At 44.4% G+C, this 57529-nt stretch carries 63 protein-coding genes, 1 other RNA gene, 1 pseudogene and 2 other annotated features (2 of these 67 cut by a window edge); of the genes and pseudogenes, 12 read left to right on the forward strand and 53 right to left on the reverse strand.

Annotation, left to right across the window (positions count from 1 at the left end; genetic code table 11):
• The 3 genes in view from mnmA to cymR are tightly spaced (at most 30 nt apart) and all read right to left on the reverse strand, a layout consistent with a single transcriptional unit that may run on beyond the window.
• Positions 1–571, reverse strand: partial view of a tRNA 2-thiouridine(34) synthase MnmA gene (gene mnmA / locus NYE20_RS14740; protein ID WP_014480424.1) — the 5' portion only. 545 nt of this gene lie to the left of the window's left edge; 571 of the gene's 1116 nt are visible here — the first part of the coding sequence; it begins with the start codon at positions 569–571; its stop codon lies off the left edge, out of view.
• Between the two features lie 30 nt (positions 572–601).
• Positions 602–1741 carry a cysteine desulfurase family protein gene (locus NYE20_RS14745; RefSeq protein WP_161621708.1) on the reverse strand — a complete coding sequence of 380 codons (1140 nt, stop codon included), beginning with the start codon at positions 1739–1741 and terminating at the stop codon, positions 602–604.
• A gap of 18 nt (positions 1742–1759) precedes the next feature.
• The gene (cymR, locus tag NYE20_RS14750; RefSeq protein ID WP_003225879.1) at positions 1760–2176 is read right to left on the reverse strand and encodes a cysteine metabolism transcriptional regulator CymR; all 417 of its coding nucleotides are present in this window, start codon (positions 2174–2176) and stop codon (positions 1760–1762) included.
• A 202-nt stretch (positions 2177–2378) separates the two neighbouring features.
• Between cymR and NYE20_RS14755 the strand changes: the two genes are divergently transcribed.
• Complete coding sequence (locus NYE20_RS14755) at positions 2379–3644, forward strand: replication-associated recombination protein A (RefSeq protein WP_161621709.1); 1266 nt, start codon at positions 2379–2381, stop codon at positions 3642–3644.
• A gap of 39 nt (positions 3645–3683) precedes the next feature.
• On the opposite strand, the gene NYE20_RS14760 is transcribed toward NYE20_RS14755, so the two are convergent.
• The 5 genes from NYE20_RS14760 to NYE20_RS14780 all read right to left on the reverse strand — a co-directional run bounded on the left by NYE20_RS14760 (position 3684) and on the right by NYE20_RS14780 (position 8401).
• Positions 3684–4448, reverse strand: a complete 765-nt coding sequence (locus NYE20_RS14760) for a tRNA threonylcarbamoyladenosine dehydratase (RefSeq protein ID WP_014480428.1) — start codon at positions 4446–4448, stop codon at positions 3684–3686.
• A gap of 81 nt (positions 4449–4529) precedes the next feature.
• A non-coding RNA gene (ssrS, locus tag NYE20_RS14765) (6S RNA) lies at positions 4530–4722 on the reverse strand.
• 60 nt (positions 4723–4782) lie between these two features.
• Entirely contained in the window at positions 4783–6561 is a 1779-nt protein-coding gene (gene aspS, locus NYE20_RS14770; protein ID WP_015714438.1) for an aspartate--tRNA ligase, read from the reverse strand.
• Positions 6562–6574: 13 nt separating this feature from the next.
• Positions 6575–7849, reverse strand: coding sequence for a histidine--tRNA ligase (gene hisS, locus NYE20_RS14775; RefSeq protein WP_014480430.1), 1275 nt, complete (start codon positions 7847–7849; stop codon positions 6575–6577).
• Positions 7850–7938: 89 nt separating this feature from the next.
• Positions 7939–8171 (reverse strand) — a binding site (T-box leader).
• Between the two features lie 59 nt (positions 8172–8230).
• Positions 8231–8401, reverse strand: coding sequence for a YrzK family protein (locus NYE20_RS14780; RefSeq protein WP_004399157.1), 171 nt, complete (start codon positions 8399–8401; stop codon positions 8231–8233).
• Between the two features lie 132 nt (positions 8402–8533).
• Here NYE20_RS14780 and NYE20_RS14785 point away from each other — a divergent pair, with 132 nt between their 5' ends.
• Positions 8534–10090 (forward strand): SH3 domain-containing protein, encoded by a 1557-nt coding sequence (locus tag NYE20_RS14785; protein ID WP_124072895.1) that lies wholly within the window; start codon positions 8534–8536, stop codon positions 10088–10090.
• 26 nt (positions 10091–10116) lie between these two features.
• On the opposite strand, the gene dtd is transcribed toward NYE20_RS14785, so the two are convergent.
• From dtd to comN, 8 genes are all read right to left on the reverse strand, one after another.
• Positions 10117–10557, reverse strand: coding sequence for a D-aminoacyl-tRNA deacylase (gene dtd / locus NYE20_RS14790; RefSeq protein WP_004398689.1), 441 nt, complete (start codon positions 10555–10557; stop codon positions 10117–10119).
• Between the two features lie 12 nt (positions 10558–10569).
• Positions 10570–12774 (reverse strand): GTP diphosphokinase, encoded by a 2205-nt coding sequence (relA, locus tag NYE20_RS14795; protein ID WP_003229747.1) that lies wholly within the window; start codon positions 12772–12774, stop codon positions 10570–10572.
• 167 nt (positions 12775–12941) lie between these two features.
• A complete protein-coding gene (locus NYE20_RS14800; RefSeq protein WP_003229745.1) occupies positions 12942–13454 on the reverse strand; it encodes an adenine phosphoribosyltransferase in 513 nt (170 codons plus the stop codon).
• A gap of 5 nt (positions 13455–13459) precedes the next feature.
• Positions 13460–15820, reverse strand: coding sequence for a single-stranded-DNA-specific exonuclease RecJ (recJ, locus tag NYE20_RS14805; protein WP_161621710.1), 2361 nt, complete (start codon positions 15818–15820; stop codon positions 13460–13462).
• 66 nt (positions 15821–15886) lie between these two features.
• The gene (locus NYE20_RS14810) at positions 15887–16210 is read right to left on the reverse strand and encodes a lipopolysaccharide assembly LapA domain-containing protein (RefSeq protein ID WP_003229740.1); all 324 of its coding nucleotides are present in this window, start codon (positions 16208–16210) and stop codon (positions 15887–15889) included.
• A gap of 75 nt (positions 16211–16285) precedes the next feature.
• On the reverse strand, positions 16286–16783 hold the full coding sequence (locus NYE20_RS14815) for a cation:proton antiporter regulatory subunit (RefSeq protein WP_015714441.1): 498 nt from the start codon (positions 16781–16783) through the stop codon (positions 16286–16288).
• A 157-nt stretch (positions 16784–16940) separates the two neighbouring features.
• The gene (secDF, locus tag NYE20_RS14820; RefSeq protein WP_015251564.1) at positions 16941–19154 is read right to left on the reverse strand and encodes a protein translocase subunit SecDF; all 2214 of its coding nucleotides are present in this window, start codon (positions 19152–19154) and stop codon (positions 16941–16943) included.
• Between the two features lie 38 nt (positions 19155–19192).
• A complete protein-coding gene (comN, locus tag NYE20_RS14825) occupies positions 19193–19489 on the reverse strand; it encodes a post-transcriptional regulator ComN (protein ID WP_003229735.1) in 297 nt (98 codons plus the stop codon).
• 114 nt (positions 19490–19603) lie between these two features.
• On the opposite strand from comN, the gene spoVB reads away from it, so the two are divergent.
• A complete protein-coding gene (gene spoVB / locus NYE20_RS14830) occupies positions 19604–21160 on the forward strand; it encodes a stage V sporulation protein B (protein WP_101502140.1) in 1557 nt (518 codons plus the stop codon).
• Between the two features lie 3 nt (positions 21161–21163).
• Here the strand turns inward: spoVB and NYE20_RS14835 are convergent, their stop codons facing one another.
• On the reverse strand, positions 21164–21820 hold the full coding sequence (locus tag NYE20_RS14835) for a DUF421 domain-containing protein (RefSeq protein ID WP_021480225.1): 657 nt from the start codon (positions 21818–21820) through the stop codon (positions 21164–21166).
• 197 nt (positions 21821–22017) lie between these two features.
• On the opposite strand from NYE20_RS14835, the gene NYE20_RS14840 reads away from it, so the two are divergent.
• Positions 22018–22407: a TIGR04086 family membrane protein gene (locus tag NYE20_RS14840; RefSeq protein WP_031315243.1), complete on the forward strand. Its 390-nt coding sequence runs from the start codon at positions 22018–22020 to the stop codon at positions 22405–22407.
• Positions 22408–22463: 56 nt separating this feature from the next.
• On the opposite strand, the gene yajC is transcribed toward NYE20_RS14840, so the two are convergent.
• The 9 genes from yajC to iolG all read right to left on the reverse strand — a co-directional run bounded on the left by yajC (position 22464) and on the right by iolG (position 29912).
• Positions 22464–22730: a preprotein translocase subunit YajC gene (gene yajC, locus NYE20_RS14845; RefSeq protein ID WP_004398708.1), complete on the reverse strand. Its 267-nt coding sequence runs from the start codon at positions 22728–22730 to the stop codon at positions 22464–22466.
• 36 nt (positions 22731–22766) lie between these two features.
• Positions 22767–23912, reverse strand: a complete 1146-nt coding sequence (gene tgt / locus NYE20_RS14850; protein ID WP_003229725.1) for a tRNA guanosine(34) transglycosylase Tgt — start codon at positions 23910–23912, stop codon at positions 22767–22769.
• Between the two features lie 26 nt (positions 23913–23938).
• Positions 23939–24967, reverse strand: a complete 1029-nt coding sequence (gene queA / locus NYE20_RS14855; RefSeq protein ID WP_003229723.1) for a tRNA preQ1(34) S-adenosylmethionine ribosyltransferase-isomerase QueA — start codon at positions 24965–24967, stop codon at positions 23939–23941.
• Positions 24968–24996: 29 nt separating this feature from the next.
• On the reverse strand, positions 24997–25197 hold the full coding sequence (locus NYE20_RS14860) for a DUF2905 domain-containing protein (protein WP_122894822.1): 201 nt from the start codon (positions 25195–25197) through the stop codon (positions 24997–24999).
• Positions 25190–26194, reverse strand: coding sequence for a Holliday junction branch migration DNA helicase RuvB (ruvB, locus tag NYE20_RS14865; protein ID WP_003229718.1), 1005 nt, complete (start codon positions 26192–26194; stop codon positions 25190–25192). The genes NYE20_RS14860 and ruvB overlap by 8 nt, the downstream gene beginning before the upstream one ends.
• 10 nt (positions 26195–26204) lie before the next feature.
• The gene (gene ruvA / locus NYE20_RS14870) at positions 26205–26810 is read right to left on the reverse strand and encodes a Holliday junction branch migration protein RuvA (protein ID WP_003229717.1); all 606 of its coding nucleotides are present in this window, start codon (positions 26808–26810) and stop codon (positions 26205–26207) included.
• A 138-nt stretch (positions 26811–26948) separates the two neighbouring features.
• Positions 26949–27461, reverse strand: coding sequence for a sporulation cell-cell signaling protein BofC (gene bofC, locus NYE20_RS14875; RefSeq protein WP_003229715.1), 513 nt, complete (start codon positions 27459–27461; stop codon positions 26949–26951).
• 47 nt (positions 27462–27508) lie between these two features.
• On the reverse strand, positions 27509–28816 hold the full coding sequence (locus tag NYE20_RS14880; RefSeq protein ID WP_049141075.1) for an MFS transporter: 1308 nt from the start codon (positions 28814–28816) through the stop codon (positions 27509–27511).
• Between the two features lie 70 nt (positions 28817–28886).
• On the reverse strand, positions 28887–29912 hold the full coding sequence (iolG, locus tag NYE20_RS14885) for an inositol 2-dehydrogenase (protein ID WP_032726305.1): 1026 nt from the start codon (positions 29910–29912) through the stop codon (positions 28887–28889).
• 237 nt (positions 29913–30149) lie between these two features.
• Here iolG and NYE20_RS14890 point away from each other — a divergent pair, with 237 nt between their 5' ends.
• Positions 30150–30797, forward strand: coding sequence for a phosphotransferase (locus tag NYE20_RS14890; protein WP_049141074.1), 648 nt, complete (start codon positions 30150–30152; stop codon positions 30795–30797).
• 45 nt (positions 30798–30842) lie between these two features.
• On the opposite strand, the gene NYE20_RS14895 is transcribed toward NYE20_RS14890, so the two are convergent.
• Positions 30843–30965 carry a hypothetical protein gene (locus NYE20_RS14895; protein ID WP_003229707.1) on the reverse strand — a complete coding sequence of 41 codons (123 nt, stop codon included), beginning with the start codon at positions 30963–30965 and terminating at the stop codon, positions 30843–30845.
• Between the two features lie 84 nt (positions 30966–31049).
• Here NYE20_RS14895 and NYE20_RS14900 point away from each other — a divergent pair.
• The 4 genes and pseudogenes from NYE20_RS14900 to NYE20_RS14915 all read left to right on the forward strand — a co-directional run.
• Positions 31050–31124 (forward strand): annotated as a pseudogene (locus tag NYE20_RS14900) (hypothetical protein); the annotation flags it as partial.
• A 3-nt stretch (positions 31125–31127) separates the two neighbouring features.
• Entirely contained in the window at positions 31128–31496 is a 369-nt protein-coding gene (locus tag NYE20_RS14905) for a DUF5412 family protein (protein ID WP_180960806.1), read from the forward strand.
• Positions 31497–31502: 6 nt separating this feature from the next.
• Positions 31503–31643: a hypothetical protein gene (locus tag NYE20_RS14910; RefSeq protein WP_004398683.1), complete on the forward strand. Its 141-nt coding sequence runs from the start codon at positions 31503–31505 to the stop codon at positions 31641–31643.
• 163 nt (positions 31644–31806) lie between these two features.
• Positions 31807–33261 carry an alanine/glycine:cation symporter family protein gene (locus NYE20_RS14915; protein ID WP_021480230.1) on the forward strand — a complete coding sequence of 485 codons (1455 nt, stop codon included), beginning with the start codon at positions 31807–31809 and terminating at the stop codon, positions 33259–33261.
• Between the two features lie 40 nt (positions 33262–33301).
• Here NYE20_RS14915 and NYE20_RS14920 read toward each other — a convergent pair whose 3' ends face one another.
• From NYE20_RS14920 to nadB, 6 genes are all read right to left on the reverse strand, one after another.
• A complete protein-coding gene (locus tag NYE20_RS14920; protein ID WP_159377212.1) occupies positions 33302–34024 on the reverse strand; it encodes a YebC/PmpR family DNA-binding transcriptional regulator in 723 nt (240 codons plus the stop codon).
• A 102-nt stretch (positions 34025–34126) separates the two neighbouring features.
• Positions 34127–34723 carry a spore germination protein SgpA gene (sgpA, locus tag NYE20_RS14925; RefSeq protein WP_038829633.1) on the reverse strand — a complete coding sequence of 199 codons (597 nt, stop codon included), beginning with the start codon at positions 34721–34723 and terminating at the stop codon, positions 34127–34129.
• Between the two features lie 147 nt (positions 34724–34870).
• Positions 34871–36034, reverse strand: coding sequence for a spore coat assembly protein SafA (gene safA, locus NYE20_RS14930; protein WP_021480233.1), 1164 nt, complete (start codon positions 36032–36034; stop codon positions 34871–34873).
• 116 nt (positions 36035–36150) lie between these two features.
• On the reverse strand, positions 36151–37257 hold the full coding sequence (gene nadA / locus NYE20_RS14935; protein ID WP_021480234.1) for a quinolinate synthase NadA: 1107 nt from the start codon (positions 37255–37257) through the stop codon (positions 36151–36153).
• Complete coding sequence (gene nadC / locus NYE20_RS14940) at positions 37244–38113, reverse strand: carboxylating nicotinate-nucleotide diphosphorylase (protein ID WP_072173584.1); 870 nt, start codon at positions 38111–38113, stop codon at positions 37244–37246. The genes nadA and nadC overlap by 14 nt, the downstream gene beginning before the upstream one ends.
• Positions 38067–39662: an L-aspartate oxidase gene (gene nadB, locus NYE20_RS14945; RefSeq protein ID WP_103803777.1), complete on the reverse strand. Its 1596-nt coding sequence runs from the start codon at positions 39660–39662 to the stop codon at positions 38067–38069. The genes nadC and nadB overlap by 47 nt, the downstream gene beginning before the upstream one ends.
• 102 nt (positions 39663–39764) lie before the next feature.
• On the opposite strand from nadB, the gene nifS reads away from it, so the two are divergent.
• Together nifS and NYE20_RS14955 are read left to right on the forward strand one after the other, a co-directional pair.
• Positions 39765–40952, forward strand: coding sequence for a cysteine desulfurase NifS (nifS, locus tag NYE20_RS14950; protein WP_161621711.1), 1188 nt, complete (start codon positions 39765–39767; stop codon positions 40950–40952).
• Positions 40912–41454 (forward strand): transcription repressor NadR, encoded by a 543-nt coding sequence (locus NYE20_RS14955; RefSeq protein ID WP_004398582.1) that lies wholly within the window; start codon positions 40912–40914, stop codon positions 41452–41454. Before nifS ends, NYE20_RS14955 begins: the two co-directional genes overlap by 41 nt.
• 23 nt (positions 41455–41477) lie before the next feature.
• Here NYE20_RS14955 and pheA read toward each other — a convergent pair whose 3' ends face one another.
• The 4 genes from pheA to spo0B are packed head-to-tail and all read right to left on the reverse strand — an operon-like array spanning position 41478 to position 44754.
• Positions 41478–42335 carry a prephenate dehydratase gene (gene pheA, locus NYE20_RS14960; protein WP_014477545.1) on the reverse strand — a complete coding sequence of 286 codons (858 nt, stop codon included), beginning with the start codon at positions 42333–42335 and terminating at the stop codon, positions 41478–41480.
• 16 nt (positions 42336–42351) lie between these two features.
• Positions 42352–42795 carry a transcriptional regulator ThrR gene (gene thrR, locus NYE20_RS14965; protein WP_003222630.1) on the reverse strand — a complete coding sequence of 148 codons (444 nt, stop codon included), beginning with the start codon at positions 42793–42795 and terminating at the stop codon, positions 42352–42354.
• A 60-nt stretch (positions 42796–42855) separates the two neighbouring features.
• On the reverse strand, positions 42856–44142 hold the full coding sequence (obgE, locus tag NYE20_RS14970) for a GTPase ObgE (RefSeq protein ID WP_003229675.1): 1287 nt from the start codon (positions 44140–44142) through the stop codon (positions 42856–42858).
• A 33-nt stretch (positions 44143–44175) separates the two neighbouring features.
• Complete coding sequence (spo0B, locus tag NYE20_RS14975; protein ID WP_004399131.1) at positions 44176–44754, reverse strand: sporulation initiation phosphotransferase Sop0B; 579 nt, start codon at positions 44752–44754, stop codon at positions 44176–44178.
• Between the two features lie 77 nt (positions 44755–44831).
• On the opposite strand from spo0B, the gene NYE20_RS14980 reads away from it, so the two are divergent.
• Complete coding sequence (locus NYE20_RS14980; protein WP_003229671.1) at positions 44832–44954, forward strand: hypothetical protein; 123 nt, start codon at positions 44832–44834, stop codon at positions 44952–44954.
• 120 nt (positions 44955–45074) lie between these two features.
• Here NYE20_RS14980 and rpmA read toward each other — a convergent pair whose 3' ends face one another.
• The 16 genes from rpmA to valS all read right to left on the reverse strand — a co-directional run.
• The gene (rpmA, locus tag NYE20_RS14985; protein ID WP_003222623.1) at positions 45075–45359 is read right to left on the reverse strand and encodes a 50S ribosomal protein L27; all 285 of its coding nucleotides are present in this window, start codon (positions 45357–45359) and stop codon (positions 45075–45077) included.
• A gap of 12 nt (positions 45360–45371) precedes the next feature.
• Positions 45372–45710: a ribosomal-processing cysteine protease Prp gene (locus NYE20_RS14990; RefSeq protein ID WP_003229669.1), complete on the reverse strand. Its 339-nt coding sequence runs from the start codon at positions 45708–45710 to the stop codon at positions 45372–45374.
• 2 nt (positions 45711–45712) lie between these two features.
• The gene (rplU, locus tag NYE20_RS14995; RefSeq protein ID WP_003229668.1) at positions 45713–46021 is read right to left on the reverse strand and encodes a 50S ribosomal protein L21; all 309 of its coding nucleotides are present in this window, start codon (positions 46019–46021) and stop codon (positions 45713–45715) included.
• Between the two features lie 13 nt (positions 46022–46034).
• Positions 46035–46110 (reverse strand) — a sequence feature (ribosomal protein L21 leader region).
• 61 nt (positions 46111–46171) lie between these two features.
• Entirely contained in the window at positions 46172–47038 is an 867-nt protein-coding gene (gene spoIVFB, locus NYE20_RS15000) for a stage IV sporulation intramembrane metalloprotease SpoIVFB (RefSeq protein ID WP_004398649.1), read from the reverse strand.
• Positions 47031–47825: a stage IV sporulation protein SpoIVFA gene (spoIVFA, locus tag NYE20_RS15005; RefSeq protein ID WP_161621712.1), complete on the reverse strand. Its 795-nt coding sequence runs from the start codon at positions 47823–47825 to the stop codon at positions 47031–47033. The genes spoIVFB and spoIVFA overlap by 8 nt, the downstream gene beginning before the upstream one ends.
• Positions 47826–47973: 148 nt before the next feature.
• A complete protein-coding gene (gene minD / locus NYE20_RS15010) occupies positions 47974–48780 on the reverse strand; it encodes a septum site-determining protein MinD (protein ID WP_004398624.1) in 807 nt (268 codons plus the stop codon).
• Position 48781: 1 nt separating this feature from the next.
• The gene (minC, locus tag NYE20_RS15015) at positions 48782–49462 is read right to left on the reverse strand and encodes a septum site-determining protein MinC (RefSeq protein ID WP_004398901.1); all 681 of its coding nucleotides are present in this window, start codon (positions 49460–49462) and stop codon (positions 48782–48784) included.
• 52 nt (positions 49463–49514) lie between these two features.
• On the reverse strand, positions 49515–50033 hold the full coding sequence (mreD, locus tag NYE20_RS15020) for a rod shape-determining protein MreD (RefSeq protein ID WP_004398811.1): 519 nt from the start codon (positions 50031–50033) through the stop codon (positions 49515–49517).
• A complete protein-coding gene (gene mreC / locus NYE20_RS15025; RefSeq protein ID WP_003222609.1) occupies positions 50030–50902 on the reverse strand; it encodes a rod shape-determining protein MreC in 873 nt (290 codons plus the stop codon). Before mreC ends, mreD begins: the two co-directional genes overlap by 4 nt.
• A 30-nt stretch (positions 50903–50932) precedes the next feature.
• The gene (mreB, locus tag NYE20_RS15030; RefSeq protein WP_003229650.1) at positions 50933–51946 is read right to left on the reverse strand and encodes a cell shape-determining protein MreB; all 1014 of its coding nucleotides are present in this window, start codon (positions 51944–51946) and stop codon (positions 50933–50935) included.
• Positions 51947–52037: 91 nt separating this feature from the next.
• Positions 52038–52733, reverse strand: coding sequence for a DNA repair protein RadC (gene radC / locus NYE20_RS15035; protein WP_021480240.1), 696 nt, complete (start codon positions 52731–52733; stop codon positions 52038–52040).
• A gap of 36 nt (positions 52734–52769) precedes the next feature.
• Entirely contained in the window at positions 52770–53339 is a 570-nt protein-coding gene (locus NYE20_RS15040; RefSeq protein WP_004398496.1) for a Maf family nucleotide pyrophosphatase, read from the reverse strand.
• 152 nt (positions 53340–53491) lie between these two features.
• Positions 53492–54490 (reverse strand): stage II sporulation protein SpoIIB, encoded by a 999-nt coding sequence (gene spoIIB / locus NYE20_RS15045; RefSeq protein WP_021480241.1) that lies wholly within the window; start codon positions 54488–54490, stop codon positions 53492–53494.
• Between the two features lie 133 nt (positions 54491–54623).
• Positions 54624–55370 (reverse strand): A24 family peptidase, encoded by a 747-nt coding sequence (locus tag NYE20_RS15050; protein WP_021480242.1) that lies wholly within the window; start codon positions 55368–55370, stop codon positions 54624–54626.
• Between the two features lie 140 nt (positions 55371–55510).
• Entirely contained in the window at positions 55511–56803 is a 1293-nt protein-coding gene (locus tag NYE20_RS15055; protein ID WP_003229640.1) for a folylpolyglutamate synthase/dihydrofolate synthase family protein, read from the reverse strand.
• 59 nt (positions 56804–56862) lie between these two features.
• Positions 56863–57529, reverse strand: partial view of a valine--tRNA ligase gene (valS, locus tag NYE20_RS15060; protein WP_161621714.1) — the final stretch only. It continues 1976 nt past the right edge of the window; the window shows 667 of its 2643 coding nt (coding positions 1977–2643); its start codon lies beyond the right edge, outside the window; its stop codon occupies positions 56863–56865.

Raw genomic sequence — 57529 nt, forward strand, 5'->3', positions numbered from 1 at the left:
CCGTTGCAAGTTCTGCTTCTTTGGCGATTTCACGCACACGGCTTTTTTGAAGTTCGCCGATCGGGAACATGACTTTGCTCAGCGTATCTTCTGTCAGCTGATTCAAGAAGTACGTTTGATCCTTGTTTTCATCAATGCCGCGCAGCATTCTGACTTTTTCGCCGCTTCTGTCTACTCTTGCATAGTGGCCAGTCGCTAAATAGTCGGCGCCAAGTGACAATGCATGCTCCAAAAAGGCCTTGAATTTAATTTCTTTGTTGCACAGTACATCCGGGTTTGGTGTTCTGCCTGCTTTATATTCATCAAGGAAGTATTGAAATACCTTCTCATAATATTGCTTTTCAAAGTTTACGGCATAATACGGAATTCCGATTTGGTTGCAGACGCGGATCACATCTTCATAATCCTCTGTCGCCGTGCAAAAACCGTTTTCGTCCGTATCATCCCAGTTTTTCATAAAGATTCCGATTACATCATAGCCCTGTTCTTTTAACAGCAGGGCCGCCACAGATGAGTCTACTCCGCCGGACATGCCGACGACGACTCTTGTATCCTCCGGCCGTTTTTCCATTTCATTCACTCCAATTACTACGCCGCCTTATTATGTCAGCCGTTTGACAACGTCGGCCACATGTTTGGCAGCAGTTTTCACTTGCTCAGCCGTATTGCCGAGGCCGAAGCTGATTCGAATAGAGGACGTCAGCCGGTCACTCTCTTCGCCGAACATAGCAGTCAGAACATGTGACGGCAGGACTGAACCGGCCGTACACGCTGAACCGCTGGAGACAGCGACACCCGCCATATCAAGATTGACCAGCAGCGCTTCCACTGACACACCGGGGAAATAAAGATTCAGAACATGCGGCAGACTATGCTCTTTGTCCCCGTTGATCTCGAATGCCACACCTGCATCTCTAAGCGTGTCGGCAAAGATTGCTTTAAACGATTGATACTTCTCGTTTTTTTCGTCCCGTTCTTCACTTGACAGCTTGATCGCTTCTTTCAGCCCGACAATGCCTGGAACATTTTCGGTTCCGGCACGGCGTTTTCTTTCTTGCTCTCCTCCGAATAAAAGCGGTGAAAGCTTCACATCTTTACTAGCATATAAAAAGCCTGTCCCTTTTGGCCCGTTGAGCTTGTGCCCGGAAACAGACAGAAGGTCAATATGGCTGTTTTTCACATCAATTGGCAGCAACCCGAATGCCTGAACAGCATCGGTATGAAAATAAGCTTTGTGTTCCTTTAACAGCTCACCGATTTCTTCGATCGGCTGCACTGTTCCAACTTCATTATTTCCATACATCACTGTCACAAGGATTGTATCATCACGCAGTGCTTCTTTCACCTGTTTTGCACTGACTCTTCCATTTTGGTCAACGTCCAGATACGTTATGTCAAATCCGTCTTCCTCAAGTTTTTCACATGTGTGAAGCACGGCGTGATGCTCAATTTTTGTTGTGATGACATGTCTGCCAAGATCTTTTCTTGTAAGTGCGGTTCCCATGATCGCCAAGTTATCAGCTTCCGTTCCCCCGCTTGTAAAAATGATCTCCTGCTCTGCCGCTCCGATTTCTGCTGCGATCTGCGCTCTTGCTTCATCCACCCATTTTCGAGATTCTCTGCCAAATGAATGAATACTGGAGGGATTACCGAAACTGCCGGAGAAGTGCGGTATCATTTTTTCCAGCACGCGCTCATCCATCGGAGACGTTGCGGCATGATCTAAATAAATCCGTTCCATTATGTTTACACCTCTGATCTAAATATAGAACATATAAGCTTCTTGCTCTCCGTCTGTATAGCTGGCAAGATCCTCTAATGTTGTACTGTCTAAAACCTCTTTTACAGCATCCCGGATGCGAATCCAGAGCTCACGCTTGGCAGGCTCCTCATCTTCCAGCACTTCAACAGGGCTGATCGGCCCCTCAAGCACACGGATAATATCTCCCGCGGTAATGGCATCCGGCTCACTGCCTAATACATATCCGCCATATGCGCCTCTGATGCTTTTCACTAAACCGGCATTTCTGAGCGGCGATACCAGCTGCTCCAAATAATGCTCGGACAAATTATTCGTCTGTGCGATGCTTTTTAATGAAGTCGGGCCTTCACCGTGCTTTTTTGCAAGCTCGATCATAATGGTGAGCCCGTATCTTCCCTTAGTTGATATTTTCAACATGAACACCTCTGTTATTTCATGATTTTCCACATTTATAATGGTAATTTCTATATGTTTCGTCCGTTTATTATCTTATAGACCAACTGTTATTATAACATACCTTCAGCGAATTTTCATTGAGGCAGAAGGAAAGGGGCCTTTACCCTTTTCTAATGTACGGTTTTCCGTTACCCTGTAATTAAGTAAGGAGAGATGATAGATGAAGCCATTGGCATATCGGATGCGTCCGACAAAAATAGAGGATATTATCGGCCAGCAGCATCTGGTGGCTGAAGATAAAATTATTGGCAGAATGGTCCAGGCAAAACATTTGTCATCCATGATTTTGTACGGGCCGCCCGGAATTGGAAAAACATCAATCGCAACAGCAATCGCCGGTTCAACAAGTATTGCTTTTCGAAAGCTGAATGCTGTCATTAACAATAAAAAAGATATGGAAATCGTAGCTCAGGAAGCCAAGATGTCCGGCCAAGTGATTTTGATTCTGGATGAAGTCCACAGGCTGGATAAAGGAAAACAGGATTTTCTATTACCCTATTTAGAAAACGGGATGATCATTTTGATCGGAGCAACGACGGCTAACCCGTATCATGCCATTAATCCGGCGATCAGAAGCCGGACCCAGATTTTTGAGCTTGAACCGTTAACACCTGATCTGATTAAACAGGCACTGGAACGCGCGCTCCATGATGAGCATCGGGGCCTTGGCACCTATTCTGTATCCATTGATGATCAGGCGATGGAGCATTTTGCCCACGGATGCGGAGGAGATGTCCGCTCCGCTTTAAATGCGCTTGAGCTTGCCGTGTTGTCAACGAAGGAGTCAGCAGACGGTGAAATTCACATTACATTAGAAACCGCGGAAGAATGCTTGCAGAAAAAAAGCTTTTCTCACGATAAAGATGGTGACGCGCATTATGATGTACTGTCCGCTTTTCAAAAATCGATCCGCGGCTCTGATGCCAACGCTGCTCTTCACTATTTGGCTAGATTAATTGAAGCCGGTGATCTGGAGAGCATCGCAAGACGATTGCTTGTTATTGCCTATGAAGATATCGGTTTAGCAAGCCCGCAAGCCGGCCCTAGAGTGCTGAACGCTATTCAGACCGCTGAGCGAGTCGGGTTTCCTGAAGCGCGAATCCCGCTGGCCAACGCAGTTATTGAGCTTTGCCTCTCACCGAAATCAAACTCTGCCATTCTGGCAATCGATGAGGCCCTGGCAGATATCAGAGCCAGAAAAATTGGGGATGTCCCGAAGCATTTAAAAGACGCGCATTATAAAGGAGCTCAGGAATTAGGAAGAGGAATCGACTATAAATACCCGCACAATTACGACAGCGGTTGGGTCGAACAACAATACCTCCCTGATCCTCTTAAAAATAAGCAATACTATAAGCCGAAACAGACAGGAAAATTCGAATCCGCCTTAAAGCAGGTGTACGATAATTTAATGAAAAGAAAATAAAACAAAAACAGCCTTGATCATTAAGGCTGTTTTTATGCATTATTTATCCTTCACACGTTTGATTTCAATGTCTTTCAAAAGATCCATGACAACATGTCCGCCCATAATCAAACCTGCAACTGACGGCACAAAAGCATTAGAGGAAGGCGGCATTTTTGCTTTACGGATTTTCGCTTCGTCATTTCCCACTTCTTTTCTGACATCTTCCCGAATGACAATCGGGCTTTCATCAGAGAAAATCACTTGAACGCCTTTTTTGATCCCCTCTTTGCGTAATTTCGTACGAACGACCTTCGCAATTGGATCAGTGTGCGTTTTTGAGATATCAGCGATTTGGAAGCGTGTCGGATCCGTTTTATTTGCAGCACCCATGCTGGAGATGAGCGGAATATCCCGTTTTAGACATTCTTTCATTAAATGAATTTTATAACAAATGGTGTCTGACGCATCAATGACATAGTCAAGATCATAGTCAAAAAACTGCTCATACGTTTCCTCCGTATAGAACATTTTTAACGAGATTACTTCACACTCCGGGTTAATGTCTGCGATCCGCGCCTTCATTAAATCAACTTTCGGCTGTCCGACAGTTGAAAGCAGCGCGTGAAGCTGACGGTTTACATTTGTAATGTCGACATCATCTTTGTCGACAAGCAGAATGCGGCCGACGCCTGACCGCGCGAGAGCTTCCGCCGCGAACGACCCAACTCCCCCGACTCCAAGCACAGCAACTGTGCTGTTTTTCAGCGTTTCAAGGCCTTCTTTTCCGATAGCTAATTCATTGCGTGAAAACTGGTGTAACAAGAACCTCACTCCACATTCGTATTCTGGTTTCATCTATAAAATGGCTGATCCATGAGCAGCCGTTTTTCTGCGCACAAAAAATAAAGTCCCAATAGTGCCGTTGCAGCTTTCCTTTGTTTTGAACCCGCTCTCAGCAGGTGGGTGCCCTCTTTTAAATCTTGTAAGTCCTCTTTACCGAATGAAAAGAGGCATGTACGCCATTTAAAAATGCGGGCTCCCAAATCAAAAAAATGTTCGGTCAAAACTAGGTGTACAACTAACACATCAGGACTTTATTTAACTTGTCAAAATCATATCACAGACGATTTTGATTTTCAAGAATCGAACTGCACATTCAGTTCTTAACTTTTTTCTTGATAGAAAGATGAAGCTCGTCAAGCTGAGCGTCACTTACTTCTCCAGGCGCCTCTGTCATCAGGCAGCTTGCACTTGCCGTTTTCGGGAATGCAATCGTATCTCTCAGGTTCGTACGTCCTGCGAGAAGCATAACGAGACGGTCTAAGCCAAGTGCGATTCCGCCGTGCGGAGGAGCGCCGTATTCAAATGCTTCCAGCAGGAATCCGAACTGTTCAGCCGCTTCTTCTGGTGAGAAGCCGAGAAGCGCAAACATTTTTTCCTGAATATCCTTTTCGAAAATACGGATTGAACCGCCGCCAAGCTCATAGCCGTTTAAGACGAGGTCATAGGCTTGTGCTTTCATGTCTTCAGGCGCTGTTTCAATCAGCTCAAGGTCTTCTCGGACAGGCATTGTGAACGGATGGTGCGCTGCGTAAAAACGGCCTTCTTCCGGATCATGCTCTAATAGCGGCCAGTCAATGACCCATAAGAAATTGAACAGGTTTTCGTCAATCAGCCCGCGCTCTTTCCCAAGCTTTAAACGCAGCGCGCCGAGTGATGCGGCCACAACTTCAAATTGATCCGCTCCGAACAGCAACAAATCACCTTCAGCAGCATCAAGTGCTTCAATCAGCTTAGACTGCTTTTCTTCATCAAAGAATTTAGCGATCGGTCCTTTCACTCCGTCTGCTTCAACTTTCACCCAGGCAAGTCCTTTCGCCCCATAGTTTGCAGCAAAAGCGCCAAGAGCATCGATGTCTTTTCTGGAGTAATCGCCGGCACCGCCTTTTACGTTGATGGCTTTGACCACACCGCCGTTTGCTACAGCTGATGAGAATACTTTAAATTCCGTATCCTTCACAATGTCAGACACATCTGTCAAAAGCATGTCAAAACGCGTATCAGGTTTATCAGAACCGTACTTGTTCATTGCTTCGTCATACGTCATTCGAGGAAGAGGAAGCTTAATTTCCACGCCTTTTGTTTCACGCATAATCTTTGCCATCATATCCTCAGCCAATGACATAATGTCTTCCTGGCTCATAAAGGACATTTCAATATCAATTTGCGTGAACTCAGGCTGGCGGTCCGCACGCAAGTCTTCATCACGGAAACAGCGGGCAATCTGATAATACCGTTCAATGCCTGATACCATCAGAAGCTGTTTAAATAGCTGCGGAGACTGCGGCAGCGCGTAGAACTCACCTTCGTGCACACGGCTCGGCACCAAGTAGTCACGTGCGCCTTCAGGCGTGCTTTTTGTTAAAATCGGCGTTTCAATATCAAGAAACCCGTTTTCATCTAAAAAGCTGCGGACAGCTTTCGTCACATTATGACGCATCTGCATCGTTTGAAACATAGCCGGTCTGCGCAAATCTAAGTAACGGTGTTTTAAACGAACGTCCTCTGACACTTCTTCTGCTTGATCAGAAATCGCAAATGGAGGCGTCTTTGCAGCACTTAGTACTGTCACTCCGTCAGCGTGAATTTCGATCGCACCTGTCTTCAAATTCGGATTGACTGTTCCTTCTTCCCGCGCCACTACTTTTCCTTGAACATCAAGCACGTATTCATTTCTGATGCCTTCCGCAACAGCAAGCGCTTCTTTTGACACATCGGGGTTGAAAACGACTTGAACAATTCCCGTACGGTCACGCAAGTCAATAAAAATCAATCCGCCGAGGTCTCGTCTTTTTTGGACCCAGCCTTTCAGCGTTACAGATTCGCCAATTGCTTTTTCAGTTATATCACCGCAATAATATGTTCTTCCAAACAATGCGTTTCACTCCTTATCCCTTTTGGTTTGCCTTCATCACATGTATAAATTCATCAAGTGCCACTTCAATCTGTTCGCCCGTCTGTGCATCCTTTACATTGATTTTGTTTTGGGCAAGCTCATCTTCACCCAAAATCGCAATAAATCTGGCATTTAAGCGATCAGCTGTTTTAAACTGGCCTTTCATTTTCTTATTTTCATAATCGATTTCACTGGAAATGCCTGCTTCTCTCAGTTTGTACACCAATGAAACAGAATAATCCTTTGCTTTTTCGCCGAGTGTGACGATATAGCAGTCGATTCCCTTATCAACAGGCAGCTCTCTTTTTTCAGCATCAATTGCGGCAAGCAAGCGTTCGATGCTCATCGCAAATCCGATGCCCGGTGCTTCAGGTCCGCCGATCTGTTCGACAAGCCCGTCGTAGCGTCCGCCGCCGGCAAGTGTCGTAATCGCGCCAAAGCCTTCCGCATTGCTCATAATTTCAAATGCGGTGTGGTTGTAATAATCCAGCCCTCTCACAAGGTTCGGATCGATTTCATACGAAATGCCAAGATCATTTAAGTATTGTTTCACTTTGTCAAAATAAGCGGCTGATTCTTCATTTAAATATGTCAAAATCGAAGGTGCCGATTTCATCAGCTCATGATCCCGGTCTTTTTTGCAGTCCAAGATTCTAAGCGGGTTCGTGTGCAGCCGGGACTGGCAGTCTGAACAAAATTCTTCGATGCGAGGCTCGAAGTGTTTCACAAGCGCTTCTCTGTAGCTTTTGCGGCTATCTTGATCGCCGAGACTGTTTATGACAAGCTTAACGTTTTCTAAACCTGCTTTTTCATAAATACTCATCGCAAGCGCCATTACTTCAGCGTCGATTGCAGGGTCTTTCGAACCAATCGCTTCAATTCCAAACTGATAAAACTGGCGGTAACGGCCCGTCTGAGGACGTTCATAACGGAACATCGGCCCGACATAATAAAGCTTTGTCGGCTGTACAGGATTTGCGAACAGCTTGTTTTCATTAAAAGCGCGAACCGCAGCAGCTGTTCCCTCCGGACGAAGCGTCAGGCTTCTGCCTTTGCGGTCCTCGAAGGTATACATTTCTTTTTGTACGATATCCGTTGATTCCCCGACGCCTCTGGCAAACAGTTCTGTATGCTCAAAAATCGGTGTGCGGATTTCTTTATATTGATAAGTGCGGCAAGTGTCTCTCATAATTTGTTCAACATACTGCCAGCGATCTGATTCTCCAGGCAGAATATCCTGTGTTCCTCTCGGAATGTTATATCCCATAGGTAGACCTCCTTATGTATTCCTTATAAAATATCCAATGATCGTTAATGATGAAAATGAAAAAAACTCTCGCCCCTACTATACATGATAGTAGGGACGAGAGTTATACCCGTGGTGCCACCCTAGTTGGAATACGTTCATATTCCCGCTCGATCCTTTAACGCAGGTTCACGTTCACTGCCTAATGGCGTTATTCACGCGTTCAGCAGGAAACCTCCGGAGTGTTGTTTCGAGAAAGACGCAATGGGATCCGCTTTCAGCCTGGGGCGGGTTCCTCTCTAATCATGCAATCTGACCTACTCTTCTCCATTATTGGTTCAAATCTTTCATCATTTGCTATGTACTCAATTTCTATTATAATAATGGGATTGGGGTTCTCTGTCAAGCTTTATTCCGGTTGTTTTTCCTCAGCGCTGCTTCTTTGGACATAAGACCAAATTCAGATGCTGTTTCCGTAAGATAACCAGTCGTATCGGGATCTGCGTGATCGCTGTAATGCAGATTCGCTTCACCGTCGTGAAATGCACGTCCCATTTTTGGATGATATTTCATGATTTGCACACCTTTTTGATTGTATTTACGCTTAGTATAAACAAATCATTTTATTTTTATTTAAAAATCAGAAAGGACTTTACGATATTAAACAAGAATGCTTTTTTAATGATCATCAGAAAGGAGGACACAATGAACAAGAAATACTTTGTCCTTATTGTATGTATTATTTTCACCGCAGCGCTATTCCCGACCTCTTCATTCGTTACAGCTGCTCAAGGAGAAGCGGTCATCGCAACAGATGAAATGAACGTCAGAAGCGGCCCTGGGCTTAGCTACGGCATTACAGCGGAAGTAAAAAAGGGAGAACGCTATCCAATTTTAAAGGAAGATGGAGACTGGGTGCAGATACAGCTTGGTTCCGGAGAAAAGGGCTGGGTAGTCTCCTGGCTTATTACAAAGGAAGACCAGGCCAGCACAAGCTCCTCAGGAAGCAGTGACACTGTGACATCAACAGACCCCGATCTGCGGATGAGAAGCGGCCCGGGCACTTCCTACGAAGTCATCGGCAAATTCCCGCAAGGCAGCCAAGCATCTGTCATTGATAAAGATTCGGGCTGGATCAAGATATCCTATCACAGTGCCACCGGGTGGGTATCATCTGAATATGTCACATCAGGAGGCAGCAGTTCAGCGTCTGATGAGAGTGACCAAACCGAGGATTCCGGTGCGTCAACGACGGGCACAGTCGGTGTTTCTTCGCTAAATGTAAGAGCCTCCGCCTCACATGACGCGGCAATTATAACAAAACTTGATCGCGGAACGAAACTGACGGTTCTCAACGAGAAAAATGGCTGGGCTCACATTGAGGTGAACGGGCTAAAAGGCTGGGTTGCAAGCCATTACCTTTTGACTAGTTCTGTTCCAGCTGATGATTCAGCAAATGCCGGCAGTTCATCCTCCGCTAAAAAAGCCTATATCATGTACGGAGGAACGAATCTAAGAAGTGATGCGTCAACATCAGCTTCGATCGTTGAGCGCGCTGCCAAAGGAGATTCATACACCATTACCGGTTCAAAGGGAAGCTGGTATGAAATAAAGCTTGATAACGGGCAAACTGCTTATGTAGCCAATTGGGTGGTCCAAACGTCTAAAAGCGCAGAAGAAGCAGGTGAACCGCCAGTCTCTGATTCCCCGTCTGGAAACGGCTCTCTAAACAATAAAACGATTATTGTTGACCCGGGACATGGAGGAAAAGACAGCGGAACGATCGGGTATTCGGGGAAATTCGAGAAAAACCTGACGATCAAAACGGCAAAACTGCTCGCCAGCAAACTTAGATCGGCTGGCGCGGATGTATATGTGACACGCCAGGATGATACCTTTGTCAGCCTGCAGTCACGGGTCTCTACGTCTCACTACCGCAACGCTGACGCCTTTATCAGCATTCATTATGACAGCTATGCGGATACCTCTACAAGAGGCAGTACAGCATATTACTACAGTCCTGCCAAAGATCAGGAACTCGCATCAGATGTCCACTCAGAAGTGGTGAAGCGTTCTTCCATTCCAGACCGCGGCGTATTATTCGGAGATTATTATGTGCTCCGGGAAAACAGACAGCCCGCTATGCTGTACGAGCTGGGATATGTAAGCCATCCGCAGGAAGAAGCCATTGTACATAGCAATTCATACCAAGAAAAAGTAACAGATGGGATCGAAAGCGGATTAGAGAAATACTTCCAATAAAAAAAGCTGCCTTTTGGCAGCTTTTTTTATTTTGAATCCATAATGAGCGTAACCGGTCCGGAGTTTGTAAGCTGAACATCCATCATTGCTCCAAACGTTCCGGTCTCCACTTTGATTCCTTTTTCACGAAGCAGGTCATTCCATTTTTCATAAAGACCTAAAGCTTTATCAGGTTTGGCCGCGTTCATGTAGTTCGGCCGGCGCCCTTTTTTCGTATCTCCATAAAGCGTAAACTGTGAGACGGATAAAATCTCTCCTCCTATATCTACAAGAGACAGATTCATTTTTCCTTCACTGTCATCGAAAATACGGAGATTGACAACTTTATCGGCTAAATAAGCTGCATCATCTTCTGTATCATCATGAGTGATGCCGACCAGCACCATGAGGCCTTGTCCAATTTGGCCGACGACCTCTTCGTCCACTGTAACGCTTGCTTCTGTTACTCGCTGAACAACTAATCTCATTTTCTAACCCCTTTAGTTCATGACGCGGCGCACAGAGTAGATATCTCTAATCTGTTTAATACGCTCGACGACTTTGTGCAAGTGATTGATATTCTGAATAAAAATCGCCATATGAATGGTTGCCACTTTATTGCGATCCGATTTGCCAGAGACAGATGAAATATTTGTTTTCGTTTCATTCACTGCCTGCAGCACCTCGTTCAGCAATCCGCGGCGGTCATACCCAAGAATCTCTATCTCAACATTGTATTCCTTGCGCTTTTGAACCTGTGACTCATGCTCCCACTCTACCGGGATCAGCCGCTCTTGGGCTTCATTCGTTTTGACATTCGGACAGTCTTCGCGATGGACCGAAACCCCTCTGCCTTTTGTGATAAAGCCGACAATATCATCACCTGGCACAGGATTGCAGCATTTTGATAAACGGACAAGGAGGTTGTCGATGCCCTTGACACGAACGCCAGCTTCCCGTTTTCTTCCTTGCGGGTACGGCTTAGGTTCCCCAGTAACTTCCTGAACGATCTTTTCCTGTTCTTCCTGATCGCGCTGCTTTCTCTCTTTTTCTGTTAGGCGGTTCGCCACCTGCAGAGCCGTAATGCCGTTGTAACCGACCGCCGCGTACATATCCTCTTCATTTGAGAAATTAAATTTGTCAGCAACCTTTTGAATATTCTCCGGCGTTAAAACATCCTTCAATTCAAAATCCAGGTTTTTAATTTCTTTTTCGACCAACTCACGGCCTTTTTCGACATTTTCTTCACGCCGCTGTTTCTTAAAGAATTGACGGATTTTATGCTTCGCTTGGGATGTTTGGGCAAGCTTCACCCAATCCTGGCTCGGACCGTAGGAATGCTTAGAGGTGAGAATTTCAACGATATCACCTGTCCGAAGCTTATGGTCAAGCGTAACCATTTTTCCGTTTACTTTGGCACCGATTGTTTTATTGCCGATTTCAGAGTGAATCCGGTAAGAAAAATCAATCGGAACAGAACCGGACGGAAGCTCGATTACATCTCCTTTTGGCGTAAAGACATACACCATATCAGAGAACAAATCAATTTTGAGCGATTCCATAAATTCTTCTGCATCTGTCGATTCATTTTGAAATTCTAAAATTTCACGGAACCAAGAAAGCTTTTTCTCAAAGGTTGCACCTTCATTGGCTGCTTTTCCTTCTTTATAAGCCCAGTGAGCCGCAACCCCGTATTCCGCTATTTCATGCATTTCAAAGGTGCGGATCTGCACTTCAAGCGGATCGCCTTTAGGCCCAATAACCGTTGTATGAAGCGATTGATACATATTCGGCTTCGGCATTGCGATATAATCTTTGAATCTGCCGGGCATCGGTTTCCAGCATGTGTGAATGATGCCAAGCACCGCGTAGCAGTCCTTTATGCTGTTCACAAGAATACGGACAGCCAGCAAATCGTAAATTTCATTGAATTGCTTATTTTGCAGCACCATTTTTCGATAAATGCTGTAAATATGTTTCGGGCGTCCCGAGAAGTCAGCCTTGATATTTACTTCTTCGACACGTTTCTTCACTTCATTGACAACCTCATCAACATAAAGCTCACGTTCTGCACGTTTCTTCTTCATGAGGTTGACAATTCTGTAATATTGTTGAGGGTTCAAATAACGGAGCGCCGTATCTTCCAATTCCCACTTAATTTTTGAAATCCCGAGACGATGCGCCAAAGGAGCAAAAATTTCCAGCGTTTCATTGGAGATTCTCCGCTGTTTTTCCTGAGGCAGATGTTTCAGTGTCCGCATATTGTGAAGACGATCCGCCAGCTTGATCAATATGACCCTGATATCTTGAGCCATAGCGACAAACATTTTGCGATGATTTTCCGCCTGCTGTTCCTCTTGAGATTTATATTTAATTTTGCCGAGTTTCGTTACGCCGTCTACAAGCATTGCCACTTCTTCGGAAAATGCTTCTTTCAGGTCATCGAGCGTCACATCTGTATCTTCCACGACATCGTGCAAAAATCCGCCCGCGATTGTGGAAGGGTCCATTTCAAGATCGACGAGAATCCCCGCAACCTGAATCGGATGAATAATATATGGCTCGCCCGATTTGCGGTATTGCTCGCGATGAGCATCTTCAGCGTACAGATATGCTTTTTCGACAAATGCGATATGCTCATCAGATAGATAGCTGCGCGCTTTATCTATAACTTGCTCGGCAGTCAATACTTGTTCGTTCGCCATGGAATCACCTTTTTTAAAATGTAAACTGTATTGTAGTTTATTATCAAGAAAAAAACGAAAGATGTAAAGAGCAGAAGTTCAAATAGCCAAATATTATATAAAATAAATGCAAAACAATAGGAAAAAAGCACCCTGACATGGAGTGCTTTTTCGTTATGCGGTTATCCTTAGTATTTCATCAATGTTAAGATGTCGTAATCTTCGAGCTTATTTCTGCCGTCAAGGTAAGAAAGCTCGATTAAGAAAGCGATACCAGCAACAACGCCGCCAAGTTCTTCAACAAGTTTGATTGTCGCTTCAATTGTGCCGCCTGTCGCAAGCAGGTCATCCGTAATAAGCACACGCTGACCAGGCTTAATCGCATCTTTGTGGATCGTTAATACGTCTTTTCCGTATTCCAAGCCATAATCCACTTTGATTACTTCACGAGGCAACTTGCCTTCTTTGCGGACCGGCGCAAAACCTACGCCAAGCGCGTAAGCAACGGGACAGCCGATAATAAAGCCGCGCGCTTCAGGGCCAACGACCAAATCAATTTGCTTTTCTTTCGCATATTCAACAATTTGATCTGTGGCATAGCGGTATACATCGCCTTTATCCATCAGTGTCGTAATATCTTTAAATTGCACGCCCTCTTTCGGGTAATCCGGTACAATTGTTACGTATTGTTTTAAATCCATCTGTTTTATGTCCTCCTCGTACTTTCATAAGCCTCTGAATCTTGTTTCATCAGCTTATTCAGCCATTCCTTCAGCTCTTCAGCAGAAGAATAATTCAGCTTTTGATCCAGTTCCATCAGCTGCTGTTTCGCCTGATATGTTTGTGAGTCTGTTAAGTCGCGTTTCTTTGCTCCGCTCACAACAGACAGCACACCATTCTCTATTTTAACAAAACCGAGATCAAAAAACACCTTTGTCATGAAATTGATTGTTTCAACGGACCAGCCTTTATGTTTTGCAAGCTCTGAACCGTGTTTTTTCACGTCAAAAGCGCCTCTTTTCAGCAAGAACGCATAATACCATTTAAAGTGGTCTCTTGCGGGAAAAGTTGATAAAAAGTGGTCCTCATGATTGAGAAAAATAAAATATATCCGCTCAGGCGCCTTGCCTTCCAGCAAACGGGCGAGCATGTCCAGCGAAGGCGGCGGATCCAGTAATACAATATATGCACCATCGAGGTCAAACGCCTTTGCTTGATCTTTAGAACTGATGACGTGCACTTCTCGGCGAAGGTCTTCAGTTTGAAGTAATGTTGTTGAGTCTTCTTTGAAAGAGACAATGGCCCGTTTAGCAGATGGAAGGGCGGAAACTGTGTCTTCCCACGTCCGTTTTCCCCTTAAATCAAACAGCTGCCATTCAGAAACAGCGGCATCCTTTATCATAAGCTGCGGCTTTTTTCGATTGTTCCATTCGTTGATTGACATCTCACCGACAATGGAAATTCTTGAACCCGGTACGATGCCTTCTTGAAGCTCGCCTTTATTAAAACCGACGCAATCAAGCTGGGACGACTCGTTTCTGATCGTCATTTTGACATGAGTTTTATTTGCCCCTATCTTGCGGACATCTTCCAGTACTGCGTTTTCTACGAGAACGTGCGGTTTCGGGTTAAGCATGCCAAAAGGAGACAGCATGTTCATTTCTGCGATGCTTTCAACTGTAATGTCCTCGACGCCGCAGACAAGGTCGACTTCCTGTACGGGAATAAAATCCTCTTCCGTAAGCGTATTGTCCGCTATTTCATTCAGCCTGCTTCGCAAATCCGGCACATCTTCGGCTTTCAGCGTCATCCCCGCAGCCATTGGATGGCCGCCGAAATGAGGAAGAATATCTCTGCATTCAGAAAGGCTCTCAAATAAATTAAATCCTCTGATGCTTCGGGCCGAACCTTTAGCGATTCCCTTTTCTTCATCAATACCAAGAACAATGGCCGGTCGGTAGAAACGGTCCACAAGCTTTGAAGCCACAATCCCGACGACTCCCGGGTTCCATCCGGCTTTGGCCACGACAATTGCAGTTTGATCGAGCCCTTGCTGTTCAACCATTTCAATCGCTTCATTCGTCATTTTGCTGACCATTTTTTGGCGCTCTTTGTTCAGCTGGTCAATTTCTGCGGCAAGCTCTTCCGCTTCAAACGAATCCTCTGACATAAGCAAATGAACAGCGGGATCCGCCTGTTCGATTCTTCCAACGGCATTCAGCCTTGGTGCGAGCTGAAATCCGACTGTTTCTTCGTTCGCTTCTCCGATGTCTCCGCCTGACAGCTTAATCAGCTCTTTTAAGCCGAGCCGATTTGTCCGTCGAAGCCTTTCAAGTCCTAGTGTTGCAATTAATCTGTTTTCGTCATGCAGCGGGACTAGATCGGCAATGGTGCCGATAGCCGCCAGGTCAAGCAGTTCATCAGGAAGTTCACCCAATAGAGCGTGGGCAAGCTTAAACGCGACTCCAACCCCGGCAAGCTCCTTAAACGGGTAAGTGCATCCAGGTTGCTTCGGGTGGACGATCGCATGGACATCCGGAAGCTCCGGTCCCGGTTCATGATGATCAGTAATGATGACATCCAGTCCGAGTTCCTTTGCCACCTTCGCTTCATGCACAGCGGCAATTCCTGTATCAACCGTAATGATCAAAGAGAAGCCCCGTTCTTTAATCGAACGAAACGCCTGTTCATTAGGTCCATATCCTTCTTTAAAACGGTCAGGTATATAAAAATCAACTTGAGCCGACAGTTTTTGCAGCGTGTGAAGCATTACTGACGTACTTGTAACCCCATCGGCGTCATAATCGCCATATATCATAATCTTTTCTTGTTGTGAAATCGCCTGTTTTATTCGTTCTGCCGCTTCTTTCATGCCTTTCATTTCAAAAGGATCATAAAAATCGGCATCCTTTGTATGTAAAAACAGCCTAGCGCTTTCTGCCGTATCAAAGCCTCTTTTTACAAGCAGGGACGCAACAAGAGGTGTTATATGCAATTGTTCTGTGAGTGATTTGACCTTATCCTGATCTGGTCGCTGGATTTCCCATCGCATTTTTGACGCTAACATAAATTCACCCCTCAACCACCCTATTATACTAGAGCAGGCTGAGGGGTTTCAAATAATATTCGAAAACTAGTCTTTTTTCTCAATCATGGCTGATGCATCCTGTGTGTCAGTCTGATCAGCAAGATGAGTATCCTCTTGTTTATGTATTGCTGTTCTATTTTCTTTCCGCAAGGTTTTTATTTCCCGCTTCAATTTCATTACCTGAAAAATGCCGACAGAAAATACGATCAGCGCTCCCATTAAAACTGAGCCCAAAATAACAAGAATGAGCGGCCATTCTGATCTTCCAAACAGGTAATCAACTTCTACGGATCGAACATTAATGACTGCGAAAATAGCGACAATTAAGGTGAAAATAAGTGCGAAAATAATGGTCCATTGTTTATTCATTCTCTTTTCCCCCAAACTTCTTATTGAGGTAACTTTCCCCATCAAGACTGGTTTTAAACATGGCTTAACACTAGGTTAAGCTCCCTTTGCTGTTAATTTTTCCCAGATCAGCCTCTTCAGTCCGGTTCCCTCACCGGAAATCACAAGTGTATCGCCTTCGTCAATGACTGTTTCAGAGCTCGGATTCAGTTGTTTATCCTGATTCTTTTTTACAATTGCAATGACCGTTACATGATATTCCTGACCCACATTCAAATCACCAATCGTCTGATGAATGGCAGGCGCTCCCGCCTCTGCTTTACACCACTCTATAATCAAATCATCAAGGGCTGACTCGACCTGTTCTAACGCTTTCGGTTTATATGCCATTCCGCCAAGAATTGCAGACATTTGCCTTGCTTCAGCGTCATCAAACTGCACGGAGGCAACACATTCCTCATGGTCGTTTTCGTCAAAATAGTAAAGCTCTCTTCGTCCGTCATGATGAATGATAATTGAAATTTTATCACGGTTTCTAGTAATCATTTCAACTTTTTGTCCTATGCCCGGCAGCTCTGATTCGCGAACCCTCATATATAAACCCTCCTACATATCTGAAAACCAGTCATAAACACTTTTAACACCATATATACGTTTAAATGTAAGCGTATGTCATTATAGCAAATGTCTATTTTAAGTTCAATGAAACTTCAAAAAACAGGCTGCCCTGCAGAGGACAGCCTGATATTTTTTATTGCGCCGAATCTTTTTTCAGTTCTCTTCCTTTCCATGCAAGCCAAATTTGTGCGGCAATGTATAGAGAAGAATAAACGCCTGTTAACAGCCCGACCAATAAAGCAATTGAGAAGTTAGTAATAGAAGATGCTCCAAAGATCAGCAATGTCACAACAACAATCACAACAGTTAATACAGTGTTAATTGAACGTGTAAAGGTTTGCTGCAGGCTCAGGTTTACAATATGGTTCAGATCGGCAAATGTTTTCGGCTTGCGCTTTTTCATATGCTCGCGGACCCTGTCAAATGTAACGATTGTATCGTTAATGGAATACCCGATTATTGTCAAGATGGCCGCGATGAACGTAACATCTACCTCAAGCCTTGTAATACTGAAGAACGTGACGATAAAGAATGCGTCATATAGCAATGAGGCGATGGCAGCAATCGCCATTTTGTATTCGAATCGGATTGAAACGTAAATAATGATGCCAATAGAAGCTATAGCAACTGCGTACAGCGCATTTCTTGCCAGCTCCTTACCGACTGTCGGTGAAACTGTGCTGACATTTGGCTCTGATCCGTATTTGTCTTTAAAATACGTTTTTACTTTTGCTATGGTTTCTTTATCTGGCACCCCGACAAAACGGGCAACACCGATATTGCTCTTTTCGCCTGACAGAACTACAGTATCAGGGTCCATACCCAGAGATTCAAAATCCTTCTCAACTTGCTCTGTTGTCAGCTTATGGTCGCTTTGCACTTCAATCCGTGCACCGCTAGCAAAGTCAATGCCAAGATTCAGCCTGAACACAAGCAGGATAATAATCCCGGCAACCGTGACTGCACTGGAGAAAATAAAGAAGTATTTGCGTTTGCTCGTGAAATCCCATTTTTGGAATGGCGTATGCGGCTCTGTATTTTCATCCGTATCCTGAATATCCATGATATGTTTCTTATTGACACCAAACCAGCCTTTTTTCCGATCAAGCCATCTGCTTTCCACAAGGAGAGCGAGGAGAAATCTCGATAAGAAAACGGCAGTGATAAAGCTTGTCAAAATCGATAGGATCAGCATTGTCGCAAACCCTTTAACAGAGCTTGTCCCAAAGATAAAGAGCACAACCGCTGCAATAATGGTTGTAATATTCGCATCAAAAATCGTCGCAAATGACCGTCTGTTTCCTGAACGGAAGGCAGAGCGGACTGACTTTCCTAGCTTGAGCTCTTCTTTAATCCGCTCATAGGTAATAATGTTGGCGTCAACAGCCATCCCGACACCTAAAATGAGAGCGGCAATTCCCGGAAGCGTGAGTACGGCATTCATCCAGTCAAAGATCTGGAGTGTAATGTAGATATAAACAGATAGCGTAATCACCGCGATTAATCCCGGCAGACGGTAATAGAAAAGCATAAATAAGAAAATAATTGCGATACCGACAATACCGGCAAACACCGTATCATGGAGAGCCTGCTGGCCGAATTGTGCGCCTACTGATGTCGAATACTTTTCAGTCAGTTTCACAGGAAGTGCGCCTGCGTTTAAAATGCTGGCTAAATCTTTTGCTTCTTGAGCTGTGAAATGACCTTCAATTTTTACATCAGTTGTATTTAGCTCCTGACTTACATTTGGAGCGGATACAAATTTAGGATGCTCTTTTTGAACTTCTTTCTTAAAGGAATCACCTTTATCATAATCCAGCCAAATGACAAGCTGGTTGTTTGGCGCCATTTTCATGACCTTCTTGGTCACTTCACCAAATTTATCAGCGTCTTTCAGCTTAATCGTGACAATTGGCTCATTTGTTGTGCTGTCATAAGTTTGTTTAGCGCCGTTTTCGACTAGATCAGCACCGTTTAACAGTTCCTTATCATTTGCATCTCTGAAAGAAAGCTGCGCTTCAGTCGCCAAAATTTCACGCGCTCTGTTTTGGTTTGTCACACCAGCGAGCTGAACGCGAATCCGGTTATTCCCTTCAATTTGGATGTTCGGTTCGCTGACACCGAGAACATTGGCCCGGCGGTTCAATGCCTCTACTGTGCTGACCAGAACGTCTTTTGTGATTTTGTCACCTTTTTTTACAGGCTGTACATCATACAGCACCTCAAATCCGCCTTGCAAATCCAATCCTAACGTAATATTGTTAGCGGCAGGCTTCGTAAAGTAGCCCAAGCCCGTGCCGATCAATAGAACGAAAAGGAAAAACGCAATCAAGCGTCCTTTTTTCATTATGTATATCCTCCCTTAAACCTGTGCGAATCAACCTGCTATCTCAGCAGTTCTTCCAATGCTTCCTGGCCCTCTTCACTGCCCAGCCAATTAGACGTTTTAAATGACTCAACGGTTGCATAGTTCATAAATTCGCCAATTTTCACTGATAAAATATCACTCGCCAGTTCATAAATGTTCAGTTCCGTTTTCTTTTTCCACTTCTTATCTGTTAAGTATGACCACAAACTTTCGAGTTCAACATCATCATACCCGAGAATCTTAAACTCTTCCAGTTTGCTGTAAAGAAACGGCCTGACGTGGTCTTTATATAGATCGGCTGGATGCTTCTCCACGAATCCACGCTCCTTTTTTATTGTTTTTCAAGAAGACTTGTCATGCTTGGACGATATATACGCATATCTTTATTGTATATGATTCCAGGTAGTTTGAGAAGGCAGGGGGTAAAAATGGCGAAACAGACGTTTTTAAAGGGCACTCTTATCCTTATCGCAGCAGGAATGGTTACAAGAATGCTCGGGTTTGTCAACCGGGTGGTTATCGCCCGTTTTATCGGTGAAGAAGGAGTCGGGCTTTACATGATGGCGGCGCCTACCTTCTTCTTGGCCACTACATTAACTCAATTCGGTCTGCCGGTCGCGATCAGCAAGCTAGTCGCTGAAGCCAGTGCGCGCGGAGATCATCAAAAAACGAAAAATATTTTAGTCATGTCTCTGACCATCACGGGAGTGCTCAGCCTCATCTTTACACCGCTGTTTCTGTTTTTCGCCCCGGTTATGGCTGAAACGATGCTGACAGATAAGCGAACACTGTATCCGCTCCTGGCCATTACGCCGGTAGTGCCGATTATTGCTATATCGAGTGTGCTGAGGGGATACTTTCAAGGAAAACAGAATATGAACCCGCTTGCTATGTCACAAGTCCTTGAACAGGTCGTCCGCATTTCACTCGTGGCTGTCTGCACAACGATTTTTCTCCCTTACGGAATTGAATATGCTGCAGCGGGGGCAATGCTATCCTCAGTGGCAGGGGAGCTGGCATCACTTCTTTATTTATTCGTTTGCTTTAAGTATAAAAAGACAATTAAAATCAGAAAGCATTTTTTCCAGTCAATTAAAAACGGAAAACAAACCTTTACCCAATTAATGAGCGTGTCCCTTCCAACAACCGGGAGCCGCTTTATCGGAAACCTCTCTTGGTTTTTCGAGCCAATCGTCGTCGCTCAAAGCCTTGCCATCGCCGGTGTGGCAACAGTTGCCGCAACAAAGCAATACGGGGAACTGACCGGCTTTGCCATGACGCTGCTGACTCTGCCCAGCTTTATTACATATTCTTTGTCGACCGCGCTTGTTCCTGCGATCAGTGAAGGAATGGAGCAGAAAAAATTGCAGGTGGTGGAATACCGCTTGGAACAGGCGATGCGTCTCTGTCTGCTCAGCGGAGGCATTTCAGTTGTTATTTTATTTGTATTTGCAGATGAGCTGATGAGAGTGATGTACGGTTCCTCAGGCGCAGCTGTATTTATAAAAGTAATGGCCCCATTTTTTCTGCTTTATTATTTCCAAGGCCCGCTTCAAGCTGTGCTGCAGGCGCTTAATTTGGCTGGAGCTGCGATGATGAACAGCTTAATCGGAGCGCTTGTCAAAACAGGCCTTATTTTTGTCCTTGCCACAAGGCCTTCTCTTGGCATTATGGGCGCGGCATTAGCCATTGTGACAGGCATGGTGCTCGTCACGCTATTGCACGCAGCAACCGTAAGCAAAGTGTTGCCGATCAGCATCAAAATCAAGGAGTATGCGCTCAGCTTCGCTGTTATTGTAATTTGTGGATTTATCAGCTCCACCATCAAACAATATATAAGCTTTGGAGCATCTGAGGCTGTCAATCTAGCCGGATGGATTGCGGTGAGCGCCGCCATTTATATAATCCTCCTGCTCGTTTTCCGTTTAATTAAAAAAGATGAGCTTCGCCGCATTCCCATTATCGGACGTCTAATCGTCCGATAACGGTTACGGGCGGTGCCCATCTTTTTCATCAATAAATAATTCTCCGTCTGTAAACGAGCAAAAAGAAATATCTGAAGGGTTTGTGTATCCGTGTTTTTGCAAACTTTCGAGCAGCCATTTTTTATCTTTACTGATTCTGGACAGGTTTTCTGTTTGAATGAAGCCGTCTATAATGAGCGGCATTTCGAGCTGTCGATGCTCTCCGCTGTTTTCTTTCTTAACAATAGTCAGTTTGCCCGACGGCTCTAAAATAGCAAATGATACGTCAGCTACTCTGTCGATGCTATTTTCTCTGAGCTGAACCATTAAATCATCAAAATTATAACGCTGTGATTTCATGGCGTCTTCGTCAATTTTTCCATATTTGATAATTATGGTCGGCTTACCGTCAAGAAGCTGGCGGACTTTTCGGTTTTTTAAAGAAAAGTATGCCAAAGTCACTTGAATGATCATTAATACAAGCATTGGCAAAATGGTATGAAATAGATGATCGTCTACGTTTTCTATGGCTAAAACGGCAATTTCAGCCATCATGATAAAGACAACGAGATCTAATATACTAAGCTCTCCGATCTCCCGCTTGCCCATGAGACGAAAAATGACCAATATCACAAAATACAATACGACTGTGCGAAACGCAATAGTGAGAAGCTCTTCCATCATGCACCTCCAACTCATTATAGGTTGCAACAAAATGATCAATTTATGTAAGAAAAACCGATTGCATTTCACAAAGCTTTTACGTCTAATTCATGGGATAAGGGAATACATTTTTACAAAGACGAGCCATCAGCATGTCTGACGGCTTTGTGCAAAAAGAACAGAAGCCTTTTAATACAGGCAGAAAGGAGACAATCATGGAGGAGACGAAACAAGTTGGAAAAGGCATTCTTTACGGCTTAATCGCCATATTTGCAGCCATGCTCCTGACAAGTTTGGCGGTTTCACTTTTATTGACCGCAACCTCGCTGGAAGAATCATCATTTAACTGGCTGATCACAGCTATCTCATTTCTCTCTTTATTTATCGGCGGGTTCATTTCAGGCGGGAAAGGCAAGGAAAGAGGCTGGATGATTGGAGCATTGACTGCCTTAAGTTTTTCTCTGATTATCTTATTGTTTCAGTATTTAGGATTCGGAAAGACATTTACAGCAGAACAGCTGATCTTCCATCTGGGATTTTTAGGGGTGTGCATGCTGGGCGGGATTTTCGGCGTGAACATGAGGGGAAACAGGTCTTCCACATAAAAAAGAGCGGGCTCACTTGCCCGCTCTTTTTTGTTTGCTATGTATAGCTCCTGCTGTTATTCAGCAGCAGAAACTTCTCTGATCGCGCGGCGGTCGAACGTAAGACGTGTGTTATCACCAGTCTTAATTACGACTTTGCTTTCGTCGATAGAGTCAACAGTACCGTGCAATCCCCCGATTGTCACTACTGAATCGCCTTTTTTCAGTTCCTCTTGCATTTGGCGTACAGCCTTTTGCTGCTTTTGCTGAGGACGAATCAGCAAGAAGTAAAGGACCGCAAACATTAAAATAATAGGAACCAATGTACCTAAAGTGCCAGTCATCATTTTCACCCCTTTCTGTAAGCCTGTTATGTTTATTTAGAAGCTTTTCGCATTTGGCTTGTTATAGCCGTAACGCTCAAAGAACTCTTCTCTGAAATCACCCAGACGATCCTCGCGAATAGCCTGTCTTACCTGCTCCATTAAGTGTAACAGAAAATGAAGGTTATGGTAAGTTGTTAATCGAAGGCCGAATGTTTCATTACAGCGAATCAAGTGCCTAATGTACGCGCGAGTGTAGTTTTTACATGTATAGCAATCACACTCTTCATCAATCGGACGGAAGTCTCTTTCAAATTTCGCATTTTTCATATTGAGTCGTCCTTCAGCAGTAAACACTGTGCCGTTTCTTGCAATCCGTGTAGGCAGCACACAGTCAAACATATCGACCCCGCGGATCGCTCCGTCGATCAGTGCATCCGGAGAACCTACTCCCATCAGATATCTCGGTTTATCCTTCGGCAAGAGCGGTGTTGTAAATTCGAGTACACGGTTCATGACATCCTTCGGTTCACCTACAGACAATCCGCCTATAGCATATCCCGGAAAATCAAGGGAAATCAAGTCCTTCGCACTTTGTGTCCGCAGATCTTCATATTCTCCGCCTTGTACAATACCAAACAGCCCTTGTTCATCCTGACGATTGTGGGCATTCAGGCAACGTTCCGCCCAACGGCTTGTCCGTTCAACTGACCTCTTCATGTAGTCGTACTCCGCCGGGTATGGCGGGCATTCATCAAACGCCATCATAATATCAGAGCCGAGTGCGTTTTGGATCTCCATCGCTTTTTCCGGAGATAAAAACAGCTTGTCTCCATTTAGATGATTGCGGAAATGGACACCCTCTTCCTCTATATTACGAAACTTGCTTAAAGAAAAGACCTGAAAACCGCCTGAATCGGTTAAAATTGCGCGGTCCCAGTTCATAAATTTATGGAGCCCGCCCGCTTCTTTGACAATGTCTTGGCCCGGACGAAGCCATAGATGATAAGTGTTGCTCAAAATGATGCCTGCATCCATTGCTTTCAGCTCTTCAGGCGACATTGTTTTGACTGTCGCCAGTGTGCCGACCGGCATAAAAACCGGCGTTTCAAAGGAGCCGTGAGGCGTATGCACTTTGCCCAGCCGCGCTCCTGTTTGTTTGCATTCTTTTATAAATTCATAGCGTATTGGTTGTTCAGCCACTTTTGATGAGGCCTCCTGTTCTCAAATTATATAATCAGCATCGCGTCTCCGAAGCTGAAGAAACGGTATTCCTCTTCCACTGCATGGTTATAGGCACGCAGAATGTTTTCTCTTCCAGCAAGCGCGCTGACCAGCATAATCAATGACGATTTCGGCAAATGGAAGTTTGTAATCATTCCGTCAATGGCTTTAAATTCATAGCCCGGATAAATAAAAATAGATGTCCAGCCGCTTGATGCTTTAAATTGCCCGTCATGTTCCCCGGCAATCGTCTCAAGCGTGCGTGTCGAGGTCGTGCCGACAGAAATGATCCGACCGCCATTTTCTCTTACTTTGTTTAAGGCTGCAGCCGTTTCTTCTGACATTTGATAAAACTCTGCATGCATATTATGCTCTTCCACTTCATCGGCACTCACAGGGCGAAACGTTCCAAGGCCTACGTGCAGTGTGATGAACTCAATTTGCACGCCTTTGTCTTTCAGCTGCTGTAAGATTTCTTCCGTGAAGTGAAGGCCAGCTGTAGGCGCAGCAGCAGAGCCGATTTCTTTTGAATATACTGTCTGGTAGCGCTCTTTGTCATCAAGCTGTTCTTTGATATATGGAGGGAGCGGCATCTCTCCAAGGGATTCAAGCACCTCGTAGAAAATACCGTCATATTGAAATTCCATCTTTCTGCCGCCGTGCTCAAGCTCTTCCGTGCAGATTGCCTTCAATCTTCCGTCTCCAAATGTGACAACAGTTCCTTTTTTCACCCGTTTCGCCGGTTTGGCAAGTGTTTCCCATTTATCACCGGTTTCCTGTTTCAACAAAAGAAGTTCCACTTTCGCGCCGGTATCCTCTTTTGTGCCGAATAACCGCGCAGGCAGTACCCGGGTATTGTTCAGGACTAGACAATCGCCTTCGTTAAAGAAGCTGATAATGTGTTTAAACGAGCTGTCAGTAAGCTCTCCTGTATGTTTATCGAGCACCATCAGCCTTGAAGCATCACGCTGCTCCAACGGTACTTGTGCAATTAAACGTTCTGGTAGTTCAAAATCAAATAAATCGACTTTCATGATGATTTCACCTTTATTCTAGTCTTTTGTTATTTCATTCTGCCAAAAAAATTAAGCAAAATTGATAATACCACACTTATAATAATACAAGTGACAACCGGGAAGAAAAACGTGACATTTCCTTTTTTTACAAAAATATCTCCCGGCATCTTGCCGACAAAATGCAAAACTGCTCCGATAATAAGCAAAACAGCACCAAGAATCATGATGATCTTAGGAAATTCAGTCATATCGGGGAGCCTCCATTTGGAAATGATGATAAACGGCCGGTGTCACGATCCTTCCACGCGGCGTTCTTTGTATAAATCCAATTTGCAGCAGATATGGTTCATATACGTCTTCAATCGTATGCGATTCCTCGCCGATGGTAGCTGAAATCGTATCAAGGCCTACTGGGCCGCCGTTGAATTTTTCGATCATGCCCATCAGCAGCTTATGATCAATATGATCCAAACCGAGACGGTCAACCTGAAGCCGCTCCAGCGCATTCTGAGAAATGTCTTCCGTAATCCTGCTGTCACCCAGCACTTGGGCGAAATCGCGCACCCTTCTCAGCAGGCGGTTCGCCACGCGGGGCGTCCCTCTCGATCTTCTTGCAATTTCAAGAGCCGACGGTTTATCAATCTCAACCTCGAATACATCAGCGGTTCTTGTGACAATATCCGCCAGTTCTTCTTGTGTATAGTACTCAAGGCGAGACATGACGCCGAATCTGTCTCTTAAAGGAGCCGTCAAAAGCCCCACCCTCGTCGTGGCTCCCACCAGCGTAAAAGGCGGAAGGTCGAGCCGAACCGAGCGGGCAGATGGGCCTTTGCCAATCACAATGTCCAGGCAAAAGTCTTCCATTGCAGGATAAAGCACCTCTTCGATCGATCTGTGCAGCCTATGTATTTCATCAATAAATAATACATCTCCCGGTTCCAGCGCCGTTAATATAGCAGCCAAATCACCAGGCCTTTCAATAGCAGGCCCTGATGTCGTCCGCAATTCCACTCCCATTTCATTAGCAACAATCGAAGCAAGCGTTGTTTTTCCGAGTCCGGGCGGCCCGTACAGAAGAACATGATCCAGCGTCTCCTGTCTCATTTTCGCCGCATCTATAAACACGCGCAAATTTTCTTTTACCTTATGCTGCCCGATATACTGTGCCAGATTTTGCGGCCTCAGGCTTTGCTCTATCACTGATTCATGGTTGTCTGCTTCACTTGAGACGAGCCGTTCATCCATGAACATCACCTTACTTTAATAGTTTTTGTAATGCTTTTTTCACATATTGGTCTGTTGTCAGCCCAATTTCTTCTTTAAGGTGAGGAAGCACCTTTTTGATTTCTTTTTCAGCATATCCGAGAACCCTGAGGGCTTCAAGTGCTTCTTCAAGAGCCGTTTCCGCTGTTTGCTTTTCAAGCCTTTCTTCATGATTAAACAGATTTTCAATCATTTCAGGCACAACATCTGCCAGCTTTCCTTTTAAATCTAGAATAATCTGGCGTGCGGTTTTCTTTCCTACTCCAGGAAACTTGACCAAAAAAGCTTCATCTTCATTTTCAATTGCTTGGATGACCGCTCCGGGATCACCCGAGCCCAAGATGGCAAGTGCTCCTTTCGGGCCAATTCCGGTCACGTTTAACAGCTTTGTAAAGAGCGCCTTCTCCTCTCTTGTTGAAAAACCGTAAAGCGAAAAAGCATCCTCTCTGATATGATGGTATGTAAAAATCGTTTCCTGGCTTCTCTCCTTATATATAAACGGGTTCGGCGTGAAAATCTGATAGCCGATGCCGCCGTTCTCTATGACAATATATTGGGGAGATACATAATCAATCGTCCCTTTAACAAATTCAATCACGCAAATTCACCTCTTTGACTGTTCTTCATTGTACCATAAAAACAGCCAAAGTCTTATAGAAAAGTTAACATATGTTCGCTTCTCTCTCATTCTTTCACGAAAAAAAAGACATGAATACATGTCTTCAATCAGCGGACGTTACCCGCTGTATGTCTTCATATGTTCGATGACATCCTCAAACTCCGCTTTTGTCCGAAATGGAATGCCTTTCAGCAGATTTTTTTGCATATGGCTTTCCAGCCTTTCTAAATCAATTTGAAAAAAAGACTGAATTGGTTCGGAAGCTGGCTCAGGCCGCCCATGAAAAGTGGAAATCACTCCATTATCCGATACACCGATATACCCGTTGACCTTGCTGAGCGGAGATATATCGTCCATTTGCTTCCGGAAGAGCACATATCCCTTTTTTTGTTCCACAAGCGTCCATCCGGCATAAGCTGCCCAAAAATCATCCATAGAAAACACTTTTTCATGCTTATGCTCAATGCTGACATCGCCGTCCAAATACACCTTTTCAAGCTGCACATGCACCTGCAGCGGCTCATAGTGCTCCACTTCCGCGCCAAGTGCGCGGGAAGGAGCTCCTATTAAAAATACTGCCGCTGAGCAAAGAATGCCCAGCAAAAGATACGCCGTGCTGAATCGTTTCACCCTCTACACCTCTTTGCACACGTTTATGATTAGTTTGACCAAAGAGGCTACTGCTTAACCGTTTTATCAAAATTTGTCTGCACATTTTCCCTGACAAACCGTTCCTCCGTATACACACCTGTGCTTTGCTCAGAAATTGTCAAGAATCGCGTCAGAAAGGCACTGAAAAAATACAATGCCGCAAAGATCCAAATCACGCCGCCTGCACCGAGCGGCCCAATGAAAAGACTCACGATGCCCGGCGCGATAAACGCACATAAACCAGATCCCAAATTCAACACTGACATGGCAGCACCTTTATTATCAGGTGCAAGCGTCGGCAAAAGCGCGCTTAATGGAACGTACCCTGCTAAAGCCGCGCCGTAGCAGCAGGCGATAATCATGAGCATCCAATACTGATGCCCGATCAGCTGAGGCGTGTAATACAGCGCCAGCGTAAAAATACCGCATCCGACACCGCCAAACCACATGACCGTATTGCGCCAGCCAAGTTTATCTCCGACTGCACCGAAAATGATATTAAACACAATATTCACAAAAAACAGCGTCCCCCATATTTGCAGCCATTCCGAAACCGAATACCCGTATCGTGCTAAATAAGTAGGAAGAAAGATGGCAAATCCAAATTGTCCTATCGCATTAATCGTCTTGACCACTCCGCCGATGCCTACCTTAGGGTTTTCAAACATAATCGTAAATGCCTTCGACAGTTCTTTCCATTTCGGCTGATCTTGTTTTTGTATCGGAGTAAATTTATCTTTGTTAAAAAATAAGGCAAGAATTCCGCCTGCCGCCACAAACAGTAAAGCGCTCCAAAGCGTATTGATTTCTCCAAAGGCCGGAACTGCATAGCTGGAATAGAACGGGCCGAGCACGTTAAGGCCGCACGTAAACATAAACCAAAACCAGCCGACGGCTTTGCCGAGAATATTTTGAGAGGTGCTGTATGACACCCATACGAGAAAAGAGTATGCAAACAGCGGATATCCCAAGCCTCTAAGAGCATAGCTGCCCAAGAGAGCCGGATAATACATATGAGGAATCGCCCAGCCGATAAAAGCGGCCGAACCGAGGATAAATGCAACCAATCCGACAGTCATCGTTTTTCTCGGCCCCCAAGTTTGGACAAACGTTCCTGAAAGCCAAGCTGAGATGGTGACAGCAATGCCGTACATGGTAAATAACGATGCGGATTGCTGCATGCTGAGACCATGATCAACGAGAAAAGGAGACAGCCAGCCTTGTTCGAGGCCGTCTCCAACCATAAAGATGACAACGCCAATATAACCCCAAACCATGTGAGAAGGAATTCCGATTTTGTTCAAAACATTTCCTTTAGCATGTACTGTATTCATTTTCTCCACCGCCTACTTAAAGTATCAATGGAGTATATACCCAAGCTTACTGAATTGTAATCCTGTTAGATTAAAAAGCGATTTTTTCAGTGTGCTCAATGCTGACAGGCATGCCAAAAGCAAGCGATTGCTGTGCTGCTCTGGCGATCCTTCCGGCCTGTAAACCGTCATTGCCGGTGCAGGGAGTCTCCTGGTTTGTGCCGATCGCTTCTGCAAAACGGAGAATCTCCTCCTCATATGAATCCTTATAGCGTTCAAGGAAAAAGAAATGCGGTTTATCCTTCATCACAAAATCAGCTGTTGACACCTCAACCGTTGTCGGCCTGCTATTGTCAGCCGCTGCAGAGCCTTTCGTCCCGAAAACCTCAACCCGCTGGTCATATCCGTACACAGCTTGGCGGCTGTTATCAATCACAGCCATGGCACCGTTTTCAAAAGTCAGTGTAATAACAGCTGTATCAATATCACCCAGCTCCGCAAAAGAAGGATTCACCAAAGCCGCCCCTTTGGCATACACTTCCGTCACTTCGCTTCCCATAATATATCTGGCCATATCAAAATCATGGATCGACATATCCATAAACAATCCGCCTGACGTACGGACATAATCTATATTCGGGGGTTCTGGGTCCCGGGACGTGATTTTTAATAAATGAGGTGTACCAATTTCACCATTTTCAACAATCGTTTTTATTTTCTTAAAATGAGGATCAAAGCGGCGGTTAAATCCGACTTGAAGTGTTACACCGTGTTTCCGGACAGCCGCAAGCGCTTCACTCGTTTCGTCCAGAGAGAAACTAACGGGCTTCTCACAAAATATATGCTTTTTCGCCTCGGCTGCTTCTTTGATCATCTGTGCATGTACGGCTGTAGGAGAGCAAATAAAAATAGCATCAATATCAGGATCATGTAATAAATCACGATAATCAGAGGTTATGTATTCAATCTGATGACTGTCGGCCCAGCTTTTTATACGGCTTGCCTGAATGTCAGAGACTGCTTTTATTTTCATGTGAGGAATCCGGCTTATATTTTGAACATGAAGTTTGCCGATGCGGCCTGCACCGATAATCCCTGTCACAATCTGTTTTGTCATGGCTTCTTCCCCCTTGATCATTCACGAAAGCGCTTTATTTAAAATTAATACTATCCCATTTGTAAGCGCTTTTCAAGAATGGAAATTAAACGTTCTATGTCTCTTTTATCACAATTCATGCTTATAAGTAGCCTTCTTCTTCAAGACCAGATACACTAGAATTAGGCTCTTTTTCCTGAACAGTTTATGATTTTCCTATAAACAGCTGCATAAAATAGAGCAAAGAAGGTGAATGAAATGCTGACAAAAGCAGAGGCACTGGCCCATTCCGTCATATACCGCAAGAACAGCAGATTTGATAAAGTCAAAGAGAAATCCGAGGAATTAACACTAATCGGCAAGGGAAGAAGCGCCTATGTGTTTGCCTTAACAGAAGGCGGTCGAAAAATGGCGCTGAAAGTATTTTTTCCGGAATATCAAGCGACAGCAGTCAAAGAAGCAGCGATCTATGAAAAATTAGCCGGGTCCGCATTCTATCCTGACATTTACGAAACTGGCGATTCATTTATTCTCATGGAATATATTAAAGGTGAAACCTTTTATAACTGTCTGAAGAAAGGCATTGCAATCAGTGATGACATGATTCAGCAGGTTGAAGAAGCGCTTTCTGACGCCCGGGCAGCCGGACTGAACCCGTCAGATATTCATTTGCGGAATCTGATATTGACAGAAACCGGGACGGTGCGGGTGATTGATGTTGCGAGATTTGAGCAGACAAAAACATGCACGCAGTGGGACGACTTAAAATCCGCATATCATGCACTCTACAAAAAACCGATATTCCCCAAAAAGATTCCGGGTTTTTGGCTGGAGATCATCGCATTTTTATATAAGAAAGATTGGTTTCAAAAGCATTTCGCACAGCGGAAAAGAAAATATTCTTAAATCAAAAAGGCAGCCGCACAAGCGGCTGCCTTTATCATGTATTTTTTACTTTCTGACGGCAGAAATCAGTTTCATTTGTTCAGGCGACAGCTTAATTCGATAGCCTCTCACAGTTAAGTAGACCGCTTCTGGGTCCTTCTCGCCAGAATGACAATACGTTTTTTCCATTTCTGTCTCCCCTCACCCTTTATTGGCTTTATTTCATCTTATCATTGCTTTATTAAGGTAATTTTAAAGAAATGTAAAGATCATATGAATCCGATATATAGTAAAATGAGAGAAAAAAAGGGAGAGAGTCACATTAAGACACGCAGCAACATCCCGCTTATTATGTTTGCCCTGCTGGTCTTCTTCGGCGGCGCCATCTATTGGATGTTATTTTCACTAAAAAACGTTCCGAAAGGCAATCTCGTCCAATCGGTTGAATCGCCGGACGGCAGCTATACGTTAAACACTTATGTATCCGAAAACACCTTGAGCTTAGATGCAGCCAGAGGTGAACTTGTAAATGAAAAAACACTTGTCAAGAGAACAATCTACTGGAATTACCCGGACAGCCGCCCAGCAGTGACGTGGGTCAATCACAATACAGTGAAAATCGGCAATCAGATTTTACATCTTGATACTGATGAAACGTATGATTGGCGAAAAGATGATCATTGGATCCGTGAAGAACCGCCGCAGGCGTCAGTGAGGTGATGAAACATGAATAAGATGAACGGAACAAATGATGAAAAGCATTTCAATCATTTTGTGATTGCTTTATCCTTTATATACGGTTTGACTGAACTAGGCTATTTGTTGCTGAAGGATTTTATAACAATTGCCATAAGTTTGCCTCTGTAGAAAAACGCAGCGTAGTCGATACGCCGCGTTTTTTCTTTTTCCCTTCCTCTTCTTATTGATAATTACAGGTCATATAATGTGACAAATCGATTGTAGAAATAGTTCGATTAGACCAAAATCCTTTTTATACATGTATTCGAATTTGAAGTGAGGGGGAAGCTTGATGGCAGATTTTGTTGCTAGTTTGAATGCGGTCTTATGGAGTACGCCCGTCATTTATATTTTATTGGGAATTGGATTCGCCTTTTCAATTATGACCCGTTTTTTACAAGTCCGACATTTAAAAGAAATGATTGTTCAGATGTTCAAAGGCAAGAGCTCTGAAGCCGGCGTTTCATCTTTCCAAGCGTTATCGATTGCGCTGTCCGGCCGTGTGGGCACAGGAAACATCGCGGGAGTGGCGACAGCAATTGCATTCGGCGGACCCGGTGCAGTGTTCTGGATGTGGGCGATTGCCTTTATCGGGGCGGCGAGTGCCTTTGTAGAATCAACGCTTGCTCAAATTTACAAAGTGAAGCAAGACGGTCAATATCGGGGCGGCCCTGCTTATTATATAGAAAAAGGCTTAGGCATTAAGTGGTTTGCCGTCTTATTTGCCGCTGCTGCCCTTATTGCAATGGCCTTTCTAATGCCGGGCGTACAGTCCAACTCCATTGCGGCTGGGATCCAAAATGCATTCGGCATCTCTCCTTTCGTCACAGGGTGTGGTCTGGTTTTATTATTAGGGTTCATTATTTTTGGCGGCGTCAAACGAATTGCCAATGCGGCGCAAATGATTGTTCCATTTATGGCAATTGGATATATCCTGCTGTCTTTGATTATTATTGTCATGAATGTGTCTGAATTGCCTGCTGTAATCTCATTAATATTCAAAAGCGCCTTTGCATTGGATTCCGCTTTTGGCGGCTTGATCGGCATGGCGATTTCCTGGGGCGTTAAACGTGGCATTTATTCAAACGAAGCCGGCCAGGGAACAGGCCCGCATCCGGCAGCTGCTGCAGAGGTTTCTCATCCGGTCAAGCAGGGACTGGTTCAGGCATTTTCTGTTTATATTGACACCTTGTTTGTATGTTCCGCTACAGCTTTCATGATCTTGTTTACCGGCATGTACAATACCCAGGCTGCAGATGGTTCCTTTATCGTTCACCAGCTTAAAGGCGTAGAAGCGGGACCAGGTTTCACACAAGCGGCAATTGACAGTGTTCTTCCCGGATTCGGTGCAGGCTTTGTTGCCATCGCTTTATTCTTCTTCGCTTTTACAACAATTATGGCGTATTACTACATCGCAGAAACAAATATCGCCTATTTAGCACGAGGCAGAGAAAGCAAATGGGCGATGCTTGGCTTAAAACTGATTATTTTAGCCGCCACGTTCTATGGTACTGTGAAAACAGCTTCACTTGCTTGGGCATTAGGGGATGCAGGGCTTGGCATTATGGTATGGCTGAACGTCATTGCCATTGTGCTGCTTGCCAAGCCGGCGCTCCTTGCTTTAAAGGATTATGAGCGCCAAAAGAAGCAGGGCTTAGACCCTGTCTTTGATCCAAAAGCGCTGGGTATCAAAAACGCTGATTTCTGGGAGAAAGAATACACTCATGAAAGTGAACGTGTCTCCTGAACATACTAATACCGGCCCGATATGACATCGTGCCGGTTTTTTATGAGCGATAGTTTGTATACAATTCTTGAACATCATCGTCATCTTCAAGGACGTCTATTAATGTTTCCAGCTTCTCAACAGCCTGATCATCGGCTTCTGCATAGGTATTGGGAAGCATGGTCACCTCCGCCGAAGAAATTAGATATTTCGATTCGAGGGCTGTTTTCACCTCTTCAAAATGCTCAGGCTCTGTGAAAACCTCATATAGGTCTTCTTCAATTCGCAGCTCTTCTCCTCCTGCTTCAAGCACATCAAGCATGAGCTCATCTTCTTCTATTTGCCGTTCAGTACGGTCTATCGTAATGAACCCCTTTCGTTCAAATAAAAAGGCTACACATCCGCTTTCTCCCAGACTTCCGCCATTTTTATTAAAGGCTGTCCGCACATTTGACGCCGTTCGGTTTTTATTATCTGTTACGCATTCAACCATGACGGCAATCCCTGAAGGGCCGTAGCCTTCATAGGTGATTTCTTCATAGCTGCTTCCGTCTTGGCCTCCCGCAGCTTTTTTAATGGCCCGATCTATATTTTCATTCGGCATATTGGCGCCTTTTGCTTTTTCGATGACAAGACGCAATGCTGAATTTGCTTCTGGATCCGCTCCGCCTTCTTTCGCTGCCACATAGATTTCTTTTGCCAGCTTCATAAATATTTTCCCGCGCTTTGCATCCTGTGCATTTTTTCTTTTTTGAATGTTTTTCCACTTGGAATGGCCTGCCATGTTTTCACCTTCTTTTACATTTTCTATGTACACTTTAATGGGAATTGTTCGCTGATGCAAAGAAAAAGGCTGCCGAATATCACTTCCGGCAGCCCTTCCTTCCTAGCGGTTGTTCATTTTATGAAGTTTTCTGAACAGCCCTTTATCTGTTGATACCTGGACATCACGGCCATTTGCATAGTTGCGCGCTGCTTTTACGACATTATCTCTGTCAGACTTTGTGAACTCTCTATGGCTTCTGACTGCGATAACTACTCGGTCATCCGATACCATAACTTGTGTGTCATTGACGTTTTTCACTTGTTTCACACGGTTGGCAATTTTTGCAGCCAGTCTTCTGTTTTCTTGGTTGTCATACCCGTTGTTCGCTGCATTCCGATTCATGTTTCGGTTATTCGTGTTGTTATATGTTCCGTCAGTTGCCAAAGGAACACGATCGTCAGCAGTAACACGGTCACGGTTATTTACATTCGTGGTGTTTCGGTTACCGTCGTTCTGATCCTCCATTAATTCAGAAACAGGACCATCGTGGTCGATTCCGTCTCCCTGTCTATCGGCGTCATTTTCATTTGTATAATATCCGATTGGACGGGTATTGCCGTTATTGCGCGTATCATTCATAGCATTATCGTTTGCTCCGCATGCTGTTAAGCCGGCTGTCATTAGAATCAGGCTAGCGATCGTCATTTTTTTACCCAATGGAAAAACCCCCCGTGGACGAATTGAGCATGTTTGCTCGCTTTTATCATGTGCGTATGGGGGGCATGTTAAGCGTGTCAGTTCTCTCCATTTGGCAGTGATCTGCTTGAAAACAAAAAAAGGAACGATTTACATCGTTCCGAACGATCACTCATTTTCTTCTTCCGGCCGGCCAAACATTTGGTTTACAGAAGGCTGGTTCGTCATTGGCATAGAAACTCCTGCCGAATATGGGTTTGGATTTGGGTTAGCTGTGCCATATGGCATATTAGGGCTTCCGTAAGCTCCCATTCCCGAATGGCCAGGCGCAGAGAAATATGGCTGATGATCACCGTCACAGCCGCAGTCGTCATGATCTTTGTATGGCATGTAACCATGAGCCGCAGCAGGCTGGTATGCTCCCATTACTTGGGGAGTGCCGTAATAAGGGCCATACGGCATATGTCCATACGGAGATCCATAAGCCGGAGATGCGTATTGCGGCGCACCGTATGAACCGTAATGTCCGTGATGGCTGTTTTCATGATGCTGGTTTTCATAACCCGGGTCATACTGAGGCGATACAAAGCCTGGCTGGTATCCATGCATCGGATGCATTGGATAAGCTTGTGCCGGATAGTACGGATAGCATAATCCTGATCCTGGAAGAATTGGCGAAACAGGCACCGGACACGGTACGAAATGAGCCGGATAATGATAATAAGGCTGAACAGCCGGCATCGGCATATTCGGAACTGTGTGATGAACGTTTTCCTCTTCTACACCGCCTACCTCTGGCGCCTTTGGCATATTAGGCATATTCGGATAATTTGCATTTTCCATATTACTCATAGCCTCCTGTTGTGGAAATTGGTCTTGCATATGATACATATGATCCATATTTCCGTCATGATGTTTTTTCGGCTCCTCCGGTTTAGGAGGCGACCAAGGCTGGAAAAGCTGTTTCATATCATAATAATCGTTCACATCAGCTTCAGGGTACACATTTTCCTGCAAATTAGGCATCGGCGGGACATACGGCATGGACTTCTTTTCTTTCGGCTTTGTGTCTTCTACATCGACAACGGATTTAGGCTTCTCTTTCGCATATGGATGTTCTTGCTTCACACTCCCGGCCGCAGGACTTTTGCCCGCTTTTGGCTCTTTTCTGACCGGGACTCCTTCTGACGGCACTTTTATTTTCATTCCAGGCATGATTAAGTCTGGATTGCTAAGCTGTGTATTGAGTTTTTTCACTTCCTCAACATCGACTCCGTACTTTTCAGCTATTTTCCAGAGCGAATCACCTTTTTGAACGATATGGATTTTCAACGTTTTCCCCTCCTATGCAAAACGTGAACAGTTCAGCTGTGATTACAATATGTTTCTTCACAACATATGCCTGAACAAAAGAAGTTATGAGTAAAGGAAGGGAAAATATTTCTGATCTACGTGATCGAAAGCATTCGATTCAGGGCAAGGAGTGCATCTTCCTGAATGGCTTTTGGCACTTTGATGACGCCTGAAGGTTCTCCTTTTCCAATTTGTTCCAGCGACCACAACAAATGCGGCAAATCAATTCGGTTCATTGTCAGGCAAGGGCACATGTCAGGGTTAAGTGATTCGATTTGTTTATCTGGATGCTTTTGAATGATCCGCTGGACAAGATTCATTTCTGTCCCGATTGCCCACTTACTTCCCGCCGGAGCCTGGTTGATTGTGTCGATAATATATTTCGTTGATCCGTTATCATCGCTTAATGTCACGACTTCGTGTGAACATTCCGGGTGCACAATGATCTGAATGTCGGGGTCTCGCTCTCTCATATCATGGATATTTTTAGTGGTGAATTTCTCGTGAACAGAGCAATGCCCTTTCCACAAAATCACTTTCACATTCGTATGCCCGGATTCAGCTACTAATTCATCTTTCATCGGGTCCCACACAGCCATATCTTCAAGCGCAATGCCCAGATCATAAGCCGTATTTCTCCCTAAATGCTGATCAGGCAAAAATAAAATTCTTTTTTTCTGTGTAAACGCCCATTCAAGCACTTTTTTCGCATTTGAAGAAGTCACAGTTGCTCCGCCATGTTTTCCGACGAATGCCTTGATCTCCGCAGTGGAGTTCACATAAGTTAAAGGTATGATCGTATCTCCAAATATATGCTGAAGCTTCTTCCATGCCCTATTGGTCTGCTGCATGTCAGCCATGTCAGCCATAGAACATCCTGCTCTCATATCTGGCAGGACGACCGTTTGCCGCTCGCTTGTCAGCATATCGGCGGTTTCTGCCATAAAGTGAACGCCGCAAAATACGATATAATCCGCTTCTTTGTTTTTTTCCGCTACTTGGGCCAATTGCAGGGAGTCGCCTGTTTGGTCAGCAAATTGTATCACTTCATCCTTTTGATAATGATGGCCTGGTATAAAGAGCCTGCTGCCGAACTTTTTTTTAATGGCGGCAACGCGCGTTTCCATATCCTTTCTCGATAGTTCTTTATAACTTTCGGGCATCATATCATTCGATTGTTTGATCACATCAAGAATTGACATAACGGCATTCCTCCACAGATTCATTTGATAACGTAACATCCATGCTGATATCTAAACTTTTGACGGAATGAGTCAGAAATCCTAATGAAATATAATTCACACCCGTCCCTTTAAAAGCAGGCAAAGATTCTAACGTAATCCCGCCGGAGGCTTCAGTTTTTATATGATCCGGTGTGAGCTTTGCAAAATGACGGACCGTATCAGGCGGACAGTTGTCAAACATAATAACATCCGCGCCAGCTGCAATTGCTTCCCGCAGCTGTCCCTCCGTTTCAATTTCCACCTCGATATTTACCATGTGCCCTGCGGCCTGACGGGCTTTTTTGCATGCCTCTAAAATAGAGCCGCATGCTGCGATATGATTATCTTTAATCATGATGCCGTCATACAAACCGAATCGATGATTATACCCGCCGCCGGCTCTGACAGCATATTTCTCCAGCATTCTGAGCCCCGGTGTTGTTTTTCTCGTGTCACAAATTTTAATCTGTTCATCATCCAGACACCGAACAGCCTCTCTTGTCATTGTCGCAATTCCTGACAGCCTCTGAATAAGATTTAATACGACCCGCTCTCCTGAAAGGAGCGCAGCTGCGGGACCGTGTAACTCGGCAATCACTTCACCTTTATGCAACATGTCCCCATCTTTTTTGTGAAAAATTATTTGAACATTTTCGTCCAATAGCGAAAAGCCTTCTTTTATGATCGCTGCTCCTGCAAAAGTACCCTCTGACTTTACAACAATCTCCGCTTCACAGCTCTGTTCTCCAAAAATAGACTGCGATGTAAGATCCCCTGTCCCAATATCCTCAAGAAAAAAGTGATTCAGTAATTTTTTCAGCTGTAAATGATTCATTGTTCCAAATCCCCTCGTTTTTTCTGATCTTCGTTCCTTTTTTTGTATGGACAATTTGTCTTCCTTGCCAGCTCACCTCAGCATGAGGAAAATCGGTGCGGAAGTGAGCCCCTCTGCTTTCCTCCCGCAAAAGCGCAGAAAACGTCATCAGCTTTGCAGTTTGCCATAGATGAGAAAGTTCCATCTGCCGAATTGTGATATCCTTCACATTTACTTCCTGAAAAGGCAGCGTATGAAGCCAGATGCTAAGCTCAATCAAACTGCTTTGTTCCCGCAAAATAGACATGTGGCTTGTCATTTTGCTTTGCAGTTCATGCACCTCTATATCCGGCACCTCGTAGACGACACTGGTTTCTAGCCCTGATTGATATTGCCTGTTATAAACCGGTTTTTGGATAATATGCTCTGCTGCCCTTTTTCCAAATACCAGCGCTTCCAATAAAGAATTGCTTGCAAGCCGGTTTGCTCCATGTAAACCGGAGCATGCTGTCTCGCCAATCGCATAAAGCCCCGGCACTGTCGTTTCTCCCCAGCGATTAACTGAAACACCTCCCATTAAGAAATGCATTCCCGGAGCAACAGGAATTTTTCCGCTTTGAATATCAACCTCTGCTTTTTCACAAATAGCGGTGATGGTAGGGAAACGCGTTTCAAAATCAGAAATCGCACTGAAGTCTATATAAACGCGATTTCCTTTTGCCATTTCTTCGTGAATAACCCGTGAGACAATATCTCTTGGAGCCAGGTCACCTAAAGGATGCCGTTCAGCCATAATCCTGCGGCCGTTTTCGTCTACTAAACATCCGCCTTCCCCTCTGACAGCTTCTGAAACAAGCCCGTAGGATACACCATTTTTCACAAGCAGTGTCGGGTGAAACTGAGTAAACTCCAAATCCGTTAATTCCGCCCCGGCCCGGTAAGCCAGAGAAAGACCGTCACCTGTGACAGTAGGATCATTCGTATGGTGAAGAAACAGGTTTCCACAGCCGCCGGCAGCCAGCACAACTTCGTCTGCGTGCCTTACCTTGAGCCGCCCTTTGCTGTCTTTTGTCATGACGCCGATACATCGTCCGTCCTCTATAAGCAAATCTGCTGCCATTTCATTCTCGATTAACTTGATTTTGCTGTTGATCCGTTTGAGCAAATAATCGATAAGCAGCCTGCCTGTTGCGTCTCCGCCTGCATGAAATATGCGGTTGTATGAGTGGGCCCCTTCTCTTCCAAGACAAACACCGCCTCGTTCATTGCGGTCGAATGGAAATCCACGCTCCAATAGGCTTTGAACCATCATTTTTCCATCATGTAAAATGTCTGCTGCAATAGCTAGATTATTATGGCCGCACCCTGCGTATAACGTATCCTCCAGATGGGCTTCAATCGAGTCATCTTTTGCATAGGCCGCAGCAATCCCGCCTTGTGCATAGACAGAATTGCTGTTTTTGACGCTTTTTTTTGTGATAACAGTCACTTCGTATGAGGGTGGGAAAGCTGCAGCTAAGGAAAGTGCCGCCGCCCCTGAACCGATGACTGCAATCGTCTTTTTAGACATATGCCATCCTCCTGTTGTTTACACCTGTCTTGACACCTATATTTACACAAGGATAAAATAAACTCAAGAGTTTTTTATGGAGAACGGATGGAGGAAGACCGGATGATTTATTTAGATTATGCAGCGACAACGCCTATTTGTGAGGAAGCCCTTACTGTATATCAGAAGCTTAGTATGGATATGTACGGAAATGCCAGCAGCCTGCATGATGCAGGAGGAAAAGCAAAGCACATACTGGAGTACTGCCGTGAAAAAATCGCCAACATCATTGGCGGAGAAGCAAGCGGCATCTATTTTACAAGCGGCGGCACTGAATCCAATTTTCTGGCCATTCAATCATTGCTAAACGGCCTGCCAAAAACGAAAAGACATTTTATTACGACTGCCATGGAGCATCAGTCCATTCATAATTGCGCTGCTTTTTTGGAACAGCAGGGATATGATGTAACAGTCATTGAACCGAATGAATACGGGCTTATTACCGAGGAAATATTACTAGCCCATATCCGGCCGGAAACAGGCCTTATATCTATTCAGCATGCAAATTCTGAAACCGGGATCATTCAGCCCATTCAACGCCTGTCTTCATACCTGCACAATAAGGGGATTCTTCTTCATTGCGACGCTGTTCAAACGTTTGGAAAGATCCCGATCAATACAAAAAATCTGGGAGTAGATGCACTCTCAATGTCCAGCCATAAAATCCACGGTCCAAAAGGAGTAGGGGCGGTCTATATCCGTCCGGATGTCCCTTGGAAACCCGTTTATCCTCTGACTACTCACGAATACGGATTCAGAGCCGGCACCGTAAATGTTCCCGGGATCGGTGCCTTCACTGCCGCTGCAGAATTGATCGTAAGCGAAATGGAAAAACAGATATCCCGCAATGAGGCATTAAGAACATACTTTCTAGACCAAATCCGTATTCGGTCTCTCCCTATAACCCTTGCGGCAGAGACTTCGCAAGCAGAATGTCTTCCGCATATTATAGGGTGTTTTTTTCACTCATTTGAAGGACAATATGTTATGTTAGAATGTAATCGGAGTAATATTTGCATTTCAACCGGCAGCGCTTGTTCTGCAGGTTACCACGGTCCGTCTGAAACAATGAAAGCATTAAGAAAAACCGAACAAGAAGCTCTGCAATTTATCCGCATCTCTTTTGGCAGGCATACAACAGCTGAACAGCTGGAACAGTTATTACATACGCTTACAGTGCTTTGGGAACAAAAGAAAGGAGAATTTGATATTGACCGAAGAATTAAAGCTAATGGGCGCCAACAGGCGTGACCAGCTTCTTCTGTGGCTGAAGGAATCTAAATCACCGCTGACAGGAGGAGAACTCGCAAAAAAAGCGAACGTTTCAAGACAGGTTATTGTACAGGATATATCGCTCTTGAAAGCGAAAAATGTACCGATTATCGCCACAAGCCAAGGATATGTATACATGGATGCAGCCGCTCAGCAGCACCAGCAGGCAGAAAGAATCATAGCATGTCTGCACGGTCCTGAACGGACAGAAGAGGAACTGCAGCTCATCGTCGACGAAGGCGTTACAGTAAAAGACGTAAAAATCGAGCATCCCGTGTATGGAGATTTAACTGCAGCCATCCAAGTAGGCACCCGGAAGGAAGTTAGCCATTTCATTAAAAAAATCAATTCTACGAATGCTGCCTACTTATCACAGCTGACCGACGGCGTGCACCTGCATACACTGACAGCACCTGATGAACATCGCATCGATCAAGCTTGCCAAGCCCTCGAAGAAGCCGGCATTTTAATTAAAGACTAAAAAAAGCCCTCTAGAGGGCTTTTTTATAATTGGTAAGACTGGTATGCACCCAGGAGCTTCACTTTGCAGCCGAGCGCTTCAAGCTCCTGCATGGCCCCTGGAATCAATACATCATCAAACGCTTTTTCAATATCAATAATAAAGAAATAATGGCCTAATCCGGTTTTAGTCGGACGTGACTCAATTTTTGACAAGTTTAAATTTCTCCAAGAAAATGCAGACAGCACTCTATGCAGCGCCCCGGACTGATCATCCTGCGGCAGCATGACCATTAAGGTCGTTTTGGGCCTAGAACTCAATTTTGAATTCACTTCAAAAGATATGTTTTCATCAGGAGACAGGATAACAAATCTTGTATGATTGTCCCTATAATCCTGTATATCCCGTTTCACGATTTTTAATTCGTATGTAGAAGCTGCCATATCATTGGCAATGACCCCGATATTCAGCTCGGGATGGTCACTGACAAACTTTGCTGCCGCCCCGGTAGAATTGGCGTATTCATATGGAACGGAAGGAAAATGTCGATGAAGAAATTTATGGCATTGCGCAATCGCGTGTGAATGCGAGTAAATTTTGTCGAGCTCTTTCCATGCATTCTCTCTAGAGGGATGGACGAGCAAGTGCTGATGAATCGGCAACGTCATTTCACCCACGATTGGCAAAGGCTGTTCATGTATTAAATAGTCTATTGTTAGATTAACAGATCCTTCTAATGCATTTTCCAAAGGAACAAAAGCAAAATCAACTTCGCCTGCAACGGCTGCATCTATACACTCCGGAATGGTGCGGTAAGCAACATGTTCGGCGCCGTTTTGAAAACAAGAACTGACTGCTAGATGTGTAAATGTAGCTGCTGGACCTAAATAACCGACTTTCATGACGATTTTCTCTCCCTTATGCACCTGAACCTAATATTTCAACCTTTTCTACAAAATCAAACTTCCTGAGCTTATTCATTAATGTATGAATGTCTTCTTCCATTGCCGACGTACTGATAGACAGTGTCACATTTGCTCTGCCTTGAAGCGGAATGGTCTGATGAATGGAAAGAACGTTGCTTCCAGAATCAGCTACCGCCTGAAGAAGCTGAGATAACGCACCTGACCTATCCTCTAAATGAAAGAAAAGTGTGATAATTTGTTCTTTTACCATGGTGTAGAATGGAAAAACAGCATCCCTGTATTTATAAAACGCACTTCTGCTTAAATCGACCTTTTGAACGGCATCTGCTACTGAATCTGCTTTTTTTCGATCAAGCAGCTTTTTGACTTCTAATGTTTTTCTCATTGCATCGGGCAATACATCTTCACGGACAAGATAAAATGTCTCCTCTTTCATTTGCATCCCCCCTTTAAAATAGAGAGCCTGACACCAGGCTCTCTTTTCAGCCAACATTCATTAATCAATAAATTCAAATTCAAATTCCAGAAGCCTGATTATATCTCCATCCTTGGCTCCGCGTTCTCTGAGTGCTTCATCAACACCCATTCCGCGCATCTGTCTTGCAAACCGTTTAACCGATTCATCACGTGAGAAATCAGTCATCTTGAATAACCGCTCAAGGCTGTCTCCTGAAAGCACAAATACACCGTCTGGATCGCGTGTAATGTTAAATGGCACTTCTTCATTTTCCATCGTGTACATGACACGGTTTTGTGTAAGCTCTTCCTCGTCATACAGCGGGAATTCCGGTGTGTTCTCAAGCTGATTGGCAACCTCAAACAGAAGCTCACGCAGACCTTCTCTTGTCACCGCACTGATCGGGAATACCGGATAATCATCCGTCAGCTTTTCTTTAAAGGCTTCGAGATTTTCCGCAGCCTCCGGCATGTCCATTTTATTTGCAACGATAATTTGCGGACGCTCGGTGAGACGCAGATTGTACTCGCTCAGCTCCTGGTTAATCGTAAGATAATCCTCATACGGATCGCGGCCTTCTAAGCCTGACATGTCAATGACGTGAACAATAACCCTCGTCCGTTCAATATGGCGCAAAAACTGGTGGCCCAGTCCGACGCCTTGGTGTGCGCCTTCAATCAGCCCCGGCAAATCGGCCATGACAAAGCTGCGTCCGTCATCCGTTTCAACCATGCCGAGATTCGGGACAAGCGTTGTAAAGTGATAGTCCGCAATTTTCGGTTTTGCAGATGAGACAACAGACAGCAAAGTAGATTTTCCCACACTCGGGAACCCGACAAGTCCGACATCTGCAAGCACTTTTAATTCAAGAACAATGTAGCGTTCTTTTCCCGGCTCGCCGTTTTCTGAAAGCTGAGGCGCGGGATTAGCCGGTGTAGCAAAGCGGCTATTCCCTCTTCCGCCTCTTCCGCCTCTTGCAATGACAGCCCGCTGTCCGTGCTCTGTTAAATCAGCGATGACCTGTTTTGTATCATCGTCTGTCACAACGGTGCCCGGCGGAACTTTAATGACCATATCATCAGCATTTCGCCCGTGCTGGTTTTTGGACATGCCATGCTCGCCGCGAATCGCTTTAAAGTGTTTTTTGTATCTAAAATCCATCAGGGTGCGGAGACCTTCATCTACTTCAAAAACGACGTCTCCTCCCTTTCCTCCGTCACCGCCGGCAGGGCCGCCTTTCGGCACATATTTTTCACGGCGAAACGCAACCATACCGTTGCCGCCGTCGCCGCCTTTTACATATACTTTGACCTGATCTACAAACATAATGTCCTCCGTTCTAAACCGTTAAAAACTCCGCTAGTCCAACCCAATTTCAATCAGACATTCGTGACTCGTGATTTCAAAACGCATGATATCAACGTCCTCATATCCATTCTGCCGAATATCATCAAAAGCAGATGGATCGGCAAAGGCGCCGTGAAAATCAAGGTACAGAATCAGCTGTCTGTCAGGATGATCCGTTTGAAGCGAAACCGTTAAATGATTTTCACTCTCTCTGCTGACTGCTTGATCAAACAGATGAAACAGCTTTCTCATCAGTTTCGCCAGCTTTTGATCATAAGCCGACAAATCCTTAATTTCTCCGAGAACTTCATATTCAAGCGTCATATAATGGGTTTTCCAATTAAACGTAAGAAAATCAAACGCCAAATGCGGTGTTTTCAGGTTTGAGAGCTTTGATTCGTGCTTTGCGTCTATAACCATTTCTTCAATCATTTCAAAGACACGGTCATACTTCTGTAAGCTTAAGTTTCCTTTAATCAGCTGCAGCTTATTCATCCAATCATGCCGGGAATGGCCAAGCAGATGAATCAGTTCGTTTGTTAATGCCGTGTCGCTTATATTTTCTTCTTGATTTTTTGAAACATCCTTCATTTTCGCACTCCCAATCATTTAATTTCTTATTTAGGAGTCTGTATAAGTGTGTATTATGAATTATAACAGAGAAGGCTTTGTTAGAAAAACAATTGTTTTTCCCAGAAATATCATGTTCCTTTTTTCTGGCTTTGGTTGATTTGCAGCCAGGCAGAACATTTTATGTATTACTGCTTGGGGAACATATCCAGTGGGTTTGAGATGTTTATTCTCATTCTTGGCGGGGTCTGCTCGCACATACTCTGCATTTCATTCTAGGTGTTTACTCCGCATATTGCAAAAAAAACTCCAGTCATCATCGACCGGAGTTTTTTGAATCATTATTGAGCTACAGGATATACGCTCACTTTTTTGCGGTCACGGCCGAAACGTTCGAATTTAACAGTTCCGTCGATTTTCGCAAATAGAGTGTCATCTCCGCCGCGGCCCACGTTTTCACCTGGGTAAATTTTTGTTCCGCGTTGACGGTAAAGGATAGAACCGCCTGTTACGAATTGACCGTCAGCACGTTTAGCACCTAAACGTTTAGCCTCAGAGTCACGTCCGTTCTTTGTAGAACCTACTCCTTTTTTAGAAGCGAAAAACTGAAGATCTAATCTAAGCATGTAGCTCACCTCCTATATTATGTTTGTGGTCACACGCAAGTTGTCTTTGTAATCCCGTTCGATTGTCTCCAGCGAAACAATCATGCCTTCAATCAGCAGCTGAGCTTTTTGGCGTGCCTCTGGATCAAGAGATTCAGGGAATTCAAAATAAAAATAACCCCCGTCCTCCCCTATATCAAGAAGCGGCTCGAAGCCCGCGAGCACAATGACCGCGTTAACGGCTCCAAACACAACGGCTGTCACTCCGGCACAAACAAGATCTTGTCCATGTTCAGCAAAATTCGCATGGCCCGTCATTTCAAAAGACAATATGCCTTTATCATGAGACCTTCTGATTGTTGCCTGAATCATGCTTACGCGTTGATTTTTTCGATCGTCACTTTAGTGTAAGGCTGACGATGACCTTGTTTTTTATGAACGTTTTTCTTTGGTTTGTATCTGAAAACAGTGATTTTTTTCGCGCGGCCTTGTTTTTCAACTTTAGCCGTTACTGTTGCGCCTTCAACTGTAGGGTTGCCGACTTTCACGTTGTCTCCGCCAACAAACAAAACGTCTTCAAAAGTAACTGTTTCACCTGCTTCAGCAGCAAGTTTTTCGATGTAAACAGTTTGGCCTTCTTCAACTTTGATTTGTTTACCGCCTGTTTTAATGATTGCGTACATTCTCTGCACCTCCTATTAGACTAAGACTCGCCAGATACCAGGGGGCTGTAAAAGCTCTTAACACCTGTACTGAGCGGTTGTAGCAATGGTGCTACATCCATAACATTAAAAAATATACCAAAATACAAGGCGTTTGTCAATCAGTTTTAGTTAGTAGGGCAGAAGCAGTTCCTCCATGGAAGAATTCGTCCGCTTATCGGCAAAGTAAGCGTGCAGCACTTCATTCTCGTCAAGCTGGCTGAGCTTTTGGCCTGATTTTTCTATAATAATCGGATGCTTACAGCCACGTTTGAACTCGGCCATCACATGATAGACTTTATCCTCCGCCTTTACTGTCAGCGGCAGAAGTTTCTCAAGCTCCCTGTTTTTTCCGTAATACCTTTCGAGGAGAAATCTCACATGGATATAGTGCCTTTGCCGATATTCCTCAAACAAGGAAACAGCCAGAAAGACAAACAAAACCCATGCGCTGATCTGCAGAGGAATCACGAATAAAACCCAGCACCCGAGCAACAGGCAGAAGCAGAGCGACGTTTTTAGATTAAGCCGGTGAGCCTTTTGAAAAGGCAGCTGTTTGGAAAACAACAAAAATAACAGTTTTCCTCCATCCAGCGGCCAGATCGGCAGTAAATTGACAAATAAGATAGAAAGATTATAAAAGGTGAAGAGTTCAAAGGTATGCTGATGAATCACTGAGACTTCTGCAAGCATCCAGGCGGCAAACTGAAGCCAGATGTGCTGAAGAGGGCCGGCAATAATGACCGCAAACTCTTCCTTTAACGGCCGATTCCCGTGCTCTTCCACTTCGACCGTTCCCCCAAACGGCAGCAAAAAAACACGCTTGATTCTCCAAGAAAAAAATACGGCCAGAGCAGCATGCCCCAGCTCATGAATCAATACAATCAGGAGCAGACATAATAATGCTTTCATATGGCCTGTGAGCAAGCCCAGCGCCGCGATAATCCAAAGAAAAGGATGCACATGGATCTTTAAGATAAGGTCGAGCCATTTATTCAAATGTAATCACCTGAATCGGATCAATAAATTTATCGCCGTCTTTCATGGCAAAATAATAGACCCCTTTATTATGATCATCAAGCTTAATCGAACCGAGCTTTTTGCCTTTATCCACAAAATCATATAAAGCAACATCCACATCTTTGAGCTCGCCATAGATACTATAGGTGTTGTCAGCATGCTGCACCTTAACCGTCAGTCCCGTCTGGCTGTCTTTGCTGACTTCAACCACATAGCCTTCTTTTACACTATCAATCTTATCGCTGCTTGTTTCGACTTTAATTCCTTCCCCATTGTCCTGAAAATCCTGCTGTACTTTCCCGGATGCAGGCGCGATCAGATCTTTGCCTACTTCAATTTGCTGTTCCTTATTATTGTGTTCAGGAGCCAGGAAAGCAAGCGGATTTCCGAATTTGGTTTCGAACCAATGGCTTGCTGAGGCAAATTGAAATTCAGTTTCAAAGGTTTTGGCTACCGCGGGTTTAATCTGACTGACGGGTCCAATGTTTGTTTTATAGGCTATAGCTGAAACGAGAACAAGGCAGGCCGACAGAAGACATTTCAGGATAATTGAATCTGTTTTCACCAATGGGTGTTTTCCGTTGAATGCTGGCATGTTATCTTCGTAGACCGGAAGTGTTCCAAGCTTTTCCTGATCCGTTACCATCACCCAGGACGGGGGTTTCTGCTTTTCAGAAACTGTCTGAGTAGAGAAACGTTTTGAGCCGGAAAGCTGCTTTCTTCTTTTCTCTAATTGTTTTCTGATTTCATCTGCTCTGTGACTCATTGCCATCATCCTTTGCATTCGTTGGGTTTGTACATCATATGTCTTGTCCATGGCAAATATTCGGTTTAGCCAAGAACAAAGCAGGCAAAAACAAAAAAACCTGACACAGCATATGCTTTGTCAGATTCTTCTCTTTGATTCTATCACATTAAGATCTTACTCCGAAAAATGACTTAATCTTAGCCATCATTCCTTTGTTTTGCTCTTCAAGCACCTGTAAAGGAACAGATTCACCTAAGATGCGGCGGGCAATATTGCGATATGCAATAGAAGCGCGATTTTTCGGGTCCATCGCAATCGGTTCACCATGGTTGGAAGCTTTGATGACTTCATCATCATCAGCCACGATTCCTAGCAAATCGATCGACAGATGCTGTACGATTTCGTCGATATCCATCGTGTCACCGTTTTTCATCAGGTGATTTCTGATTCTGTTAACAACGAGCCGCGGCGGTTCAATATTTTCCTCTTGCTCCAGCAGTCCTATAATACGGTCAGCATCACGAACAGCTGAGATTTCAGGCGTAGTGACCACAATCGCTTTATCAGCTCCGGAAACGGCATTTTTGTACCCTTGCTCGATTCCGGCAGGACAGTCTATGATGACATAGTCAAATTCCTGTTTGAGCTCTTGGACCATGTTTTTAATTTGTTCAGGAGCAACAGCTGTCTTATCGCTCGTTTGAGCAGCGGGCATTAAATAGAGCAGATCATCGAAACGTTTGTCTTTTACGAGCGCCTGATGCATTTTGCATCTGCCCTCTACAACGTCTACCAGATCGTAAATAATTCTATTTTCAAGACCCATTACAACATCAAGGTTGCGCAGTCCTATATCAGTATCTACTAAGCATACGCGCTTCCCTAAAATGGCTAAGGCGGTACCGAGGTTCGCAGATGTTGTTGTCTTACCTACTCCGCCTTTTCCCGAAGTTATTACGATAGCCTCACCCAATTCACATTCCTCCCTCAAGCCTTGTTAGATCAGGTCTTAAATGAGCCAAATGTTGAAGGCGTTCAATGACCATATTTCCGTCTGTATCTAAATAAGCACATTCCATTTCGTTCCCTTTTTGAATGTGGTCTGGGGAGCGATTTAACACATGATTGATTCTTAATTGTGTCGGAAGCATTTCAGAGGCGGCGATGACCGCTTGATTATTTCCATTAAATCCAGCATGCGCGATTCCCTTCAGTGAGCCCAGAACAAAAATGTTCCCTCCGGCCCTGACTGTTCCGCCGGGATTCACGTCACCGATCAGGAGCAAGTCGCCTTTTACCTGCAGCACTTGGCCTGAACGGACAATTTTTGAAACAGAAATAATTTCGGCTTCCTCTCTTATCTGCTGTGCTTCTTTTTTAGTAATGACTTCACTGTCAATAGAATGAACAAACAAATCTTTCTTTGACGCAATCAATTCGGTTAGCTGTTCCTCTTGCTCCTTATATAAAAAGCGATTTCCCAGCTTAACATGAACGCTGATTTTCTGGCCTTTTCCATCGGTATATTGTTCAATTGACAGCATATTCTGAAGACCATCGAGAAGCTCATCAAAAGAACACGCATCATCCAGATGCAATGTTAGTCCATTCTTTGTTCCTTTTATTGTTACATATTGCTGCTTTTTGGTCTTCACAATATTCACCTCAACAACATACTCATTTCGTCAAAAAAAGATAAAATCCTTTTTACTCATCTCTCAATTCTTTCTTTAGACTCATAAAAAACAATCTAAATGGCAGAACAAGAATAAGAGCTGCTGCAATATTTAATAAAATTGTCGGTATAAATCGGTCAAGCACAAATCCGTTAAACGTCATAATGTCTTTATGAATCAAAGACTGAATGCCGAATACGTAAAATTCGAGCAGACAGACAGCCAGAACTGCTATCAATATCACTACAAATGCGTTTGTATGCAACACTTTAAACGCTTTTGAAGCCAAATAGCATAGCCCTGCAAAACCAAACATGTAAACGCCTAATAGACTTGTATAGTTCATGTCATATAGAAAACCAAAAATAAATCCGTAAATCATCGCGTGTTTTTGGTTGATAAAAGCCGACATGAATATCAATACAAGCATCAAAAAACGCGGGGCGAGCACTTGGTCATCTGTAACGAAAGGAAAATGCACCAAATCTGTAAAAATGCTTTCCGCAGAAAAAACAAGCATCATAACGAAAGGGAGAAGGAAACGTTTCACGATCCTTCCTCCTCTGTATCGACAGTCGGCACGTCACGGTTTACAACGATCACATTATTTAAATCTGTAAGGTCAGCCGCAGGTTTTACATAAGCAACCTTCGTCAGTCCATAGGAATCTGACTCGATATCAGTCACTTCACCGATTGTCAGCCCTTCTGGGAAAACACCGCCTGTCCCTGATGTTTCAATAAGATCGCCTTTTTTCACGTCTTGTTTATCCTTACGCTCAATAATTGTCATCTTAAGACGTTTTTTCTCTTTGTCATATCCTTCGATCAAGCCGTAGCCTTTGCTGCCTTTTTTTCCGGAAATTTTTGTCGCGACTCTGTTATTGCGGTCAGTATCGCTTAAAAGCTGAACAGTAGACGTAAAATTGTTAAGTCCGGAGCTTTTGATCTTGCCGATTAATGCGCCTTTTTCGTTTGTAACGGCCATATCTTTCGCTACGTTTTGCTGAGTCCCCTTGTTAATGGTGACCTGTTTCGCCCAATTATCAGGGCTTCTGGCGATGACCGTTGCTAAAATCGGCTTGTAATCTTTAATCGATTTGACATGGCCAAGCTCGTCACGCAAGGATTTGTTTTCTTCTTCAAGCTCTTGAAGCTTGGCTTCATATTGTGTCTGTCCGTCAAGTTTTTCTCTTAGACGCTCGTTTTCTTTGTATGTGTTTTTTAAATCATTGATGTTCTCAAATATTCCTGCAAAAAATTCGGCAGGCGTATGAAAAATATTTTGAAATACTCCCGTCGTATCGCCGATCACTTTCTCAGGCCAGGTGGTATTGCGGCCGCCCTTCAGCGAAAATCCAATCATAGCCACCAATATGATAATACACAGAAGTAATAGCATTAACCGCTTATTCGGCATCGTGTTACACCTCTTCTATTGAACTCCCGATTATCTAGTTTTCCCTTTGAAAAGATGGATGTGCTCCAGTGCTTTCCCTGTTCCGATCGCTACACAATCAAGCGGATCTTCGGCGATAAGGACCGGCATTTTTGTTTCTTCGCTGATGACTTTGTCCAAATTGCGCAAAAGCGCTCCGCCGCCGGTTAACACTATACCTCTGTCCATGATATCTGCTGCAAGCTCAGGCGGTGTTTTTTCGAGTGTGCTCTTCACTGCTTCGACAATTGTAGATACAGTGTCGCGTAGAGCATTAGAAATCTCTTTTCCTGTAATTTCAATTGTTTTCGGCAGACCTGTCAGCAAATCGCGTCCGCGGATTTCCATGTTGTCGGATTCTTCAGGAGCTTCTGCAGATCCGATTTCCATTTTAATCGCTTCAGCGGTACGGTCACCGATCATCAGGTTGTACGTTTTTCTGATGTAGTTGATAATTGCGTCGTCCATCTCATCACCGGCTACACGGATTGACTGAGACGTTACGATGCCTCCGAGGGAAATAATCGCAACTTCTGTCGTACCGCCCCCGATATCAACAACCATGCTTCCAGTCGGCTCCCAAACTGGCAGATTGGCTCCGATTGCTGCGGCAAAAGGCTCTTCAATCGGATACGCGTCACGTGCTCCAGCCTGTCTTGTCGCATCGATAACAGCGCGTTCTTCAACAGCTGTAATGCCTGATGGGACACATACCATTACATATGGTTTTCTGGCAAACATGCCTTTATTTTTTATGGCCTGATTGATGTAATATTTCATCATCGTCGCCGTTGTTTCATAATCAGCGATAACGCCGTCTTTCATCGGGCGAAGAGCCACCACGTTGCCCGGTGTCCGTCCAATCATATTTTTCGCATCATTTCCGACAGCGACAATCGATTTCGTATCCGTCTGCAAAGCGACAACTGACGGCTCTCTCACAACAATTCCTTTTCCTTTTACAAAAACAAGCGTATTCGCAGTTCCAAGATCTATACCAAGGTCTCTAGCACCAATTCCAAACATATGTATGTATCTTCCTTTCTTAAAGCAAAAATACCCTAAAGGGAAAAACTCATAAACTCTATTATAGCTTAATTCGACGAAAAAAAAAGTGTTACAAATATCCTTTTTCCTTTAAACTCACAAATTTTTTATCCCCGATCACCAAATGGTCAAGCAGCTCGATGCCAATCAGGTTTCCGCATTCAAACAGCCGTCTTGTCACTTCAATATCTTCCCTGCTCGGCGTCGGATCTCCAGAAGGATGATTATGAACACAGATAAAGGAAGCGGCAGATCGTTTAAACGCTTCTTTAAACACCTCTCGCGGGTGGACAATAGATGAATTCAGGCTTCCGATAAATACGGTGCGTTTATGGATGACTTGATTTTTTGTATTTAAGTATAAACAGACAAAATGCTCCTGGGTTAAAAAGCGCATATCCTCCATGACAAGATTAGCGCCGTCTTCCGGGGAGCGAATAACGAAATGTTCTTCGTTGGCTAATTTATGAATCCGGCTTCCAAGCTCAACTGCAGCCAGTATTTGAATCGCTTTTACCATACCGATTCCCGGGATGCTTGACAGCTCTTCAACCGATGCTTCCTTGAGCAGACGCAGCCCGTCAAATGAGCGCAGCAGCCGGTTTGACAGGTCCAAAACAGATTCGTGTTTAGTCCCTGTCCGCAATAATATAGCCAAAAGTTCATGATTCGCTAAGTTCTCGGCTCCGACTTTCAGGAGCCGTTCTCTTGGCTTTTCTTTCATTGGGAAATCTTTGAGTTTTAATGGCAGATCTTGTATGACCAAGCACTCCTTTTCTTTCCCTTCCCGTTTATAGAACCGTCATGCCCTTATATCAAAATGGCGAAGAGCTCTCATTGTTTTTGATATAGGAAGACCCATGACTGAATAATAATCTCCGTCTATTTTCTTTACAAAAAGCGCGCCTCTTCCTTGGATGCCGTATGCACCTGCTTTATCCATCGGCTCTTTTGTTTCAATATACGTCCAAATCTCTTCTTCACTGAGGGACCAAAACGCAACTTCTGTCTTATCATAAAAAGTCTCGCTGTGATTTTCAGCTTGAATGCTGACCGCGGTTATTACTGAGTGACTTCGGCCTGAAAGCCTCCTCAGCATAGAAGCAGCTTCTTCTTGATCCTGCGGTTTGCCAAGGCATTCGCCGTCAAGGCATACCATTGTATCAGCACCGATAACGATTGCATGCGGGTGGAGATCAGCTACAGCCTTAGCTTTTTGTTTTGCCAACCATTGGACGTTTTCTTCTGGTGAAAAGTTTCGATTTAATTTTTCTTCTACTTCACTGACAATAATGGAGTAGGGCAGCTGGAGAAGATCGAGGAGTTCTTTCCTGCGCGGAGATTGTGATGCAAGTATTAGCGGTTTTGTCATGTTCGTCATCCTTTCAGGGTTTGCTTAAGAAAAAAAGATACTCGTTTATCCTACCAAATCACGAGGCTTGTCACAATTTCAGAAAAATAACTTTTTCATGACAAAATAAAAAAAGCCTGTCACTAAAGGACGAAGGCTCAGGGCACTATCTCTTATTTTACGACGGCTAACAGCTCCTGCTGAGCCTTCCACCCGGCTTCAGCACTTGGATCCTCTAATTCCTTTAAAGCCTGCAAAATCGCTTTTTTCTCTCCTGTTTCTGACGCTTTTGTTTCACCAAGCGACTTTTCTATTTTCTCTACACTCGCTTTTGTAATGTCTTCGCCGAGAATCGCCTTTGCTGCAAGCTCCGCTGTTTCCTTAAAAGTATCTGTCATATCTGACTCTATTGATAAGGAAAGCTCCTTGCCTCCCCAGGCTTCAAAATCACTGTCGATTAAAACCTGTCCTAACTGCTGTGAGACATCCTTATCAGTGGCTAAGCCCGCGATGACATACGTATACCCATCATCCTTTGACAGTGACACGGCGGAATATCCTTTTTCGGTCAATTGTTCTGTTAACGTTTCGGCGCCCTTTTCATTTGAAAATTTTCCGGCTTGCACAGCGTATGTTTTGTATGTACCTTCAGTTTGTGCCGCTTGTTTTTCTGCGCCTGAAGTTTGTTTTTCAGTTGAAGTATCCCCTGCTTTTGCCGTTTGGCTGCCTAAAGAATCCTCTAAAGAGGCCGGTGCTGACGCTTCTTTATTCCCCGATATGTTTAACGCGAATAACCCTAATCCAGTGCCAATGACAGCCGCGAAGGCAATCGTCGCGGCCACTCTTTTTACCGGTTTGGCAGCCCCGGTCTTTCCTTTTGCATAAAGCTTTGTTTTTTTCTTTTGAAAAGGAGGAACAACTTTAGGGTCCTCTTTAAACACCTTGTCCTCCTCGGAATCCCAATTGAATTCATCTTCATCAGGGTGTTCCTGGGATGCCGCAACCTCTTGTTCTGCCTGTCTTTTTTCCTCCCAATTTGAAAATGTCATGCTTTTATTCGCCTCTGTCTCAGGCGTCTCTTGTTCGTAAACCGTCTCTTCTTTTCCATTAATCGTCACCTTGAGGGCTTTTTCTGCGGCTTTACTGTTTTTTTTATTCTTTCTTTTTTTCAATTCCGCTTCCTCCCTTCATTTGCTTGACCGTTCTTGTCGGCTTTTCATGCTACACACTTTAGCACAGGCAAAGAAAAAAAGAACAAGACTTTTGTCGCCTTGTCCAAAAAACGTTCGTCAAATTTTTCAGCAGTCAGCCCAATGCCATTTTGATATAAAAAGAAATGATAGAGTCACCGTATAAATAGGCTAAAATGCTCCCTGCGGCTATAGCGGGGGCGAAGGGAAGCGGCTGCCTTTTAGCGAGTCTACCAGTCAGAACAGCTGCCGCTCCATATAATGCACCTATCAAAACAGAAAAGAAAAAGGCAGCTGCCAGCATCTTCACACCAAGCACAAAGCCAATCACCGCAAATAATTTAATATCTCCTCCCCCTACTCCCCCATGGGTGATTGCGGCAATTACAGCCAGAAACAGAAATCCGGCTGCCGCACCTAACAGGCCTGCATACCAGGAATCAAGCGGAGAAATCAATCTCGCGGCCGCCAAAAAGGGAAGAAAGAAAATCAATATTCGATTTGGAATCAGCATAAAATGAATATCTGTCACTGCAACAATAATGAGAAGAGAGATAAACACCACAGCGGGAAACAGTTCCAGCGATGTGCCAAAGCGTATTCCTGCGGCAGCAAATAAACACGCTGTCACAAGCTCTGCTGTGGGATACATAAAAGAAATCTTATGCCCGCAGCTTTTACATTTACCTTTTTGAAATAGGAATGACAGGATGGGAATTAATTCTGCAGGAGTTAATGTCCGCCGGCAAAACGGGCATGATGAACGGGGCGCAATAATAGATAGATGTAAGGGGATACGGCACCCGGCCGTATAGTAAAAAGAACCAAGGATCAGCCCAAAGATAATAAGAATGGATAGCATAGACAACACACCTTTACTCATTGAGTACTGGTATGGATTGTAGCAAAATGGACATCCTGAGCTCCAATTAGGAATATTCAATTTTACACATAAAAAAAACGGCAGAATCTTTTTTTTGATTCTGCCGGAGCCGGATGCTTTTATTTCAACCTTTTTCGAATGTCAGAAATAAAGTAAAGAGATCCGGTAATCAGCACAATTTCATTTGAGCCCTTTTTACTTTCTATGAATTTGATTACATCGTCTGGATCTTCACTCCAGCTTTTATTGCTGATTTCACTTGCATCATAGAGATCTTTTGCAAGGGAAGCACGCGGGAAATCAAAAGAAGCAAAATGAATCGCATGAGCAATGGTTTCCAGTCTTTTAATCATGTTCTGATACGGTTTGTCCTTTAACGCGCTAAACACCACAGAAATGCGTGAATTGGCGAAACGCTGCTTCATCGTTTCCGCCAGCTTTTCGACACCTTCTTCGTTATGCGCACCGTCTAAATATACCGGAGGATGTTCCTGAACAAGCTCTAACCGTCCCGGCCAAGCAGCCTTCACAAGCCCGCTCCTTAACGCTTCGTCACTGATATGGGCGATATTCTCCTTATTGAGCCACTCCGCAGCCAAAATGGACAAAGCAGCATTTTGTCTTTGATGGGTGCCAATCAGAGATGTCCGAATATCTTCATAGCATTTCTCTTCCGTTTTGAATGAAAACTGTTCTCCTGCAGGCAGAGCCTCTTCATTGAAAATAACACATGCATCATGCAATGACTGGAACGGCGCAGCATGCCGTTCGGCTTCATGGCGGATGACCTGTAAAGCTTCCGGCTGGGTAACTGCTGTAACGATTGGAATACCTTCTTTAATAATGCCGGCCTTTTCTCCTGCAATTTCTTCAATGGTGTTTCCCAAAATGTTCATATGATCGTGTCCGATGCTTGTAATCACAGTTAAGAGCGGTTCAACCACATTAGTAGAATCGAATCTACCGCCCAGACCTGTTTCAAAAATAACAAAATCGACCTTATGAAACTCTGCAAAATATAAAAATGCACAAGCTGTCATAATTTCAAATTCTGTCGGCTGTCCGTATTCCGTTTGATCAAGGGCTTCAACGTGCGGTTTCATTTGATTGACGAGTGCTGTCCATTCCTCATCTGAAATCGGTATCCCGTTTACGCTGATCCGTTCATTAAACGTAATAATATAAGGCGATGTAAATGTTCCAACCGTATATCCGGCTTCCTGCAGCATAGAACGGATAAAAGCGACAGTTGATCCTTTACCGTTTGTTCCTGCGACGTGGAACGCTCGGATTTTTTTTTCAGGATGTCCTAACCGCGCCATCAGCTGTTTCATTCGACCAAGTCCGGGCTTCACCCCGAATTTCAGCCTCCCGTGAATCCAGCTGCGCGCATCTTGATATGCAGTAAACAATGATAATCCCCTCTTTTATAAGACAAGGCGGTTTCTCTAGAAACCGCCCCGGCTTTTCATTAACCCTTCAGCTCAGCCATTCGTTTTTGAACAGCGTCACGCTTCGCCACATAATCTTTTTCTTTTTCACGTTCTTCATCAATTACGTGTGCAGGCGCTTTTTTCATAAATCCTTCATTTCCAAGTTTCTTTTGGACACGCTCAACTTCTTTTGTCAGTTTATCAAATTCTTTTTGCAGACGGGCAATTTCTTCATCAATATTGATTAAGCCTTCAAGCGGAAGAATAACCTCTGCTCCTGAGACAACGGCCGTCATCGCCTTATCAACAGCCTCAATATCGGTGCCGATTTTAAGCACGCTCGGATTCGTAAAGCGTTCAACATATGAACGGTTCGCTTCGAGGCGGGCTGCTATTTCGTCTGTGCTTGTTTTAATGTACAGTTCAACCTGCTTGCTCATTGGCGTATTGACTTCACTGCGGATATTGCGCACAGAACGGATCAGCTCAACAAGAAGCTTCATGTCAGCTGCCGCTTCAGTATCGGTATGCTCCGGCACTACTACAGGCCATTGACTTACTGTAATCGATTCCCCTTGGTGAGGAAGGTGCTGCCAAATTTCCTCCGTTAAGAATGGCATAAACGGATGGAGCAGACGCATCGTTTGATCAAGTACGTAAGCAAGGATGGAACGGGTAGTTTTCTTAGCCGCTTCGTCTTCTCCA

Source organism: Bacillus sp. FSL R5-0416 (assembly GCF_037975425.1).
In the GTDB taxonomy this organism is placed as follows: domain Bacteria; phylum Bacillota; class Bacilli; order Bacillales; family Bacillaceae; genus Bacillus; species Bacillus subtilis.

Coding starts and splice junctions, on each gene's coding strand:
- secDF (WP_015251564.1), bottom strand. CDS start 19,154: ATGAAAAAAGGACGCTTGATTGCGTTTTTCCTTTTCGTTCTATTGATC.
- NYE20_RS14895 (WP_003229707.1), bottom strand. CDS start 30,965: ATGGAAAAAACGTATTGTCATTCTGGCGAGAAGGACCCAGAAGCGGTC.
- mreC (WP_003222609.1), bottom strand. CDS start 50,902: ATGCCGAATAAGCGGTTAATGCTATTACTTCTGTGTATTATCATATTG.
- NYE20_RS14990 (WP_003229669.1), bottom strand. CDS start 45,710: ATGATTCAGGCAACAATCAGAAGGTCTCATGATAAAGGCATATTGTCT.
- mreB (WP_003229650.1), bottom strand. CDS start 51,946: ATGTTTGGAATTGGTGCTAGAGACCTTGGTATAGATCTTGGAACTGCG.
- nadC (WP_072173584.1), bottom strand. CDS start 38,113: ATGAATCATTTACAGCTGAAAAAATTACTGAATCACTTTTTTCTTGAG.
- iolG (WP_032726305.1), bottom strand. CDS start 29,912: ATGACAAAACAGATTGTGACAGGGATTATCGGTGCAGGCCGCATCGGC.
- NYE20_RS14815 (WP_015714441.1), bottom strand. CDS start 16,783: ATGAGGGTTCGCGAATCAGAGCTGCCGGGCATAGGACAAAAAGTTGAA.
- NYE20_RS14880 (WP_049141075.1), bottom strand. CDS start 28,816: ATGAATACAGTACATGCTAAAGGAAATGTTTTGAACAAAATCGGAATT.
- NYE20_RS14835 (WP_021480225.1), bottom strand. CDS start 21,820: ATGGAAGAGCTTCTCACTATTGCGTTTCGCACAGTCGTATTGTATTTT.
- obgE (WP_003229675.1), bottom strand. CDS start 44,142: ATGTTTGTAGATCAGGTCAAAGTATATGTAAAAGGCGGCGACGGCGGC.
- hisS (WP_014480430.1), bottom strand. CDS start 7,849: ATGGGATATAACATTCCGAGAGGAACACAGGATATTCTGCCTGGAGAA.
- NYE20_RS15050 (WP_021480242.1), bottom strand. CDS start 55,370: ATGCTATCCATTCTTATTATCTTTGGGCTGATCCTTGGTTCTTTTTAC.
- NYE20_RS14745 (WP_161621708.1), bottom strand. CDS start 1,741: ATGGAACGGATTTATTTAGATCATGCCGCAACGTCTCCGATGGATGAG.
- thrR (WP_003222630.1), bottom strand. CDS start 42,795: ATGAAAGAGGAGACATTTTATCTTGTCCGTGAAGATGTATTGCCCGAT.
- relA (WP_003229747.1), bottom strand. CDS start 12,774: ATGGCGAACGAACAAGTATTGACTGCCGAGCAAGTTATAGATAAAGCG.
- spoIVFA (WP_161621712.1), bottom strand. CDS start 47,825: ATGAGTCACAGAGCAGATGAAATCAGAAAACAATTAGAGAAAAGAAGA.
- NYE20_RS14810 (WP_003229740.1), bottom strand. CDS start 16,210: ATGAATAAACAATGGACCATTATTTTCGCACTTATTTTCACCTTAATT.
- NYE20_RS14910 (WP_004398683.1), top strand. CDS start 31,503: ATGAATAAGATGAACGGAACAAATGATGAAAAGCATTTCAATCATTTT.
- recJ (WP_161621710.1), bottom strand. CDS start 15,820: ATGTTAGCGTCAAAAATGCGATGGGAAATCCAGCGACCAGATCAGGAT.
- NYE20_RS14890 (WP_049141074.1), top strand. CDS start 30,150: ATGCTGACAAAAGCAGAGGCACTGGCCCATTCCGTCATATACCGCAAG.
- queA (WP_003229723.1), bottom strand. CDS start 24,967: ATGAAAGTCGATTTATTTGATTTTGAACTACCAGAACGTTTAATTGCA.
- NYE20_RS14785 (WP_124072895.1), top strand. CDS start 8,534: ATGAACAAGAAATACTTTGTCCTTATTGTATGTATTATTTTCACCGCA.
- spoVB (WP_101502140.1), top strand. CDS start 19,604: ATGGCGAAACAGACGTTTTTAAAGGGCACTCTTATCCTTATCGCAGCA.
- yajC (WP_004398708.1), bottom strand. CDS start 22,730: ATGACTGGCACTTTAGGTACATTGGTTCCTATTATTTTAATGTTTGCG.
- NYE20_RS14905 (WP_180960806.1), top strand. CDS start 31,128: ATGTTTGCCCTGCTGGTCTTCTTCGGCGGCGCCATCTATTGGATGTTA.
- rplU (WP_003229668.1), bottom strand. CDS start 46,021: ATGTACGCAATCATTAAAACAGGCGGTAAACAAATCAAAGTTGAAGAA.
- nifS (WP_161621711.1), top strand. CDS start 39,765: ATGATTTATTTAGATTATGCAGCGACAACGCCTATTTGTGAGGAAGCC.
- rpmA (WP_003222623.1), bottom strand. CDS start 45,359: ATGCTTAGATTAGATCTTCAGTTTTTCGCTTCTAAAAAAGGAGTAGGT.
- spo0B (WP_004399131.1), bottom strand. CDS start 44,754: ATGAAGGATGTTTCAAAAAATCAAGAAGAAAATATAAGCGACACGGCA.
- nadA (WP_021480234.1), bottom strand. CDS start 37,257: ATGTCAATTCTTGATGTGATCAAACAATCGAATGATATGATGCCCGAA.
- pheA (WP_014477545.1), bottom strand. CDS start 42,335: ATGAAAGTCGGTTATTTAGGTCCAGCAGCTACATTTACACATCTAGCA.
- dtd (WP_004398689.1), bottom strand. CDS start 10,557: ATGAGATTAGTTGTTCAGCGAGTAACAGAAGCAAGCGTTACAGTGGAC.
- NYE20_RS14860 (WP_122894822.1), bottom strand. CDS start 25,197: ATGACTGAATTTCCTAAGATCATCATGATTCTTGGTGCTGTTTTGCTT.
- NYE20_RS14840 (WP_031315243.1), top strand. CDS start 22,018: ATGGAGGAGACGAAACAAGTTGGAAAAGGCATTCTTTACGGCTTAATC.
- NYE20_RS15040 (WP_004398496.1), bottom strand. CDS start 53,339: ATGACAAAACCGCTAATACTTGCATCACAATCTCCGCGCAGGAAAGAA.
- ruvB (WP_003229718.1), bottom strand. CDS start 26,194: ATGGATGAACGGCTCGTCTCAAGTGAAGCAGACAACCATGAATCAGTG.
- NYE20_RS14800 (WP_003229745.1), bottom strand. CDS start 13,454: ATGGATTTAAAACAATACGTAACAATTGTACCGGATTACCCGAAAGAG.
- NYE20_RS14920 (WP_159377212.1), bottom strand. CDS start 34,024: ATGGCAGGCCATTCCAAGTGGAAAAACATTCAAAAAAGAAAAAATGCA.
- NYE20_RS14915 (WP_021480230.1), top strand. CDS start 31,807: ATGGCAGATTTTGTTGCTAGTTTGAATGCGGTCTTATGGAGTACGCCC.
- NYE20_RS14780 (WP_004399157.1), bottom strand. CDS start 8,401: ATGAAATATCATCCAAAAATGGGACGTGCATTTCACGACGGTGAAGCG.
- nadB (WP_103803777.1), bottom strand. CDS start 39,662: ATGTCTAAAAAGACGATTGCAGTCATCGGTTCAGGGGCGGCGGCACTT.
- NYE20_RS14755 (WP_161621709.1), top strand. CDS start 2,379: ATGAAGCCATTGGCATATCGGATGCGTCCGACAAAAATAGAGGATATT.